This is a genomic window from Mesorhizobium sp. CNPSo 4661 (assembly GCF_057784215.1).
In genome coordinates this window covers 1-53864 of sequence record NZ_JBWGIO010000026.1, presented here as the reverse complement: position 1 = coordinate 53864, position 53864 = coordinate 1, and the positions used below count along the sequence as shown (strand labels likewise).

65 protein-coding genes (1 of these 65 running past the window's edge) are annotated in these 53864 nt (G+C 63.3%); 13 read left to right on the top strand and 52 right to left on the bottom strand.

Annotated elements, in window-relative coordinates:
- On the bottom strand, positions 1-406 hold the start of the coding sequence (locus AC0YKC_RS29760) for a bifunctional 2',3'-cyclic-nucleotide 2'-phosphodiesterase/3'-nucleotidase (protein ID WP_488513624.1). It extends 1583 nt beyond the left edge of the window; only the first 406 of its 1989 coding nucleotides appear in the window; it begins with the start codon at positions 404-406; the stop codon falls past the left edge of the window.
- A 142-nt stretch (positions 407-548) separates the two neighbouring features.
- Positions 549-1814 (bottom strand): NAD(P)/FAD-dependent oxidoreductase, encoded by a 1266-nt coding sequence (locus tag AC0YKC_RS29755; RefSeq protein ID WP_320297941.1) that lies wholly within the window; start codon positions 1812-1814, stop codon positions 549-551.
- A 172-nt stretch (positions 1815-1986) separates the two neighbouring features.
- On the opposite strand from AC0YKC_RS29755, the gene AC0YKC_RS29750 reads away from it, so the two are divergent.
- On the top strand, positions 1987-2646 hold the full coding sequence (locus tag AC0YKC_RS29750) for a 5-formyltetrahydrofolate cyclo-ligase (protein ID WP_488513623.1): 660 nt from the start codon (positions 1987-1989) through the stop codon (positions 2644-2646).
- Between the two features lie 17 nt (positions 2647-2663).
- Here the strand turns inward: AC0YKC_RS29750 and AC0YKC_RS29745 are convergent, their stop codons facing one another.
- The gene (locus tag AC0YKC_RS29745) at positions 2664-2996 is read right to left on the bottom strand and encodes a hypothetical protein (protein ID WP_320297943.1); all 333 of its coding nucleotides are present in this window, start codon (positions 2994-2996) and stop codon (positions 2664-2666) included.
- Positions 2997-3051: 55 nt separating this feature from the next.
- Entirely contained in the window at positions 3052-3525 is a 474-nt protein-coding gene (locus tag AC0YKC_RS29740; RefSeq protein ID WP_040994689.1) for an Lrp/AsnC family transcriptional regulator, read from the bottom strand.
- 203 nt (positions 3526-3728) lie between these two features.
- Between AC0YKC_RS29740 and ald the strand changes: the two genes are divergently transcribed.
- Positions 3729-4844, top strand: coding sequence for an alanine dehydrogenase (gene ald, locus AC0YKC_RS29735; RefSeq protein WP_127879861.1), 1116 nt, complete (start codon positions 3729-3731; stop codon positions 4842-4844).
- A gap of 423 nt (positions 4845-5267) precedes the next feature.
- On the opposite strand, the gene AC0YKC_RS29730 is transcribed toward ald, so the two are convergent.
- The 6 genes from AC0YKC_RS29730 to AC0YKC_RS29705 form a co-directional block, all read right to left on the bottom strand.
- On the bottom strand, positions 5268-5735 hold the full coding sequence (locus tag AC0YKC_RS29730) for a DUF1203 domain-containing protein (RefSeq protein WP_488513622.1): 468 nt from the start codon (positions 5733-5735) through the stop codon (positions 5268-5270).
- Positions 5736-5879: 144 nt separating this feature from the next.
- Entirely contained in the window at positions 5880-6437 is a 558-nt protein-coding gene (locus tag AC0YKC_RS29725; RefSeq protein ID WP_320297945.1) for an OmpA family protein, read from the bottom strand.
- A gap of 116 nt (positions 6438-6553) precedes the next feature.
- A complete protein-coding gene (locus tag AC0YKC_RS29720) occupies positions 6554-7117 on the bottom strand; it encodes a GNAT family N-acetyltransferase (protein WP_320298077.1) in 564 nt (187 codons plus the stop codon).
- Positions 7117-7968: a 3-mercaptopyruvate sulfurtransferase gene (gene sseA, locus AC0YKC_RS29715; RefSeq protein ID WP_488513621.1), complete on the bottom strand. Its 852-nt coding sequence runs from the start codon at positions 7966-7968 to the stop codon at positions 7117-7119. The genes AC0YKC_RS29720 and sseA overlap by 1 nt, the downstream gene beginning before the upstream one ends.
- 91 nt (positions 7969-8059) lie before the next feature.
- Entirely contained in the window at positions 8060-8803 is a 744-nt protein-coding gene (locus AC0YKC_RS29710) for an alanyl-tRNA editing protein (protein ID WP_434722589.1), read from the bottom strand.
- On the bottom strand, positions 8803-9837 hold the full coding sequence (locus AC0YKC_RS29705; protein ID WP_434722588.1) for a cysteine synthase A: 1035 nt from the start codon (positions 9835-9837) through the stop codon (positions 8803-8805). Before AC0YKC_RS29705 ends, AC0YKC_RS29710 begins: the two co-directional genes overlap by 1 nt.
- A 191-nt stretch (positions 9838-10028) precedes the next feature.
- Between AC0YKC_RS29705 and AC0YKC_RS29700 the strand changes: the two genes are divergently transcribed.
- On the top strand, positions 10029-10877 hold the full coding sequence (locus AC0YKC_RS29700; protein WP_434722587.1) for an SDR family oxidoreductase: 849 nt from the start codon (positions 10029-10031) through the stop codon (positions 10875-10877).
- A gap of 68 nt (positions 10878-10945) precedes the next feature.
- Positions 10946-11935 carry an alpha/beta hydrolase gene (locus AC0YKC_RS29695; protein WP_434722586.1) on the top strand — a complete coding sequence of 330 codons (990 nt, stop codon included), beginning with the start codon at positions 10946-10948 and terminating at the stop codon, positions 11933-11935.
- A gap of 85 nt (positions 11936-12020) precedes the next feature.
- On the opposite strand, the gene AC0YKC_RS29690 is transcribed toward AC0YKC_RS29695, so the two are convergent.
- Positions 12021-13460, bottom strand: a complete 1440-nt coding sequence (locus tag AC0YKC_RS29690) for a DEAD/DEAH box helicase (RefSeq protein ID WP_488513620.1) — start codon at positions 13458-13460, stop codon at positions 12021-12023.
- A 391-nt stretch (positions 13461-13851) separates the two neighbouring features.
- Between AC0YKC_RS29690 and AC0YKC_RS29685 the strand changes: the two genes are divergently transcribed.
- Genes AC0YKC_RS29685 through waaF form a run of 3 tightly spaced genes read left to right on the top strand, consistent with a single transcriptional unit; the run spans position 13852 to position 17425 of the window.
- The gene (locus AC0YKC_RS29685; RefSeq protein WP_320297952.1) at positions 13852-15384 is read left to right on the top strand and encodes an acyl-CoA carboxylase subunit beta; all 1533 of its coding nucleotides are present in this window, start codon (positions 13852-13854) and stop codon (positions 15382-15384) included.
- Positions 15385-15403: 19 nt separating this feature from the next.
- The gene (locus AC0YKC_RS29680; RefSeq protein ID WP_488513619.1) at positions 15404-16345 is read left to right on the top strand and encodes a glycosyltransferase; all 942 of its coding nucleotides are present in this window, start codon (positions 15404-15406) and stop codon (positions 16343-16345) included.
- Between the two features lie 54 nt (positions 16346-16399).
- Positions 16400-17425, top strand: coding sequence for a lipopolysaccharide heptosyltransferase II (gene waaF, locus AC0YKC_RS29675; protein WP_488513618.1), 1026 nt, complete (start codon positions 16400-16402; stop codon positions 17423-17425).
- Positions 17426-17498: 73 nt separating this feature from the next.
- Here the strand turns inward: waaF and AC0YKC_RS29670 are convergent, their stop codons facing one another.
- Positions 17499-19016, bottom strand: a complete 1518-nt coding sequence (locus AC0YKC_RS29670; RefSeq protein ID WP_488513630.1) for an NAD(P)H-hydrate dehydratase — start codon at positions 19014-19016, stop codon at positions 17499-17501.
- A gap of 350 nt (positions 19017-19366) precedes the next feature.
- Between AC0YKC_RS29670 and AC0YKC_RS29665 the strand changes: the two genes are divergently transcribed.
- Both AC0YKC_RS29665 and glnA read left to right on the top strand, forming a co-directional pair.
- Positions 19367-19705, top strand: a complete 339-nt coding sequence (locus AC0YKC_RS29665; RefSeq protein WP_018428041.1) for a P-II family nitrogen regulator — start codon at positions 19367-19369, stop codon at positions 19703-19705.
- A gap of 42 nt (positions 19706-19747) precedes the next feature.
- Positions 19748-21157 (top strand): type I glutamate--ammonia ligase, encoded by a 1410-nt coding sequence (gene glnA, locus AC0YKC_RS29660; protein WP_320297955.1) that lies wholly within the window; start codon positions 19748-19750, stop codon positions 21155-21157.
- A 150-nt stretch (positions 21158-21307) separates the two neighbouring features.
- On the opposite strand, the gene AC0YKC_RS29655 is transcribed toward glnA, so the two are convergent.
- Entirely contained in the window at positions 21308-22732 is a 1425-nt protein-coding gene (locus AC0YKC_RS29655; RefSeq protein ID WP_488513617.1) for an APC family permease, read from the bottom strand.
- 146 nt (positions 22733-22878) lie between these two features.
- On the opposite strand from AC0YKC_RS29655, the gene AC0YKC_RS29650 reads away from it, so the two are divergent.
- Together AC0YKC_RS29650 and AC0YKC_RS29645 are read left to right on the top strand one after the other, a co-directional pair.
- Positions 22879-23481, top strand: a complete 603-nt coding sequence (locus tag AC0YKC_RS29650) for a TetR/AcrR family transcriptional regulator (RefSeq protein WP_488513616.1) — start codon at positions 22879-22881, stop codon at positions 23479-23481.
- 44 nt (positions 23482-23525) lie between these two features.
- On the top strand, positions 23526-24680 hold the full coding sequence (locus AC0YKC_RS29645) for a DmpA family aminopeptidase (protein WP_488513615.1): 1155 nt from the start codon (positions 23526-23528) through the stop codon (positions 24678-24680).
- A gap of 120 nt (positions 24681-24800) precedes the next feature.
- On the opposite strand, the gene AC0YKC_RS29640 is transcribed toward AC0YKC_RS29645, so the two are convergent.
- On the bottom strand, positions 24801-25838 hold the full coding sequence (locus AC0YKC_RS29640; RefSeq protein ID WP_320297959.1) for a glutamine synthetase beta-grasp domain-containing protein: 1038 nt from the start codon (positions 25836-25838) through the stop codon (positions 24801-24803).
- Positions 25839-25869: 31 nt separating this feature from the next.
- On the opposite strand from AC0YKC_RS29640, the gene AC0YKC_RS29635 reads away from it, so the two are divergent.
- Together AC0YKC_RS29635 and AC0YKC_RS29630 are read left to right on the top strand one after the other, a co-directional pair.
- Positions 25870-26085 (top strand): hypothetical protein, encoded by a 216-nt coding sequence (locus AC0YKC_RS29635; protein WP_320297960.1) that lies wholly within the window; start codon positions 25870-25872, stop codon positions 26083-26085.
- A 66-nt stretch (positions 26086-26151) separates the two neighbouring features.
- The gene (locus AC0YKC_RS29630) at positions 26152-26343 is read left to right on the top strand and encodes a DUF2735 domain-containing protein (protein ID WP_292223387.1); all 192 of its coding nucleotides are present in this window, start codon (positions 26152-26154) and stop codon (positions 26341-26343) included.
- Positions 26344-26425: 82 nt separating this feature from the next.
- Here the strand turns inward: AC0YKC_RS29630 and AC0YKC_RS29625 are convergent, their stop codons facing one another.
- The 38 genes from AC0YKC_RS29625 to AC0YKC_RS29440 form a co-directional block, all read right to left on the bottom strand.
- A complete protein-coding gene (locus AC0YKC_RS29625) occupies positions 26426-28315 on the bottom strand; it encodes an MFS transporter (RefSeq protein WP_488513614.1) in 1890 nt (629 codons plus the stop codon).
- Between the two features lie 299 nt (positions 28316-28614).
- Positions 28615-29406 carry an ATP12 family chaperone protein gene (locus tag AC0YKC_RS29620; RefSeq protein ID WP_488513613.1) on the bottom strand — a complete coding sequence of 264 codons (792 nt, stop codon included), beginning with the start codon at positions 29404-29406 and terminating at the stop codon, positions 28615-28617.
- A gap of 101 nt (positions 29407-29507) precedes the next feature.
- A complete protein-coding gene (locus AC0YKC_RS29615) occupies positions 29508-30383 on the bottom strand; it encodes a DMT family transporter (protein ID WP_488513629.1) in 876 nt (291 codons plus the stop codon).
- Between the two features lie 43 nt (positions 30384-30426).
- Positions 30427-31407 (bottom strand): RluA family pseudouridine synthase, encoded by a 981-nt coding sequence (locus tag AC0YKC_RS29610; RefSeq protein WP_434722577.1) that lies wholly within the window; start codon positions 31405-31407, stop codon positions 30427-30429.
- 107 nt (positions 31408-31514) lie between these two features.
- Positions 31515-31880: a DUF779 domain-containing protein gene (locus tag AC0YKC_RS29605; protein ID WP_488513612.1), complete on the bottom strand. Its 366-nt coding sequence runs from the start codon at positions 31878-31880 to the stop codon at positions 31515-31517.
- A gap of 64 nt (positions 31881-31944) precedes the next feature.
- Positions 31945-33462, bottom strand: coding sequence for an aldehyde dehydrogenase (gene adh, locus AC0YKC_RS29600; protein ID WP_320297965.1), 1518 nt, complete (start codon positions 33460-33462; stop codon positions 31945-31947).
- Between the two features lie 162 nt (positions 33463-33624).
- Entirely contained in the window at positions 33625-34593 is a 969-nt protein-coding gene (locus tag AC0YKC_RS29595) for a helix-turn-helix domain-containing protein (RefSeq protein ID WP_320297966.1), read from the bottom strand.
- Between the two features lie 270 nt (positions 34594-34863).
- Positions 34864-35691 (bottom strand): aspartyl/asparaginyl beta-hydroxylase domain-containing protein, encoded by an 828-nt coding sequence (locus tag AC0YKC_RS29590; protein WP_320297967.1) that lies wholly within the window; start codon positions 35689-35691, stop codon positions 34864-34866.
- A 148-nt stretch (positions 35692-35839) separates the two neighbouring features.
- Positions 35840-37150, bottom strand: coding sequence for a replication-associated recombination protein A (locus tag AC0YKC_RS29585; RefSeq protein ID WP_488513611.1), 1311 nt, complete (start codon positions 37148-37150; stop codon positions 35840-35842).
- 39 nt (positions 37151-37189) lie between these two features.
- A complete protein-coding gene (locus tag AC0YKC_RS29580; protein WP_320297969.1) occupies positions 37190-38677 on the bottom strand; it encodes a DegQ family serine endoprotease in 1488 nt (495 codons plus the stop codon).
- Positions 38678-38869: 192 nt separating this feature from the next.
- Complete coding sequence (rplQ, locus tag AC0YKC_RS29575; protein WP_217570559.1) at positions 38870-39301, bottom strand: 50S ribosomal protein L17; 432 nt, start codon at positions 39299-39301, stop codon at positions 38870-38872.
- Positions 39302-39405: 104 nt separating this feature from the next.
- Positions 39406-40416 carry a DNA-directed RNA polymerase subunit alpha gene (locus tag AC0YKC_RS29570; protein WP_320297970.1) on the bottom strand — a complete coding sequence of 337 codons (1011 nt, stop codon included), beginning with the start codon at positions 40414-40416 and terminating at the stop codon, positions 39406-39408.
- Between the two features lie 97 nt (positions 40417-40513).
- Positions 40514-40903: a 30S ribosomal protein S11 gene (rpsK, locus tag AC0YKC_RS29565; RefSeq protein WP_006205444.1), complete on the bottom strand. Its 390-nt coding sequence runs from the start codon at positions 40901-40903 to the stop codon at positions 40514-40516.
- A gap of 133 nt (positions 40904-41036) precedes the next feature.
- Positions 41037-41405, bottom strand: a complete 369-nt coding sequence (gene rpsM / locus AC0YKC_RS29560; RefSeq protein WP_027170351.1) for a 30S ribosomal protein S13 — start codon at positions 41403-41405, stop codon at positions 41037-41039.
- A 210-nt stretch (positions 41406-41615) separates the two neighbouring features.
- Entirely contained in the window at positions 41616-42206 is a 591-nt protein-coding gene (locus AC0YKC_RS29555; protein ID WP_320297971.1) for an adenylate kinase, read from the bottom strand.
- Positions 42203-43543, bottom strand: coding sequence for a preprotein translocase subunit SecY (secY, locus tag AC0YKC_RS29550; RefSeq protein WP_320297972.1), 1341 nt, complete (start codon positions 43541-43543; stop codon positions 42203-42205). The genes AC0YKC_RS29555 and secY overlap by 4 nt, the downstream gene beginning before the upstream one ends.
- Positions 43544-43800: 257 nt before the next feature.
- Positions 43801-44274, bottom strand: coding sequence for a 50S ribosomal protein L15 (rplO, locus tag AC0YKC_RS29545; RefSeq protein ID WP_488513610.1), 474 nt, complete (start codon positions 44272-44274; stop codon positions 43801-43803).
- Between the two features lie 22 nt (positions 44275-44296).
- Positions 44297-44494: a 50S ribosomal protein L30 gene (gene rpmD / locus AC0YKC_RS29540; RefSeq protein ID WP_027170355.1), complete on the bottom strand. Its 198-nt coding sequence runs from the start codon at positions 44492-44494 to the stop codon at positions 44297-44299.
- A gap of 25 nt (positions 44495-44519) precedes the next feature.
- Positions 44520-45083 (bottom strand): 30S ribosomal protein S5, encoded by a 564-nt coding sequence (gene rpsE, locus AC0YKC_RS29535; protein ID WP_032933400.1) that lies wholly within the window; start codon positions 45081-45083, stop codon positions 44520-44522.
- 149 nt (positions 45084-45232) lie between these two features.
- The gene (gene rplR, locus AC0YKC_RS29530) at positions 45233-45595 is read right to left on the bottom strand and encodes a 50S ribosomal protein L18 (protein WP_027170356.1); all 363 of its coding nucleotides are present in this window, start codon (positions 45593-45595) and stop codon (positions 45233-45235) included.
- Positions 45596-45728: 133 nt separating this feature from the next.
- The gene (gene rplF, locus AC0YKC_RS29525; protein WP_320297974.1) at positions 45729-46262 is read right to left on the bottom strand and encodes a 50S ribosomal protein L6; all 534 of its coding nucleotides are present in this window, start codon (positions 46260-46262) and stop codon (positions 45729-45731) included.
- A gap of 113 nt (positions 46263-46375) precedes the next feature.
- Positions 46376-46774 (bottom strand): 30S ribosomal protein S8, encoded by a 399-nt coding sequence (gene rpsH, locus AC0YKC_RS29520; protein ID WP_027170358.1) that lies wholly within the window; start codon positions 46772-46774, stop codon positions 46376-46378.
- A 12-nt stretch (positions 46775-46786) separates the two neighbouring features.
- Positions 46787-47092, bottom strand: coding sequence for a 30S ribosomal protein S14 (gene rpsN, locus AC0YKC_RS29515; protein WP_042642199.1), 306 nt, complete (start codon positions 47090-47092; stop codon positions 46787-46789).
- A 26-nt stretch (positions 47093-47118) separates the two neighbouring features.
- A complete protein-coding gene (gene rplE / locus AC0YKC_RS29510; protein WP_320297975.1) occupies positions 47119-47697 on the bottom strand; it encodes a 50S ribosomal protein L5 in 579 nt (192 codons plus the stop codon).
- Positions 47690-48004 (bottom strand): 50S ribosomal protein L24, encoded by a 315-nt coding sequence (rplX, locus tag AC0YKC_RS29505; RefSeq protein WP_042642195.1) that lies wholly within the window; start codon positions 48002-48004, stop codon positions 47690-47692. Before rplX ends, rplE begins: the two co-directional genes overlap by 8 nt.
- A 12-nt stretch (positions 48005-48016) precedes the next feature.
- On the bottom strand, positions 48017-48385 hold the full coding sequence (rplN, locus tag AC0YKC_RS29500; protein ID WP_006205457.1) for a 50S ribosomal protein L14: 369 nt from the start codon (positions 48383-48385) through the stop codon (positions 48017-48019).
- Positions 48386-48467: 82 nt separating this feature from the next.
- Positions 48468-48707 (bottom strand): 30S ribosomal protein S17, encoded by a 240-nt coding sequence (gene rpsQ, locus AC0YKC_RS29495; RefSeq protein ID WP_010909280.1) that lies wholly within the window; start codon positions 48705-48707, stop codon positions 48468-48470.
- An 11-nt stretch (positions 48708-48718) separates the two neighbouring features.
- Positions 48719-48919, bottom strand: a complete 201-nt coding sequence (gene rpmC / locus AC0YKC_RS29490; protein ID WP_488513609.1) for a 50S ribosomal protein L29 — start codon at positions 48917-48919, stop codon at positions 48719-48721.
- A gap of 12 nt (positions 48920-48931) precedes the next feature.
- Positions 48932-49345, bottom strand: coding sequence for a 50S ribosomal protein L16 (gene rplP / locus AC0YKC_RS29485; RefSeq protein WP_027170364.1), 414 nt, complete (start codon positions 49343-49345; stop codon positions 48932-48934).
- A gap of 27 nt (positions 49346-49372) precedes the next feature.
- Positions 49373-50107, bottom strand: coding sequence for a 30S ribosomal protein S3 (gene rpsC / locus AC0YKC_RS29480; RefSeq protein ID WP_112129139.1), 735 nt, complete (start codon positions 50105-50107; stop codon positions 49373-49375).
- On the bottom strand, positions 50107-50496 hold the full coding sequence (gene rplV, locus AC0YKC_RS29475; RefSeq protein WP_006205462.1) for a 50S ribosomal protein L22: 390 nt from the start codon (positions 50494-50496) through the stop codon (positions 50107-50109). Before rplV ends, rpsC begins: the two co-directional genes overlap by 1 nt.
- Positions 50497-50498: 2 nt before the next feature.
- Positions 50499-50777 carry a 30S ribosomal protein S19 gene (gene rpsS / locus AC0YKC_RS29470; RefSeq protein WP_015317982.1) on the bottom strand — a complete coding sequence of 93 codons (279 nt, stop codon included), beginning with the start codon at positions 50775-50777 and terminating at the stop codon, positions 50499-50501.
- 16 nt (positions 50778-50793) lie between these two features.
- A complete protein-coding gene (gene rplB / locus AC0YKC_RS29465) occupies positions 50794-51627 on the bottom strand; it encodes a 50S ribosomal protein L2 (RefSeq protein WP_320297977.1) in 834 nt (277 codons plus the stop codon).
- Positions 51628-51649: 22 nt separating this feature from the next.
- Positions 51650-51943 (bottom strand): 50S ribosomal protein L23, encoded by a 294-nt coding sequence (locus AC0YKC_RS29460; protein WP_040983033.1) that lies wholly within the window; start codon positions 51941-51943, stop codon positions 51650-51652.
- Positions 51940-52560, bottom strand: coding sequence for a 50S ribosomal protein L4 (gene rplD / locus AC0YKC_RS29455; RefSeq protein WP_140784986.1), 621 nt, complete (start codon positions 52558-52560; stop codon positions 51940-51942). Before rplD ends, AC0YKC_RS29460 begins: the two co-directional genes overlap by 4 nt.
- Complete coding sequence (gene rplC, locus AC0YKC_RS29450) at positions 52560-53276, bottom strand: 50S ribosomal protein L3 (protein WP_095765515.1); 717 nt, start codon at positions 53274-53276, stop codon at positions 52560-52562. The genes rplD and rplC overlap by 1 nt, the downstream gene beginning before the upstream one ends.
- Before the next feature lie 62 nt (positions 53277-53338).
- Positions 53339-53647 carry a 30S ribosomal protein S10 gene (gene rpsJ, locus AC0YKC_RS29445; RefSeq protein WP_006205468.1) on the bottom strand — a complete coding sequence of 103 codons (309 nt, stop codon included), beginning with the start codon at positions 53645-53647 and terminating at the stop codon, positions 53339-53341.
- Positions 53648-53716: 69 nt separating this feature from the next.
- Positions 53717-53864 (bottom strand): EF-Tu C-terminal domain-related protein (locus AC0YKC_RS29440; RefSeq protein WP_477309853.1); only part of this gene is annotated, 148 nt, incomplete at its 5' end.

Sequence of the window (53864 nt, the reverse complement as noted above, 5' to 3'; positions counted from 1 at the left end):
TGCCGAGCGTCGAGCATTCATAGCCGAGCAGGTTCATGCCCTTCATGACGGGGTGCAGGTCGCCGTCCTTCATGCCTTTCTCGTAGGCGATGTAATCGCCCATCGGGCTGCCCTGCAGCAGGTCGCCATTGTCGATTAGCATCGAATTCGCGGCTTCCTTGCGCACCGCGTCAATCAGCGAGGCAGTGCGCGACAGGCCCATCGTATCGTTCGCTTTGTCGGCGTAGTAATCGTAAGGCAGCAGGTTCACATGGATGTCGGTCGTCTCCATGATCCTGAGATGCGCCTGGTTGGCTGCGGCGCGGGCTGAGAACGGATGCAGCATGATCAGCGTCGCGCCGGCAGCGGCGCTGGCCAGGAATTCGCGGCGGGAAAATCCGCGACGGGAGACGGGCAGCCGTGACATTTTCTTCTCCTCTTCGACAACGCGACGACCCCTGCCCCAGCCATGGAGCATGGCGCTGAAGACACGTTGAGTCCACGCGCGCGGAAAAGCCTTTCGATCACGAGAAGGTGACGCGTCGATGAAGCAGGCGACGGCGAGGAAATCAGCTTTTGTCGTCGTCGCCCTGGGTGATCAGGCGCGCGCTGCGCTGGCCAGTCAAATATATCCATAGCCAGCTAAGCGAGACCGCCAGGCGATTGCGGAAGTCGATCAGGAAATAGATGTGGGCTATGCCCCAGAGCCACCAGGCGAGCCAGCCGGTGAGCTTGATCCAGCCAAAATCGATGGCGGCGGCGCGCTTGCCGATCGTCGCAAGGTCGCCGGCATGCCGGTACTGGAAAGGACGCGTTGCCGTGTCGCCGGCGAGCCGCGCCTTGATCGTCGCGGCGACATGCTTGCCTTCCTGCTTGGCCGAGGGCGCCACGCCCGGCACCGGCTTTCCATCTGGACGCAGCACATGCGCGGTGTCGCCGATGACGAAGATGTCGGGATTGCCCGGCACAGTGAGGTCGGGTTCGACGATCACCCGTCCCGCCCGGTCGGCCGGCACCCCCAGCCACTCGGCCGCCGGCGAAGCGGCAACGCCGGCCGCCCAGATGATCGTCCTTGCCGGCAGATGCCTGTCGCCGAAGACGACGCCTTGGGCGTCGAGCCTGGTGACCGGACGCCCGAGCTCGACGGTGACGCCGAGCCGCTCGAGCGCCTTGCGGGCGTAGTCGGAAAGCTGCGGCGCGAAATTGGCCAGGATCCGGTCGCCGGCCTCGATCAGCACGACGCGCGCCTGGCGTGTGTCGATGTGGCGGAACTCGCCGCGTAGCGTGTCATGCGCGAGTTCGACGATGGTGCCGGCGAGTTCGACGCCAGTCGGTCCGCCGCCGACGATGACCAGCGTCAGCAGCGCCTGACGCTTGGCGGGGTCGGTTTCGCGCTCGGCCTGCTCGAAGGCGAGCAGGATGCGGCGCCGGATCGTCGTGGCGTCCTCGAGCGTCTTCAGCCCCGGCGCGAACGGCTCCCATTCGTCATGGCCGAAATAGGCATGGCGCGCGCCGGTGGCGAGCACCAGCGTGTCGTAGGGAACCGAGCCGCCGTCCTCGAACAGCACGCGTTTGCCGGCGCGGTCGACGCCGGTGACGTTGCCCAGGAGGGTCGTGACGTCCTTGCGGTTGCGCAGCAGATGCCGGATCGGCCAGGCAACCTCCGAGGTCGCCAGTGATGTCGTCGCCACCTGGTACAGCAGCGGCTGGAAAAGATGGTGGTTGCGCTTGTCGATCATGGTGATGCGCACCGGAGATCCAGCCAGCGCGCGGGTGAGTTCGAGGCCGCCGAAGCCGGCGCCGACGACAACGACTTTATGCTCGGTTTCGCTCATTTCATTCCACCTCGCCAGGTGCAATTGCCGTCCATGATGTAAGTGTTTTTGTGCGCTGCAACAACGTTGAATCGGGCAATAACCATGCCCGGGAGTCGTCGCGCGGCGTCGCGAATCCACATGCGACAGTCCCGGCGCAGGTATAGCGTCGAACAAACGACAGGAGCCAAGCATGGCCGACAACCACGACGACGAAGGGCTGGCGCAATACGCCTCGCCGCCCTGCTTCATGCATGAACTCGACCCGCAATACCGGGAGCCGCTCTTAGACTGGACGGATGTCAGACGCTGGCGCAAGGCCGAGCGCGAGCGGCTCATCAATGCCCGCCTTGCCGTCTCAGCCGATGCGCGCGTAGCCATGTCGGCGCGCATCGCGGACGGCCTCGACACGCTGATCGGAGACATAGCCGGCCGGATGGTCAGCCTCTACTGGCCGTTTCGCGGCGAGCCGGATCTGCGGGGCTGGATGGCCTCGATCAACGATCGCGGTGGCCGCACCGCGCTGCCCGTCGTCATCGAGAAGGGACAGCCGCTGGTGTTTCGCGCCTACAAACCGGGCGACCGGCTGGAAAAGGGCGTCTGGAACATTCCGATCCCGGCCGAGGGCGATCCGGTGCTGCCCGACATCGTCATTTCGCCCATCGTCGGCATCGATCCCGGCAACTATCGGTTGGGCTATGGCGGTGGCTTCTTCGACCGCACGCTGGCGGCCATGCCGTTCAGGCCGCTGGTCATCGGCGTCGGCTACGAACTGCAGCGCATTGCGACCATCTACCCGCAGCCGCACGACATTCCGATGAGCGAGGTGGTGACGGAGGCGATGACCGCCTAGCGCCGGCCAGGCCCCGGTCAAACGGTCCAGGTCCAGTCGATCGGATAGTTGAAAATCGGGGTGAACGTCACGCCTACCGCCTCCATATCCCTGCGGCCGTCGACCACCATTTCCTTCAATCGATCCAGCTGCGCCGCATGCTCGTCGGTGTCCCAGACACTGACTTGCACGATCGAGCCCTTCGGCGACACGCCTGCGTAAAAATGAAGAAGCCCCGGCAGCCGCCTGATGGCCGGGATTATGTACTCCGAAGTCTTCTTGCTCGCGGCGTCGACCTCAACGTACCGGCTCGGGTCGAAGCTGGCGCGCGAGACGCGGACGACGGCTGTTGCCGGCAATGACTCGGCCATGGTGATTCTTTCTGTCATATCGCGGCCGCTGCCTCCTGCTGGTTATGTCCGGATACTAGGCCATCTCGGGCCGTAGCCCGACCGCCGTGCGATCGACGATCTCGCGCAGCGCGAAGGACGAGTTGATCTTCGTCACATGCGGCATGGCCGACAGCCATTCCTTGTGGATGCGCTCATAGTCGACGAGATCCTTCGCCGCGATGCGCAGGATGTAATCATATTCGCCTGACATCAAATGGCAGGAAAGCACGTTCGGGCAGCGCTTGATCGCCGCCTCGAAATCCGACAACGTCTTCTCGAATTGCCCCGACAGCGATATGTGCACGATCGCCGTCATCTGGTGGCCGAGCGCGGAATTGGACAGCCGCGCATGATAGCCGCGGATGGTTCCGGACTTCTCCAGATTGTCGAGCCTGCGCGAACAGGCCGATTGGGAAAGGCCGACCTTCTCGGCAAGCGCCGCATTGGGAATCCGGCCATCCTTCTGCAAAGTCTCCAGAATGGCGATATCAATCCTGTCGAGCGGCATTTTTCGTGGTTCCTGCGAATTTCCAGTGATTTTGCGCAACGATTATCGAAGAGCGACCGTTGCCGCAAGTGCATTCGCAAACACATACGCAACGATTCGTGGTTGACTGCGGTTACTGCGTGTCCACCTCCGAGTTCGGAGCCATTGGCATGCACCAATGACAGGGAGAGCGCCCCTTGAACGGCGCGGACAGGAGAAGAAAGATGCGTGTCGGCTGCCCCAAGGAAATCAAGAACCATGAATATCGCGTCGGCCTGACGCCCGGCTCGGTCCGCGAATATGTCGCGCATGGCCATGAAGTGCTGGTCGAGACCGGTGCTGGCGCCGGTATCGGCGCCGACGACAACGCCTATCGCGCCGCCGGCGCGACTATCGCCAAGACGGCCGCCGACGTGTTCGCCAAGTCGGACATGATCGTCAAGGTCAAGGAGCCGCAGCCCAACGAATGGGTCCAGCTGCGCGACGGCCAGATCCTCTATACCTATCTCCACCTCGCTCCCGATCCGGAGCAGACCAAGGGTCTTCTCGCCTCGGGCGTCACCGCGGTCGCTTATGAGACCGTGACCGACGATCGCGGCGGCCTGCCGCTGCTCGCCCCGATGTCGGAAGTCGCCGGCCGCCTGTCGATCCAGGCCGGCGCGACGGCGCTGCAGAAGGCCAATGGCGGCCGCGGCGTGCTGCTTGGCGGCGTGCCCGGCGTGCTGCCCGGCAAGGTCACCGTGCTCGGCGGCGGCGTCGTCGGCCTGCATGCGGCCAAGATGGCGGCCGGCCTCGGCGCCGACGTCACCATCATCGACCGCTCGATCCCGCGCCTGCGCCAGCTCGACGACATTTTTGGCGGCCGCGTGCATACGCGCTACTCGACCGTCGAAGCGCTGGAGGAAGAATGCTTCTCGGCCGACGTCGTCATCGGCGCCGTGCTGATCCCGGGCGCCGCCGCGCCCAAGCTCGTGACCCGCGAAATGCTTTCCGGCATGAAGAAGGGTTCGGTCCTTGTCGACGTTGCGATCGACCAGGGCGGTTGCTTCGAGACCTCGCATGCCACGACGCATGCCGATCCGACCTATGAGGTCGACGGCGTGATCCACTATTGCGTCGCCAACATGCCCGGCGCCGTGCCGGTCACTTCGGCGCACGCGCTCAACAACGCGACGCTGCATTACGGCCTGCAGCTTGCCGACAAGGGCCTCAAGGCGCTGGTCGACGACCATCACCTGCGCAACGGTCTCAATGTCCATAAGGGCAAGATCACCAACCGCGCCGTCGCCGAGGCCCTCGGCTACGAAATGGTCGAGCCGAAGGCGGTTCTTGCCGCCTGATAAATTCGCAGAGATTTCCTTCAGTCGCCCGCCGGGTCATTCCGGCGGGCTTTTTCTTGCGCGCAAACTGGTCGCGCCAAGAAATCCGGGCAACAAAAAAGCGGAGCAAAAGCCCCGCTTCCTCGAATGTCGCGACTGCCGCCGGTCCATCCGCGGTCGGCAAATCATCAACAACTGCTTTCTAGCAAAGGAGTGCGACGGGAATACGACAGTCCTGAAATGCGCCTTTTCTCGCCTCCCGCCAATATGCGCCGTTGTGTGAAATGCTTCACATTCACTCGGCAAGAAAGACGCCTAGAGACGGACCGTTACTGGCGGCCTGAGCCTGCCGGGTCGGACTAGTCCGGCCCGGACAGCACTGGCCGACAGCTTCTGTCAGACCCTCCAACGGCCCGCTAGACCATCGGCGGGCTTTTTTTTGGGTCATGCCCGCTCGATGCGGCATTGATAGCAATTGTTCCGGGCCGAGCGGACATGGATGTAGGCGATGTCGTCGCGCCCGAACAGCGTCCGCGCGCGGGCGGCAATCTCGCCGGTCGGCGTGACAGCGCCGCTGCCATAGACGATGCGATCGTCCTCGCCGTAGCCCCTGACGATATAGTCGCTGCTTGCAAGCATCTCCGGCAGCGCATCGCCCTCGGCGGCGCGCCCGCATTCCTCAGCATGCAGGAAGATCGGGCCGGTTTCGGCATAAGGCTGCAGTTCCGGGAACGGCCGGTAAGCCACGATCAGGTAGCCTTCGCCCGCGGCGACGTTCTTCATGCAGTGCCTGCAGGGCACGCCGTCGCCGTCGGAGACTTGGTGCTCCGGAGTGCGGCCGTAGGCATCGGGCCCTCCCCGCTGCAGGGCGCGCACGGCTTCGGTCGGCAAGGCTTTGAACTGGATGCTCATGGCAAATCTCCGGTGTCGATGTCCGGAAATTATGCCTGCGCGACAGTGTCTCCCACCCGATTCCTGACTGACGGCATGCGCATGTGAAAGAGCCCGGCCGCTTTTAAATGGCCGAGCCCCGTTATCGGCGTTATCGGCTCAGCTTCACCGCACGAAGTCGTCGAAGCGGCGCAGCGTCACGCGGCGGTTGCGCCAGTTCTCCTGCTGGGTTTGCACCAGAAGGAATTCCTCGCCATAGCCGACGGTGTCCAGCGCGTAGGCCGGCACGCCGAATTCACCCACCAACGTGCGCTTGAGCGATGCGGCGCGGCGTTCGGACAGGAGCTGGTTCGAACCGAAAGAACCCACGGCGTCGGTGTGACCCTCGATCAGGATGCGGGCGCCGCGGTCGCGCCGCAGGATGCGGTGGAGCGCGTCGGCAATGATTTCGACCTTGCCGTATTGCGAAGGGGCAATGGCGGCCGAGCCGAACTCGAAATTGATCGACTGGATGTCGATCGAGCGCGCCATGCGCCGCAGATCGGGCCGGCGCTTGAACTCGCGAATTGTGACGCGCTCGTTCGGGCGCAGCTTTTGCCTGGGCGCGGCGTCGAGCTGGCGCTCGATCGTTGCGGCCGAAGGCGTGGTCGCCTGCGCGGACGCCAGGCTCGGCATGGCAATTGCCGCGATCATGGCTACGGCGAATGTACGTCGGCTCAACATGTCTTTCTCCTATAAGCTCGGCCTCGCAATGCGGCCGGGACAATGGCAAAGACAGTCTGAAGCGGCGATGAACGAGGTGTTCAGCCGGTGGCCGTTACGGCTTCTGCTTGAACAGCTTAGCCACGCATGACGCTGGCCGACCGCTCGGCGAAGGTCAGCGGATGCACCACTTCCTTCTTCTGCGCCACCGGCGTGAAGCCGAGCTTCTGGTAGAGTGGAAGAGCCGCCGGATGATCGAGCGTGCAGGTCTGCACGGTGACGCGCCTTGGTCCATGCGCCCAGGCCGCCGAGATCGCCGCGCCAAGGAACCAGCGGCCGATGCCCTGGCCATGCGCATGCTCCATCATGCCGAAATAGGCGAGCTCCACCTCGTCCGGCAGATGCGGCTTGAGGTCGAAGAAGCCGGCGGGGGCGCCATCGAGATAGAGCACCCTGATGTCGCGATCCTCGCGGTGCAGGCCGGCGGCAAGCTCCTCGTCGCTCAGCCTCAGCACATTGACCCAGTGCCATTTGCGTCCGACGCGATCCATCAGATAGCGGTAGAAATGGAGCGGGATGTCTTTCGTCTTCAGCAGCGCGATCTGGCGGTTGTAGGGGATTGGCGGCGAAACCGCCGGCGCCGCATGCATCTCCAGGAACGTGACCGTGACATCGATATCTTGCAGCGCGCCGTTTTTCATCATTCTTTCCCCGTCACCACCGGCGTGTCGCTGAGACCGCCCCATTCTGTCCAGGAACCATCATAAAGCCGGTTGTTGGTATGGCCGAGCGTCTCCAGCGCCAGCGTGATCGCCGCCGCCGTGATGCCTGAGCCGCAGGACGTGACAACGGGCTTGGAGAGGTCGATACCGGCATCCTCGATCACCTTGCGCAAGCGGTCCTTGGGCAGCAACTCGCCATTCTCCGCAAGCGCCGTGATCGGAACATTATGCGCGCCAGGCATATGACCCGAACGGACGCCTTGGCGCGGCTCCGGATCGGTCCCGGCAAAGCGGCCGGCCGAACGCGCGTCGGCGACCTGGCTCTCCCGCCCGCCGACGATCCTGCGCATCTCGTCGAGCCCGACAACCCGGCCCTCGTCGAAATCGGCGTGGAAGACGCTTGGCGCGATCTTTGTCGGCTCAGCCGTCACGGGGCGCCCCTCGGCCTTCCAGCGGTCGATGCCGCCGTTCAGGATGTAGACCTGGAAGACGCCCATGACGCGGAACATCCACCAGGCGCGCGGCGCCGAAAACAGGCCTGGGCCGTCATAGACGACGATGGTGTCGTCGGCCGAAACGCCCATGGCGCCGACATATTGGGCGAAGTGCTGCGGCGAGGCCAATGTGTGCGGCAGTTTCGAATCCGGATCGGAAACCGCATCCTGGTCGAGGAAGCGCGCGCCGGGAATATGGGCGGCATCGTATTCGGCGCGGGCGTTGCGCTTTTGCGCAGGCAGATACCAGGAAGCGTCGATGATGGTGAGGCCGGGCGCGCCAAGCCGCTTTTCCAGCCAATCGGCGTCGACGATGAAAGGGCTGTCCTGCGCCATTTTTGTTCTCCCTGCCCGCCTCGCCTTATCGCATGATGCCGAAAAGTGTGAAGCGGTTTTCGGGCGACATCATGCTCGATCTCTTTGAGCGTCAATTCGCCGGCATCGGTCCGAAGCGGATGCGGAAGCGCCGGTTCTCGCGGCCTTTCTTCTCGATCTTGCCGATGTGGATCTCGCCGACCTCGCCGGTCGACTTCACATGCGTGCCGCCGCATGGCTGGCTGTCGATCGCGCCATTGTCGCCAATGCAGACCAGGCGGATCTTGCCGGTGCCGACAGGCGGCCGCACGTTCTTCGATTTGACCAGGCCGGGGTTGGCGGCGAGCTCCTCGTCAGTGATCAGCCGGGTGAAGATCGGATGGTCGGCGCGCACCAGTTCCATCAGCCTTGCGGTCACATCCTCCTTGCTGAAGCCGGCGTCGGGAATGTCGAAGTCGACGCGGCTGTCATCCTCGGCGACCGCCGCTCCGGTGATCGGAAACGGACAGACCACGGTCAGCAGGTGACAGGCGGAATGCATGCGCATCAAAAGGTGCCGCCGCTCCCAGTCGATCAAGAGCTTCAGCCTCTCGCCGACAGCGGGCAGCGCCTGCTCCGGTGCCGGCACATGGATGATCTCATCCTTGGTCTCGCCGGTGATGGTGGCGGCAATCGCAATGCGGCCGCCGTCGGTCCGCTCGAACATGCCGATATCGCCCGGCTGCCCGCCGGACGTTGCATAGAAGATCGTCCGGTCGAGGAGGATGCCGCCACGGTCGTTGATCGCGACGACCTCGGCCTCGGCCGTCTTCTGATAGGCGTCGTCGCGAAACAGCGCCTCGGTCTTATGCGCCATCACGCCACCTTTTCGAACGGCACGGAAATGTCGGCCTTTTCTTCCATCCAGCCCGGCACCGGAAGGTTCTTGCTACGCAGGAATTCCGGATTGAAGAGCTTGGACTGGTAGCGCGTGCCGTAGTCGGCAAGGATTGTCACGATGGTATGGCCAGGTCCGAGCTCGCGCGCCAACCGAATGGCGCCGGCGATGTTGATGCCGGTCGAACCACCGACGCAGAGCCCCTCCTCCTGGATCAGGTCGAAGATGATCGGCAACGCTTCCTCGTCCGGGATCTGGTAGGAGAAATCCGGCGTGAAGCCTTCGAGATTGGCGGTGATGCGGCCCTGGCCGATACCCTCGGTGATCGAGTTGCCATCCGATTTCAGTTCGCCGCTGGTGTAGAAACTGTAGAGCGCGGCGCCCAGCGGATCGGCGAGCGCGATCTTGACATCCTTGCTCTTGCCTTTCAGCCCGAGCGCGACACCGGCGAGCGTGCCGCCGGAGCCTACGGCCGAGACAAAGCCGTCGATCTTGCCACCGGTCTGGGCCCAGATTTCCTGCGCGGTCGTGCGGACATGGCCATCGCGGTTGGCGACATTGTCGAACTGGTTGGCCCAGATCGCGCCGTTGGGTTCGGAGCGCGCCAGTTGCTCGGCAAGGCGGCCCGACAGTTTTATGTAATTGTTGGCGTTCTTGTAGGGCACGGCCGGCACCTCGATCAGCTCCGCGCCCAGAATCTTGATCACGTCCTTCTTTTCCTGGCTCTGCGTGTCAGGAATGACGATCACGGTGCGGTAGCCGAGCGCCTTCGCGACCAGCGTCAGGCCGATGCCGGTGTTGCCGGCAGTGCCTTCGACGATAAGCCCGCCGGGCTTCAGGAGCCCACGCTGTTCGGCATCGCGGATGATGAACAGGCCCGCCCGATCCTTCACCGATTGCCCTGGATTCATGAACTCGGCCTTGCCGAGGATCTCGCAACCGGTCGCTTCCGAGGCCTTGTTGAGCCGGATCAGGGGCGTGTTGCCGATCGCTTCGATCACAGAACGGGGCATGCGGGATTCCTTCATGTGTGCGGCGAGACCCTAAAAACCGGACGCCGCGGTTTCAAGGCAAGATTTTGCCTGGTCCAGTCGCATTCCGGATGGTGCAATGCTCGCGATCATTTCAACGTCAGGTGCAAAACCGCTCTTTTCAACCGATTTCTCCACCGCTAGAGCAAACCAGAACATTCGCAGGACATCCCATGGCACTTTACCGGGCCAATCCGAAAGACGGTGTCGCCTGGATCACGGGCGGCAGCAGTGGCCTTGGCCGGGCGTTGGCCAAGGATCTCGCCAATCAAGGCTATGCCGTCGCGGTGACATCGCTGCCGGAAGATCCGGCCGACACGCTGATCGTCGAAACGGCGCAGATGTCGGGACATGTGAAGTCCTTTCCCTGCGACGTGACCGACGAACACGGCATGGCGCGCACGGCCGCCGCCATCGAACAGCAGATGGGGCCGATCGTGCTCGCCGTCTTCAACGCCGGCAACTACATCGCCACCCCCGGCGAGAACCTGGTGGTGCGCGATTTCCATCGCTCCTTCGCCGTGAACTATTTCGGCATCGTCAACGGCGTGGTGCCTGTCGTCGAGCATATGCGCGTGCGCGGACGCGGCCATGTCGTCCTGGTCGGATCGGTCACCGCCTATTCCGGTTGGCCGACCACGGCGGCCTATGGCGGCACCAAGGCCGCGATCAACATCCTGGCGGAGTCGCTGAAATACGACTTCGACAAGATGAATATCCGCGTCCAGGTCATCAATCCGGGTTTCATCGACACGCCGCTGACCGAAAAGAACAAGCTGCCGATGCCGGGCCTCATGCCCGTGCATCGCGCGTCACGCCGCATGGCGCGCGGCATCAGGAAGGGCAGTTTCGAAGTCACCTTCCCGTACCACATAAGCTGGCCGTTGAAGCTGCTTGGCCTGCTGCCGCGGCCGATCGGCCGCTTCGTCATCGGGCTCACGACCCACTGGTGGGCGCGGCCGTTGCATTTCGATCGCAGGCAGCTCGGCGAAAAAGGTCCATCCCGCGACAAGGCGGTATAAGCCGGCGAACGGCGATTGCCTGTCGGCAGGTACGGCCATAGGTTGAGAATCATTGCTTGGAGACTGTAATGGGGCGGCGGATCGTGCTTGCGGTGCTTGGCCTTGCAGTCGTCCTGGTAGCCGGTTTCTTCCTTGGTCCGCGCGTGCCGGTCGACACGACAATCCGGTTCAATCCGTCGGCGATCGGCGACGATCCGCAGGCCTATCTGGCGCACGAAGAGGCTGCCGTCCCCAACATCCGCGAAGGTCTCGACAAGGAGATCATCTGGGCAAACCCGATGGTCCATGCCAAGACGCCCCTGGCCATCGTCTATATCCATGGCTTCTCCGCCACGAAGGGCGAGGTTCGCCCCTTGCCGGACGACGTTGCGGATGAACTGGACGCCAACCTCTTCTACACGCGGCTGACCGGCCACGGCCAGGACGGCGCGGCGATGGCGCAGGGCAGCGTCAATGCATGGATCAACGACTATGAGGAGGCCTTGGCCATCGGCCGCGCCATCGGCGACAAGGTGATCGTCATCGGGACCTCGACTGGCGGCTCGCTGGCGGCATGGGCCGCAACCCAACCGGGCGCTTCGGACGGCGTCGCCGCGATCGCGTTCATCTCACCCAATTTCGGCGTCAAGGCCTCCGGCGCCGAGTTGCTGACCATGCCCTGGGGCCGGCAACTCGCCGAGCTTGTCGGCGGCAAGGAGCGCAGTTTCCCGGCGCGCAACGCGCTTCACGAAAAATTCTGGACCACCAGATACCCCATGAAAGCGGTGCTGCCGATGGCCGCGCTCACCGAGCTCGCCTATGCCGCGCCTGTCGAGAAGGCGACGATCCCTGCCCTGTTCATCTTCTCGGATTCCGACAAGGTGGTGCGGCCCGACCGTACCCGCGAGATCGCCGGGCGCTGGGGCGGTCCGCACGAGCTGGTGCCGGTCGACGACACCGGCGATCCGGACAATCACGTCATTGCTGGCGATGTGCTGTCGCCGCAGACTACGGCCTTTCTTACCCAGCGTATCGTGGTGTGGGTGAAGGCGCTGATGCAGCAACAGTCAAGTCAGTGAAGTCGGGCCAGTGAAATCGACACGGTGAAATGAAAACGGCCGGAGCGATGCTCCGGCCGTTTCTGTTCCTGTGGTCCTGCTGGGCTCAAGCAGCCCGGGTCGCCGGACGCTTGCCACCGAAGCGGCGCTTGTTGTTGCCCTTGAAGCGCTTGAAGCCGTCAGGCTTGCTCGAGCCATTCGGCTTGGCGGCAGCCGGGCGTTCGCCATGCGGCTTCGGAGCGCGCTCGCCCTGCGGCTTGCCGCCGAAGCGCTTGTTGTCGCCACCGTTGCCGGGGCGGCGGCCATCGCGACGGGCGCCGTGATGCTCGCGGTCGTTGGCCGGTTCGAAATGACGATCGGTCTTTTCCCTGGGGTCGCGCTGCGGATCCGGGCTGCCGAGATGGTCTGCGACGACCGGCAGCTTCATGCGGATGATGCGCTCGACCTGCCGCAACTTGGCGTTTTCCGAGGGATCGCACAGCGTGATCGCAATACCGTCCCTGCCGTTGCGGCCGGTGCGGCCGATGCGATGGACATAGCTTTCCGCTTCGTCCGGCAGGTCGAAATTCACGACATGGCTGATGCCGGGCACGTCGATGCCGCGCGCCGCGATATCGGTCGCGACCAGGATGCGAACCGAGCCGTCGCGGAAATCATTGAGCGCCTTCTGACGGGCATTCTGCGATTTGTTGCCATGGATCACGGCAGCCTTGAAGCCGTCGCGATCGAGGTCCTTGGTCACCCGGTCGGCGCCGTGCTTGGTGCGCGAAAAGATGATGACGGACTTCATCGCCTCGTCCGCGAGCATCTTGGACAGTACCTGGCGCTTCTGCTTGGTGCGGGCAAGGATCAGGCTCTGCACGATCTCGGCCGCCGCCGTGCTCTGCGGCGCGACTTCGACGCGGATCGGATTCTTCAGCAGGCCCTTTGCCAGTTCAGCGATTTCGTTCGGCATGGTCGCCGAGAACAGCACCGTCTGGCGGTCCGGCGCGGTCGCCTTGGCAATGCGCTTGACGTCGTTGATGAAGCCCATGTCGAGCATGCGGTCGCCTTCGTCCAGCACCAGCCATTTGGTGTCGGCGAGGATGAGGTCGCCCTCGCGCACCAGGTCGGTCAGGCGGCCGGGCGTGGCGATCAGAATGTCGACGCCGGGGGCAACCTTCTTGACCTGGCTGAAGCGCGAGACGCCGCCAAGCACCAGCGCGGTCGAGACATGCGCGCCCTTGGCCAAGATCTTGATGGTGTCCTCGATCTGCACGGCGAGCTCGCGGGTCGGCGCCAGAATCAACGCACGCGCCGTCTTCGGCCGGCGCTTGGTGCCGAGGCCGATGATCTTCGACAGGATCGGCAGTGCAAAGGCCGCTGTCTTGCCCGAGCCGGTCTGGGCGATGCCGAAAATGTCACGGCCCTCCATCTGAGGCGGGATCGCCTGCGTCTGGATCGGCTTCGGATCAGTGAAGCCGGCCGCGTGGGTCGCCTTGAGCAGCGCACCCGATATTCCAAGTGCCGCGAAACCGTTCAGTTCCGCATTGTTTTCGTTGGTCAAAATAATCTTCTTTCACGCGGCTTCTGGCCGCAAACATCGATGCCGGCAGGGCGCAACCTGCCGTCGAATAAATTGTCATGGAACGACAAGGCGGCGGACATGATTGTCCGCGCGGCTGCGCTGTCGTGCCCGCAGGCATCATGCCACGGGGCTTTTTCGCCAGCTTGCCGATCGACCTGGGCCGATTTGCCGGAAAGAGGGAAAACAGACGCAACCAGTCTCATTCGTCGAGAAGGCCGGATATCCCGGCCCAAGCGCCTATACCGCCGCATATGGCCCAGTTCGCTGTGAAATGCAAGGGCGTCATGTTGCAATGCAGCAAAACAAGGGTGCTTGCGCTGCCCTGCCCCCGCCATTACCACACATCACTTATCCGTTTTGGGGACCGGCGATGAAAGACGTGCTGAAGGAACTCGAGCGCCGCCGCGAGATTGCCCGCATGGGCGGCGGCAAGGACCGCATCGAGGCGCAGCACAAGAAGGGCAAGCTCACCGCGCGCGAGCGTATCGAGATATTCCTCGACGAGGGCTCGTTCGAGGAGTTCGACATGTATGTCGAGCACCGGTCGACCGATTTCGGCATGGAGAAGACCAAGATCGCCGGCGACGGCGTCGTCACCGGCTGGGGCACCGTCAACGGGCGCCCGGTCTATATCTTCGCCAAGGATTTCACCGTGTTCGGCGGCTCGCTGTCGGAGGCGCATGCCGAAAAGGTCATCAAGGTCCAGGAGATGGCGCTGCGCAATCGCGCGCCGATCATCGGCCTCTACGATGCCGGCGGCGCGCGCATCCAGGAAGGCGTGGCGGCGCTCGGTGGCTACGCCGAGATTTTCCAGCGCAACGTGCTCGCCTCCGGCGTCATCCCGCAGATTTCGCTGATCATGGGCCCCTGCGCCGGCGGCGACGTCTACTCGCCCGCCATGACCGATTTCATCTTCATGGTGCGCGACACCTCCTACATGTTCGTCACCGGGCCGGACGTGGTGAAGACGGTGACCAACGAGACGGTGACCGCCGAAAGCCTCGGCGGCGCGTCCGTCCACACCACCAAATCTTCCATCGCCGATGGCGCCTATGACAACGACGTCGAGGCGCTTCTGCAGATGCGCCGGCTGGTCGATTTGTTGCCGGCATCCAACACGGCCGAGATTCCCGAGATCGAGTGCTACCAGTCGGTCACGGATCACGACATGTCACTCGACCGGTTGATCCCGGACAATGCCAACAAACCTTATGACATCAAGGAGCTGATCCTGAAGGTCGCCGACGAAGGCGATTTCTTCGAGATCCAGCAGAGTTTTGCCAAGAACATCGTCACTGGCTTCGGCCGTGTCGAGGGCCGCACGGTGGGCTTCGTCGCCAACCAGCCGATGGTGCTGGCGGGCGTGCTCGATTCCGACGCCAGCCGCAAGGCGGCGCGCTTCGTGCGCTTCTGCGATTGTTTTTCGATTCCGATCGTCACCTTCGTCGACGTGCCGGGTTTCCTGCCGGGCACCGCGCAGGAATATGGCGGGCTGATCAAGCATGGCGCCAAGCTGCTCTTTGCCTATGCCGAGGCGACCGTGCCGAAGATCACCGTCATCACCCGCAAGGCCTATGGCGGCGCCTATGACGTGATGGCGTCGAAGCACCTGCGCGGCGACATGAACTATGCCTGGCCGACGGCGCAGATCGCGGTGATGGGCGCCCGGGGCGCGGTCGAGATCATCTATCGCAAGGATATCGGCGATCCTGAGAAAATTGCTGCCCATACAAAGACTTACGAGGATCGCTTCCTGTCGCCGTTCGTCGCCGCCGAACGCGGCTATGTCGACGAGGTGATCATGCCGCATTCGACCCGGCGCCGTATCGCGCGGGCGTTGCGCATGTTGCGCAACAAGGACATGCAGAACCCCTGGAAGAAGCACGACAACATCCCGCTGTGACAAGCTGCACCGACAAGAAATGCGGATAACCCTTGCAGCCCAGAGCCTGATTCCGGCCAAGGGCTATGGCGGAACGCAGCGCCAGGTCGAATGGCTGGTCACCGAACTGGTCAGGCTCGGACACCACGTCGTCCTGATTGCCGCGCCGGGATCGTCGCATCCGATGTGCGAAGTGCGGCATGCGGTCAGCGACGCCGAATGCCGGGCTGCGATCCCGCAGGATACCGAGATCGTCAACCTCCATGCCTGGAAGGTCGAAGTCCCCTTCCCGACACTCAACACCGAACACGGCCATCTTCCGGACTATCCGCGGCCGCAGTCCAACTGGAACTTCCTCAGCGCCCGCCATGCCGAACTGCATGGGCGCAAAACCTTCGTCTATAACGGGTTTCCGGTCGACGCCTACCGGCTGGCGCCCTCGAAGAACGACCACCTCTTCTTCATGGCGGCCATCGCGCGCGCCGGAAAGGGGCTGAACCGGGCGGTGGACTTGGCGAAGAAATTCGACTTCACGCTCGATATCGCCGGCGGGTCGCGCTGGAAGCTGCTTGGCCGCAGCAAAACCCGCCGCGAAGGCGTCTTCTTCAAGAGCCTTTCGGCTCGGTATCGCTTTCACGGCATGGTCGATGGCCAGGATAAGTTGCGCCTGCTGGGTGAATCGAAGGCATTCCTCAACCCGATCTCCTGGGAGGAGCCGTTCGGCATGGCGCAGGTCGAGGCCATGCTGTGCGGCACGCCCGTGCTCACCACACCGCGCGGCGCGCTCGTGGAGACCGTCGATGCCGATACCGGCCGCTTCTTCGAGAGCGACGAGGAGTTCGGGCGCGGTCTTGCCGAGATTGGAAGTCTGTCGGCACAACGATGCCGCCAGTCGGCTGCCGACAGGTTCCCGATCGAGAAGACGGCGAAGGCCTATCTGGAACTCTATGCCCGCATCCTTGATGGCGAAGCGCTTCCGTGACAAATCACCGTCATGTCCGCTTTTGGCGGTTGTTCCGGATCGAAAAGGTAGCGCTTGTTGCGTCCCATCCTCGTCTTCTGCTTGCCGGCGATCGGTGACTTCATCCGCTGCCACTCGGCAATCCAGGTCCTTGCCGAAAGGTTTCCCGGGCATCCGATCGACGTCGCCACTTCGCCACTCGCCGCCCCGCTGGCGCGGCTGATGCCGAATATTCGCAAGACCTGGCTCGTCGAGAAACACTGGAGGCCCGGGCTGAAAGAACGGGCAGGTCTGGCGCGTGAGCTTCGCAAGGAGAATTACCAGGCAGCCTATATGCTCACCAGCAGCACCAAGGCAGCGCTTGTGCCGTGGCTGGCCGGCATACCTGAGCGCATCGGCTATCCGCGGGAATTCCAGTTCGGCATCATCAACCGCCTGCCCACCGGCTGGCTGAAGAGTTTCGTGGCTTTCGGTCCGCGCAAGACGAGATTGTTCGAGCAAGTCTGCGCGATCGCGATGCTGGGCGAGAAGCCTGCCGACGGCATGCAGCTTCCTGCACCGAAAATGACGGTTTCGGCTGAGGAGCTTTCGGATTGGCGTGCCCGGCAAGGCATCGATCCGGCGAGGCCGGCGCTGGCGCTCTACACCTCGGCTTTCACCAATTTCCGTTCATGGCCGGCGGAGCGTTTCATCTCGGTAGCGAAGGATCATGCCCGGCGCGGCTGGTCGGTCTGGCTCATCGGCGGCCCGCGGGAACGCGAGGCCGCCGCCCAGATCCGGGCTGCGCATCCGGAGGCGATCGATTTCACCTCGACGCCCGATATCACCGACGCCATGTGCCAGATCGCCGCCTCGACCGTCTTCCTTGGCGTCGATGGCGGGCTCTGCCATGCAGCCGCAGCATTGGGCGGGCCATGCGTGCTTATCTTCGGATCGAACCGGTCCTATGAGACCGGCCCGGTGAACGACCATGTGCGTTATCTCGAGCCGCCAATTTCGACGCCGAGCTGGGTCCAGGATACACGCGGTGTCAGCGAGGAACGCGTTCTTGCGGCTTTGGCCGACGCCGTGACGCAGCCGCGCCTCAGGCAGGAGCCCTGACCTATTCTTCGGCGGCCGCACCGAAACCAGCTTCATCTTTCTCGGCCAAACCGCCGGGACATGGCCAGCCGTTTCATCGGGCAGCGCTCCCGGTCAGCTCGCGAAGAACCGGTACAATCGCCAGAGGCAAGTCTTCTGCAATCAAACCCGGTCCAAAACGGCTGCCGGCCTCGGCATGGATCCAGACCCCGGCGCATGCCGCTTCGAAGGCCGGCATGCCTTGCGCGAGAAGTCCGGCAATGATGCCCGCCAACACGTCGCCCGAGCCGGCGGTGGCGAGCCATGGCGCGCCATTTCCGTTGATCGCGGCGCGGCCGTCCGGCGAAGCGATCACGCTGTCGGCGCCCTTATAGACGATCACGGCGCTGGCGCGCCGCGCGGCTTCGCGCGCCTTCGCCAGCTTCGACAGCGCCGTGTCGGCGGCAATGTCGGCAAACAGCCTGCCGAACTCGCCCTCATGCGGCGTCATGATCAGCGCCGGCGCGTCCGGCCTGCCGGCTGCCTCGAACAGTGTCGCGGTCGCGTTGCGGAAAGACGTGATGCCGTCGGCGTCGAGCACAAGTCCCTCAACAGCGCCGTCCTGGCGGTTTTTGGCGAGCATGGCGAGCGTGAAATCGCGTGCCTTGTCACCTATGCCGAAGCCGGGACCGAGGACGAAGCTCGACGGCCGGCGATCGCCGATAAGGTCGTGGACGTCCTCGATCGCGTCGACCTTGCGCAGCATGATCGAGGTCAGATGCGCCGCGTTGACGTGCATGGCGTTCGCAGGCGAGAGCACGGTGACGGCCCCTGCCCCGCTTCGGGCTGCCGCAAGCGCCGAAAGGCGCGCCGCGCCCGTCGCGGATGGTCCGCCCGAAAAGACGCTCGTGTGGCCGCGCTTGTATTTGTGCGCGTCGACGGCCGGCGCGGGAAAGGCTGCGATCCAGAGCCCAGGCCGGTTCTCGAAAGTCCGTGGCGCAACCTCGTCGATGATTTCGTCGCGAATGCCGATGTCGGCCAACACGATCTCGCCGCATCGCTCGCGGCCAGGCAGAAGCAGGTGCCCGGGCTTCTTTCGCGCGAAGGTCACCGTGAGCACCGGGCGAAATGCCGAGCCGAGGATTTCGCCGCTTTCGCCGGAAACGCCCGAAGGCAGGTCGATCGCGACAACCGGCAGGTTCATCCCCGTCACGATGTCGACCGCAGCCTTGGCGTCGCCGGAGAGCGGCTTCGACAGACCTGCGCCATAGATCGCGTCGACAACCAGCGAGCCAGCTTCCGCGGCGAAAGCCGAAAGCGGATGCCGCTCCAGTGTGCAGTCAGCCGCCGCAAGCGCGGCGTCGCTGCCTGTCCGCGGTTCGCCCAATGCCCACAGCGACACGTCGACGCCTGCCTCGGCCAGCAAGCGCGCCACGACATAACCGTCGCCGCCATTGTTGCCGGGGCCGCACAGCACGTGGACCCTCATCGCGCCGGGATAGCGCGCCAGCACGATCGCCGCGACCGCCTCGCCGGCACGTTGCATCAATCCATAGCCGTCGAGCGGTCCGGCCGCGATTGCCAGCCGGTCTGCCTCGGACATTTCGGCCGGCGATAGAAGTTCATTGCGCATGGGATTGCCGATCTTCATGCGATCAAGCATTGTCCAGTTTTCGGTTCGAAGCAAACCATCGCGACCGCGGCACTATCTTGCACATGCGGTCGCATCCGGGAGGGGTTTCTGCCTGCAAATTGCGCTGTCTGCCCATTTTTTGCGCAGACGTGAGGAGGAGCGATGTATAGGGTTTGGGCGTCCATGACGCATCCGATGCAGCGGATGACGCTATTTTGCATCCGGATGCGGCATGGGCTCGAAAACGCCCCTCGCCGCCTGCGCTCCTCAGGATTGGCACGGTTCGTGCTTGATGGAGGCGCAAGCGGGGCACACAACCCGTCTTCTTGGCAGTGGAGGCCACTTTTTACATGAAAAAGATCGAAGCGATCATCAAGCCATTCAAGCTGGACGAAGTGAAGGAAGCGCTTCAGGAGGCCGGACTGCAAGGCATCACCGTCACCGAAGCCAAGGGTTTCGGCCGCCAGAAGGGGCATACCGAGCTTTATCGCGGCGCCGAATATGTCGTCGACTTCCTGCCCAAGGTGAAGATCGAAGTGGTGCTCGGCGACGAGGCCGTGGAAGGCGCCATCGAGGCCATCCGCAAGGCGGCGCAGACCGGCCGCATCGGCGATGGAAAAATCTTCGTCTCCAACATAGAGGAAGTCGTGCGCATCCGTACCGGCGAGACCGGCATCGACGCCATCTGACCTTCAACCATTCCAGACGTCATCACACAGGGAAGAAATGACATGACGACAGCCAAAGACATCATGAAGCAGATCAAAGACAACGACGTGAAATTCGTCGACCTGCGCTTCACCGATCCGCGGGGCAAGCTGCAGCATGTGACGATGGATGTCGTCGAGGTCGAGGAAGACATGTTCGCCGACGGCGTCATGTTCGACGGCTCCTCGATCGCCGGCTGGAAGGCGATCAACGAGTCCGACATGGTGCTGATGCCGGACACGGATACCGTCCACATGGATCCGTTCTTCGCCCAGTCGACCATGGTCATCCTGTGCGACATCCTCGATCCGGTCTCGGGCGAGGCCTACAACCGCGATCCGCGCGGCACCGCCAAGAAGGCCGAGGCCTATATGAAGTCGGAAGGCATTGGCGACACCATCTATGTCGGCCCGGAAGCCGAGTTCTTCGTGTTCGACGACGTCAAGTATAAGGCCGACCCGTACAATACCGGTTTCCGCCTCGACTCGACCGAACTGCCCTCCAACGACGACACCGACTACGAGACCGGCAATCTCGGCCACCGTCCGCGCATCAAGGGCGGCTATTTCCCGGTGCCGCCGATCGACTCCTGCCAGGACATGCGTTCGGAAATGCTGACTGTGCTCGCCGAAATGGGCGTGCGGGTCGAAAAGCATCACCATGAGGTCGCCGCCGCCCAGCACGAGCTCGGCATCAAGTTCGACACGCTGGTGCGCAACGCCGACAAGATGCTGATCTACAAGTATGTCGTGCACCAGGTCGCCAACGCCTACGGCAAGACGGCCACCTTCATGCCGAAGCCGGTGTTCGGCGACAACGGCTCGGGCATGCATGTCCACCAGTCGATCTGGAAGGGCGGCAAGCCGACCTTCGCCGGCAACGAATACGCCGGCCTGTCGGAGAGCTGCCTCTATTATATCGGCGGCATCATCAAGCACGCCAAGGCGATCAACGCCTTCACCAACCCGCTCACCAACTCCTACAAGCGTCTGGTGCCGGGTTACGAAGCGCCGGTGCTGCTCGCTTATTCGGCGCGCAACCGTTCGGCTTCCTGCCGCATTCCGTTCGGCAACTCGCCGAAGTCAAAGCGCGTCGAGGTCCGCTTCCCCGATCCGGGCGCGAACCCCTATCTCGGCTTCGCCGCCATGCTGATGGCCGGCCTCGACGGCATCAAGAACAAGATCCACCCGGGACAGCCGATGGACAAGGATCTCTATGATCTGCCGCCGAAGGAGCTGAAGAAGATCCCGACCGTCTGCGGCTCGCTGCGCGAAGCGCTGCAGAGCCTCGACAAGGACCGCGGCTTCCTGAAGGCCGGCGGCGTCTTCGACGACGATCAGATCGACTCCTATATCGAGCTCAAGATGGCCGAGGTCATGCGCTTCGAAATGACCCCGCATCCGGTCGAGTACGACATGTACTATTCGGTCTAAGTTTCTGATCGGACGCTGAAATCAAGTCCCTGGAGGTAAACCGCCTCCAGGGACTTTTCATTTTGGAAATAGGCTCAGGCGCCTCAGGGCAAAAAAGAACCCCGGCATTCGCCGGGGTTCTCGCACGGACAGGCATCGGAGGGCTGACGCCTATCCCGCAAGCTCGTCGGGTCCGTGCAGCGTCCAATTGGCGCGGCGCGCCAGGAACAGCAGGAAATAGATCGCGGCGGCGGCCATGATCGCCAGCGTCGCGATCAGGCTCGGGCGCCCGAAGGCGGCGTCGAGCCAGTTCTGATAGGCGACGTAGACCAGCGCCACGAAGGCGAGGATCGCCGGCACCGGGAAGAACGGCATGCGATAGTGGCCGCCCGAGGTGGTGCCGCTGCGACGGCCGGCGAAGACGGCGACGCACAGCAGCGCGTAGATCACAACCAGCGACGTGCCGCTGACCACGAGCAGCAGGTTGAGATCGATGAAGCAGGCGAGTGCGGCCAGCACCACCACCACGATGGTGGCGATCCATGGCGAGGCGTAGGTGCCGTGGACGGACGCGACCGCGCTGTTGATGGGCCCGATCCAGGTCTTGTCGCGGCCGGAGCTGAACAGAAGCCGCGCCGCCTGCAGGATGATGGCGATGACGGCGTTGAAGATGGCCACCGCAATCGCCAGGCTGATCGCCACCGTCAGCCAATGGCCGCCGCGCGCCTCGAGGAAATATTCGATCTTCTGGGGTGCAGAGAGCAGGCCGACGAGATCCGGCGCGCCGAGCAGCACCGCGGTCAGAGGGATGAGCTCGGCGGCGACCGTGATCACCAGCGCCCAGAGCACCACCTTGCCGATGTTGCGCTTGGCGTCGTGGGTTTCCTCGCCGAAATAGGCGGCCGCGCCATAGCCATTATAGGCGAACAGCGAGACAGCGGTGGACGCCATGATGATGGCGGCCGAGGCCGGAACCAGGGTGTTGGTCGTTGCGTCGAGCAGTTGCGGCGCGCTGAACAGGCTGGAAAGCGGCCTCTCGACATGGGTGAAACCAAGGCCGGTGAGGATCAGCAGCGCCAGCATCTCGATGCCGAGGAAGATGCCGGTGACGAAGGCGTTGAGCTTGATGCGCATGGCGGCGACCGCGCCGGCCAGGATGATCGTGACCACGCCCACCCATTGCGGGCTGAGATTGGGAATGAGGACGCCGAGATAGGTGCCGACGCCGAGCGCGATGACGGCGACGATGAGCACGATCGACACGAAGACCAGCACCAGCGTGACGAAGCCCCAGAAGCGCCCGAGCGTGCGGCCGATCATGGTGTATTCGCCGCCGGCCATCGGGTAGGCCGAGGAAAGCTCGGCATAGACGAAGGCCATGAACAGGCCGATGACCGCCGCGATCACGAAACTCAGGAACGAGCCGGTGCCGGCCAGCGCGATGACGCCCGGCACGATGATGAAGACGGATGATGCCGGCGTCACCGCCGATAGCACGATCATCAGCGTGCCCAGTGCGTTCAGCGCCCGGTCGAGACCCTTGGCGCCAGGCGCGGCCTTGTCGGCGGCCGCGGTAGTGGCTTCGTTTGTGGACATCGTCCTCCCCTTTTTTTAATTGGATAAAAATTACTATCCGTAGCGTAAGCTATCTGTGTCCACACATAGCGTCAACAAATATGCGATATGCCGGCTTGCAAAAATCAACAGGCCAGTTTTTATTGAATCATATTCAGGGAAATGAAATGGGCAGACCCAAGACACAGACCGATCGCCGCCTGACGCTGGTCGCGGCAGCAGAATCGATGATAGCCAAACGCGGCCTCGCCGGCGTCACCTTGCGCGACGTCGCCAACGAGGCCGGCATGAGCTCGAGCGCCCTGCTCTATTACTATCCCGGCCTCAAGGAGCTTCTGGACGACGTGCAGACGAAGGCGGTCGAGCGCTTCTGCACGCAGCGCGCCGCAGCAGTCGCGGCAATCGCCGATCCCCGGCTGCGCCTGAAAACGATGCTCGACAGCGGCCTGCCGACCGATCCGGACGACCAGCTTTGCCGGCTTCTGCTGGAGCTCGGCGCCTATTCGCGCTCGGACGCCAGCTACGCCGCCCGACATATCACGCTGTTCGAGCGCCAGGTGGCGATCTATGTCGGCATCCTCGAGGCGGGTGCTGCCACCGGCGTCTTCAAGCTGAACGCGGCGAGCGAAGTCATCGCCCGCGGTCTCGTCGTCCTGGAGGACGGGCTCGGCCTCCACCTCGTCAATGTCGTGCCGGCTGTCGACCACGCCTCGGCGATGGCGATCCTCACCGGTTACGCCGAACTCGCGACCGGCTGCAGCCTTCGCTGAGCCGGCTTTCATCAACGGAGCATTTCTCAGCCATGGATCAACGAATGGAACCGACCACCACGCCGGCCGGCAAGACGCGCGCCCGCGGCCTCGGGATTCCGCTGTCGGGCACGCCGGGACCTGCCAATGCCATCACCGATGTCGATGGCGTGCTCGTCGGCTATTCGACGCTGATCAAAGGTGAAGGCAAGCTCAGCCTCGGGCATGGGCCGGTCCGCACCGGCGTTACCGCTATCCTGCCGCTCGGCCGCGATGGCATCGGTGCGGCTCTGGCTGCCGGCTATCATTCGTTCAACGGCAATGGCGAGATGACCGGCGCTTCATGGCTGGAAGAGGCTGGGAGCCTCTCCATGCCGATCCTGATCACCAACACGCATGCGGTCGGCCCCTGCCATCGCGGCGTCATCGACTGGGTGGCACGCAACAAGCCCGAGGTGGCGAACCAGTGGCTGCTGCCAGTGGTGGCCGAAACCTGGGACGGCTATCTCAACGACATCAACGGCTCGCATGTCACCGTCGGCCACGCGATCGAGGCGATCGAGAACGCGGCCGCAGGCGCCATCGAGGAAGGATCGGTCGGCGGCGGCACTGGCATGAACTGCTACGCGTTCAAGGGCGGCTCCGGCAGCGCTTCGCGGATCGTCGATTATGGCCACCGCGCCTACACGGTCGGCGTCTTCCTGCAGGCCAATTTCGGCTCGCGCCAGGAGATCAGCATCGCCGGCGTTCCACTTGGGCACGAGCTTGCCGCCGACAATCCGATGGAAGCCTATTTCAGCGGCAGACCGACGGGCGCCGGCTCCTGCATCGGCATCGTCGCCACCGACGCGCCGCTGCTGCCTGGGCAGTGCAAGGCGCTGGCGCGGCGGGTGCCGCTCGGGCTGGCGCGCACCGGCACTGCCGGCTCGCATTTTTCCGGCGACATCTTCCTCGCTTTGTCGACCGCCAACCCGGATGCGCTCAATGGCCGCTTTCCCAAGGGCGCTCCAGGCGAGGAGAGCTACAGTCACATGGATTTCATCCCCTGGGGCCGCATGGACGATTTCTACACGGCCGTGGTGCAGGCGACAGAGGAGGCGGTGCTCAACGCGCTGGTCGCCAACTCCGATATGGTCGGCCGCGACGGCAACCGCACGCCTGCCCTGCCGCATGCCAAGGTGGTGGCGGCGCTCAAATCGCGTGGTGTGATTGCCGGCTGACGGCAGCGGGCGGAGCTCTCTCGCCGGCAATTACCATGCAAAAGGCCCTCGGCGGAGAACGCCGGGGGCCTTTCACTATTGAATCCCATCTGGCGCAGACGAAGCCCGCGCAACGAGAAATCAGGCGGCAGCCGAAACGGCTGCGGTCGAAACCTCGGAGATCGTCTTCAGGACCTGCGAGGCGATCTGGTAGGGGTCGCCCTGCGAGTTCGGGCGACGGTCTTCCAGATAGCCCTTGTAGTCGTTCTTGACGAAGGAGTGCGGCACGCGGATCGAAGCGCCGCGGTCGGCGACGCCGTAGCTGAACTTGTTCCACGGCGCGGTCTCGTGCTTGCCAGTCAGGCGCTTGTCGTTGTCCGGGCCGTAGACGGCGATATGGTCCATGAGGTTCTTGTCGAACTGGGCCATCAGCGCCTCGAAATAGGCCTTGCCGCCGACTTCGCGCATATAGGTGGTGGAGAAGTTGCAGTGCATGCCCGAACCGTTCCAGTCCGTGTCGCCGAGCGGCTTGCAGTGGAACTCGATGTCGATGCCGTATTGCTCGGTCAGGCGCAGCAGCAGGTAGCGGGCCATCCACATCTGGTCGGCGGCCTTCTTGGAGCCCTTGCCGAAGATCTGGAATTCCCACTGGCCCTTCGCCACTTCGGCATTGATGCCTTCATGATTGATGCCGGCGGCGAGGCACAGGTCGAGATGCTCCTCGACGATCTTGCGAGCGACATCGCCGACATTCTTGTAGCCGACGCCGGTGTAATACGGGCCCTGGGGCGCCGGGTAGCCGCTCTCAGGGAAGCCGAGCGGACGGCCGTCCTTGTAGAAGAAATACTCCTGCTCGAAGCCGAACCAGGCGCCCTCGTCGTCGAGGATGGTGGCGCGCTTGTTGGAGACATGCGGCGTCACGCCATCGGGCATCATGACTTCGCACATGACCAGCACGCCATTGGTGCGGGCCGGATCCGGGTAGACCGCGACAGGCTTCAGCACGCAGTCGGAGCTGTGGCCCTCGGCCTGGTTGGTGGACGAGCCATCGAAGCCCCACAGCGGCAGCTGCTCCAGCGTCGGGAACTCGGCGAACTCCTTGATCTGGGTCTTGCCGCGCAGGCTGGGGGTCGGGACGTATCCGTCGAGCCAGATATACTCGAGCTTGTATTTGGTCATTCCAGTGCCTCTCGTTGCTTGGGCGCCGCAAGTGGGCGGCGTCAACGCATGGCCGGGCTTGCCGGCCTGCCGATGGTTAAAAAGCAATTCGTATGCCATTCCGCCTTCGGCGGGTGCGGCAAAATGGTCATTGCAAGGCGTTGATTTTGCTCAGCCGTCTCAACACTGCGCCCGGATCGCTCAATCGATATTTCTGCACAAATATTTGGCAAATAATGATCTTTTTGTAGTCATATTGCCTAAATGAATCGCATGACCTATCTTGCCTGGTAAGTTGAATCGGCAAGTCCCTGGACAAGCAAGGAGGTCGCCAATGCAAGTCATGCAATCGCGCCCGTCAGCAAAAATCCTGATGTTCCCGCTGGCAGGGCGGAAGTCTGCCTCAAATTTAGGCGCCAAGGCCAAATTCGCGGCAGAGCTTGCAACGCTTCGCGGCGAGCATGCCGATTTCGACGGCTGGTACCACGAAGCGGCCGTCGAGGAAGAAAATCAGCGCAAGAGTTGATCCGCCTCTTTGAGTTCCATGAACGGAAAAGCCCGGCGCGATCGCTCGCGCCGGGCTTTCTGTTTGAGCGGATTGACTGATATCAGTCCTTGGCGTTCAGGTCGGTGCCGAGCGTATCCCTGACGAAGATCAAGCCGATGATGAGCGACATCGCCGCGATGATCACCGGGTACCAGAGACCGTAATAGATATCACCCTTATAGGCGCTCAGTGCGAACACCGTCGCCGGCAGCAGACCGCCGAACCAGCCGTTGCCGATATGGTAAGGCAGCGACATGCCGGTGTAGCGGATGCGGGTCGGGAACATCTCGACCAGGATCGCGGCGATCGGCCCATAGACCATGGTGACGAACAGCACCAGGATGAACAGGATGCCGATCGTCACCGGCCAGTTGATGGCAGCCGGATCGGCGGTCATGGCGAAGGCGCCGCCGGCCGGGATGTTGTAGACGGTGACTTCCGGCGCGCCGGCTACCTCGTCCTTGGTCAAGAGCTTGTCGGCGATCGCCTTGTCGACCGGAACCGTGGTCTTCTCGCCGCCACGGATGGCCGCGGCGTCGAGCTTCAGTTCGGGATTGGCCGCGATAAAGGCGTCGAGCTTCTGGTCCGGCACCTTGGCCGCGGCGCGCTTCAGCGGATAGCCGCCGTCCCGCAGCGACATGTTCACCGCCTTCTGGAAGGCCGCCTCCTTGGCCTTGGCCTGATCGCCGGCGGCGACGGCGTCGTAGGAGTCGACCGTCTCGTTGCCGATCTTGACCGTGGCAGCCGTGCCAGGTGATGCCGTGGTCACCACGTCATACGGCACCGAGTTCTTGGTCAGGAACGAAGTCGCGATATCGCAGGATGTCGTGAACTTCGCCGTGCCGACCGGGTTGAACTGGAACTTGCAGTCGCCGGGCGCAGCCGTCACCGTCGCGCGGGTGTTCTGCTGCGCGGTGGCCAGAGCCGGGTTGGCAGCCCAGGTCAGCGCCTTGAACAGCGGGAAGGTGCACACGATGCCCAAAGCAAGGCCGGCCATGATGATCGGCTTGCGGCCGATCTTGTCGGACAGCCAGCCGAACACGACGAAGAAGATAGAACCGATCGCCAGCGCAATCGCGATCATGATGTTGACCGACTGCGCTTCGACCTTCAGCACGTTGGTGAGGAAGAAAAGCGCATAGAACTGACCATTGTACCAGATCACGGCCTGGCCGGCGGTGAGGCCAAGCAGCGCCAGCAGCGCGATCTTGGCGTTCTTCCACTGGCCGAAGGCTTCCGACAGCGGCGCCTTGGATCCCTTTCCCTCATCCTTCATGCGCTGGAAGGTCGGCGACTCCGAGAGCGACAGCCGGATCCAGATCGAGACGGCGAGCAGCGCGAAAGAAACGATGAAGGGAATGCGCCAGCCCCAGGCGGCGTAGGTTTCCTTGCTGAGCGAGCCCTGTACGATCAGGATGATGATCAGCGACAGGAACAGGCCGAGCGTCGCCGTGGTCTGGATCCAGGACGTGTAGTAGCCGCGGCGGTCGTCCGGCGCATGTTCGGCGACATAGGTCGCGGCGCCGCCATATTCGCCGCCGAGCGCCAGGCCCTGCAGCATGCGCAGCCCGATCAGGATCACCGGTGCCGCAATGCCCCAACTGGCGTAGCCGGGCAGCAGGCCGACCAGGAAGGTCGACAGGCCCATGATCGTCATGGTGACGAGGAAGGTGTATTTGCGGCCGACGAGATCGCCGATGCGGCCGAACACCAGCGCGCCGAACGGACGCACGAGGAAGCCTGCGGCAAAAGCCAGCAGCGCGAAGATGTTGCGCGTCGCTTCCGGGATCGCCGGACTGAAGAAGGTCGAGCCGATGAAGGCGGCGAGCGAGCCGTAAAGATAGAAATCATACCACTCGAAAACGGTGCCGAGCGAGGAAGCGAAGATGACCTTCTTCTCCTCCCGCGTCATGCCGCGGCTGGTTCTGCCGGCGGTCGATGCCATTGCCATTGATAAATCCTCCCGTGAGATCCCGTCTGTCCTCGGTGGCTGCGTGCCACCGTCCTCCGAACGCGGACTCAAAACGCAGCCAACGAAGCAAAAAATGACAGAAAGGGCGGGCCAAAGGCACCGCGACAATGGGATTATGACTTTGGTATTAGGTGCGCTGCGAAAGCGATGCCGCGCGTGGAGTGTCTCGGCTGTGGGGAGCGCCGATCCACTCCAGGTTTTTGTTTTACGCAATTCCGGACGGAAGGCCACGGCGAAGGCGCCGGGCCCAACCGCTGCGCACTTTTCCTGGCATTGCTCTAGCCTTGCAGCGCCTCGAGCAGGCTGACCGCCGCCATCATGTCGCGCTTGCGGGCCGAGCGGCGCGCCAGGGCCTCCGCATCCTGGCCCCAATGCTCGATCTGCCAGTCCTCGTCGACATGGGCAGCAAGCCAAGCTTCCTCGCCGTCGAGCTCGCCGAAATCGACGGCCAGCGCCAGCAGCGCCGAACCGGTCAGGGACGTCATGACGTGGATGGCGGCCAGCCGCATCGGCTCGGCACGCTGGCCAAGATGCGCGCCGAGGATGGCAATCGCCTCGCGCGGCTGTTCGACATGGATGACGCCTTCGGCAAGGTTGAAGCGTGCGCCAAGGCTGCCCCGCGCCCAGTCGAGCACCGGGTCCCAGAGCTTGTTCTGGCGATCGACCAGCCCTTGTGGACCGTCCGCCCGGTAGCACAAAAGATCGGACGAGGCGAAGCGCAGCACATCCTCCAGCACTGCCTGCGGATCGGAGGCGACGCCGTCGATGGCGGTGTTGACGAGCCGCATGACAGGCATCGTCACGGGATCGATGACCTCGGTCTGCGCGCTGAATTCATCGGCCACGAGCGCGGCTGCCTTTTCGGTCGGGAGCACCATCACGGCTTTGCCAGGCGTGCGCACCGACCGGCCGTCCAGATGAACGGCAAAACCATTCTCGACGGGAGCCACCGAAACGGCCTTGTAGAAACGCTTCGGCAATGGCGTCTTCATCTGGATCTGGGCGCGTCGCACCGGATCGGGATCGGACAACAGCTTTCCGGCTTCGAGGTCTTCGAGGATGTCGCGCATGCCGAACTCCTTAAAACAATTCCAGGAAAAGTGTGAAGCGGTTTTCCATCCGGAATTGCGTCAAAGCAAAGAGATAGACAGCTAGCCGTCCGGCGGGCTGTCTACGGTGCGGGCTGCCTGCGCGCCGGGCGGTTGACGATGATCAATCCCGCGGCGATCAGGCCGAGCGCCAGGATTATCCTGACCGTCGGCGGCTCGCCCAACAGCACCGCGCCGCACAGGACGCCGAACACCGGCGACAGGAAGGCGAAGCTCGACAGACCGGCCGCCGGATAGCGCGTGAGCAGCCAGAACCACAACACATAGGTGAAGGCGACGATATAAAGAGACTGGAACAGCAGCGCCAGTGTCGGCAAGGCGGCAACCGCGCGGATCGGTGGGCCGGCGAAGGGCATCACCAGCAGGGCGACGACAGTTGCACCCGCAAGCTGGTAGAGCAGGAGCTTTTCGGCGTTGGTTGCCACCAGTTTCGACCGCTTTATGAAGATACTGGTCGCCGCCCAGAGAATGCCCGAGCCGAGACTTAGCAAATCACCCGTCAGCGTCGCGTCGCTGCCGGCAGCGATGCCGTCGGAGAAAACCGCCGCCAGGCCGCAGAAAGCGAGAACAAGCCCTCCGAGCTTGCGCGCGTTGATGCGCTCGCCCAGCAGGAAATGGCCGCCGATCAGCACCCAGAACGGCATGGTGTTGACCAGCAGCGTGTTGCGGGCAACGGTCGTATGCTCGAGCCCGACATAAAGGCACAGGAACTCAACACCGAAGAGCGCGCCGACGACGATGCCGGCAACCAGCGTCCCGTCCCTTTCGAACAGCTTGATGTCGCGCAGCCGGCACCAGCCAAGCACACAGGCTCCCCCGATGAGCGAACGCGCGATCGAGACGAAGACAGGGTCGTAACCTGCATAGGAGATCTTGGCGGCGACGTAGTTCAGGCCCCAGGAGAAGGTCAGCCCGACCATGATGGCAGCCGCGGCCATGTCGACTGCATCGCGACGGTCCAGTGCCGAGGCGATAGCCAAGTCAGTCCTCCGCGCTGGCGTCGTCGAAGCCGATCAGGTTCCAGCTCTGCCGCATATGCGGCGGCAGCGGCGCCGTGACGTCGATGACGCCCTGGTCCGGGTGCGGGATGATAATGCGGCGCGCGTGCAGGTGCAGGCGGTTTTGAATGCCACCCGGAAAATCCCAGTTGGTATCGGCCTCGAAATATTTGGGGTCGCCGATGATCGGGCAACCTATGTAGGCGGCGTGAACGCGCAGCTGGTGGGTGCGGCCGGTATAGGGCTCCATCTCCAGCCAGGTCATCGTCTGCGCTGCCTGCTCGATGACACGATAGTAGGAGACGGCGTGGTCGGCGCCCTTCTCGCCATGCGCGGCCACGCGCACGCGGTCGCCATCCTCCGTCGGCTCCTTGATCAGCCAGGTCGAGATCTTGTCCTCGCGCTTGGGCGGCACGCCCTTGACCAGCGCCCAATAGGTCTTCTTGGTCTCGCGCGCCCGGAACGCTTCCGAAAGCTTCATCGCGGCAAGACGGGTGCGGGCAACGACCAGCACCCCGGACGTGTCGCGGTCGAGACGGTGGACAAGCCGCGGTTTCTCGCCCTTCTGGTTGCGCCAGGCCTCCAGCATGTCGTCGACATTGCGGGTGACGCCGGAGCCGCCCTGCACGGCCAGGCCGGCCGGCTTGTTGAAGACGAAGACTTTCGGGTCCTCGTGCAACAGCATCTTGGCGAGCACGTCGGCATCGCCCTGGTTGCGGATCGAGTGGCCGGTGAGAGGTGCATCGCCCTTCTTGTCGACGTCAAGCGGCGGAACGCGGACGGACTGGCCGGGTTCGACGCGCGTGTCGGCCTTCACCCGGCCGCCATCGACGCGGATCTGGCCGGACCGAAGCAGTTTCTGCAGGTGGCCGAAGCCGAGGCCCGGATAATGGACCTTGAACCACCGGTCGAGCCGCATGCCCGCCTCGCCGGCCTCAACCGTGATCTGTTCAACACCTGCCATGGATACGCTTTTCCGTTTGAAAGCGGCGCCATAGCACTAAGGCGAGCGGGTTGCGAGCCAAAGACCCAAGAAAGCCTGACGATTACCCCAATCGTTGCGCTGTTCGCTCAGTTGCCGGAAGATGGCGGCAGGACGGCGCAGATGGTCGAGCGCGTCAGGAACCGTTTCTCGCGGCCATTGTCGAGCGAGAACATGCCGCCCCTGCCCTTCACCACATCGATGATCAGGTCGGTGTGCTTCCACGCCTCGAATTGCGCGGCGCTGATATAGACCGGCGTGTCGCCGATCTCGCCGAGCTGCACATCATTGTCGCCGATCATGAACTCGCCGCGCGGGTAGCACATCGGCGAGGAGCCGTCGCAGCAACCGCCGGACTGGTGGAACAGAACCGGGCCGTGATCGGCGATGATCTCGGCCAACAGCGCCTCGGCCTCCGGCGTGGCCGACACTTTGCCCAACGAAGCGTTGTCCATAGAATCCTCCTCCGAATGACGGGAGAGCGCGGGTGAGCCGCGCCCTCCCTTCGCCCTGGGAGGATCAGAAGAAGCCGAGCTTCTTGGGGCTGTAGCTGACCAGCATGTTCTTGGTCTGCTGGTAGTGGTCGAGCATCATCTTGTGCGTCTCGCGGCCGATGCCGGACTGCTTATAGCCACCGAAGGCGGCATGCGCCGGATAGGCATGATAGCAGTTGGTCCACACGCGTCCGGCCTGGATGGCGCGGCCGAAGCGGTAGCAGCGGTTCGCGTCGCGGCTCCAGATGCCGGCGCCCAGTCCGTAGAGCGTGTCGTTGGCGATCGACAGCGCCTCGTCATCGTCCTTGAAGGTCGTCACGGACACGACGGGGCCAAAGATCTCCTCCTGGAAGATGCGCATCTTGTTGTTGCCCTTGAACACGGTCGGCTTGACGTAGTAGCCACCGGCAAGATCGCCAGGCAGATGGGCTTGCTCGCCGCCTGTCAGCACTTCGGCGCCTTCCTGGCGGCCGATGTCGAAGTAGGACAGGATCTTTTCCAGCTGCTCGCTCGATGCCTGCGCGCCGATCATGGTGGCGGGATCGAGCGGATCGCCCTGGACGATCGCCTCGACGCGCTTCAGCGCGCGCTCGATGAACTTGTCGTAGATCTTCTCATGCACCAGCGCGCGGCTCGGGCATGTGCAGACCTCGCCCTGGTTGAGCGCGAACATGACGAAGCCCTCGATCGCCTTATCGAAGAAATCGTCGTCTTCCGCCGTCACGTCCTGGAAGAAGATGTTGGGCGACTTGCCGCCAAGTTCGAGCGTCACCGGAATGAGGTTCTGGCTGGCATATTGCGAGATCAGCCGGCCCGTCGTGGTCTCCCCGGTGAAGGCGATCTTGGCGATGCGGTTCGACGAAGCGAGCGGCTTGCCGGCCTCCAGGCCGAAGCCGTTGACGATGTTGAGCACGCCTTCGGGCAGAAGGTCGCCGATCAGGTCGGCCCACAGCATGATCGTCGCCGGTGTCTGCTCGGCGGGTTTCAGCACCACGCAGTTGCCGGCGGCAAGCGCCGGCGCCAGCTTCCACACCGCCATCAGCAGCGGGAAGTTCCACGGGATGATCTGGCCGACGACGCCGAGCGGCTCGTGGAAGTGGTAGGCGACGGTGTCGTGGTCGATCTCGGAGATCGAGCCCTCCTGGCTGCGCAGCACACCGGCGAAATAGCGGAAATGGTCGATGGCTAAGGGAAGGTCCGCCGCGGTCGTCTCGCGGATCGGCTTGCCGTTGTCCCAGGTCTCGGCGAGCGCCAGCAGGTCGAGGTTGTCTTCCATCCGGTCGGCGATGCGGTTGAGGATCAGCGCGCGGGCCGCTGGACTGGTCTTGCCCCAGGCATCCTTGGCCTTGTGCGCAGCATCGAGCGCCGCCTCGACGTCCGTTGCATCCGAGCGGGCGATCTCGCCCAGCGGGCGACCGGTGACCGGCGAGATGTTTTCGAAATATCTGCCGGCGTGCGGCGCCATCCACTTGCCGCCGATAAAGTTGTCGTAGCGCTTGGCGAAAGGAACCTTGGCCGTACGCGAAAATTCCACCTTGTTCATCACTTCCTCCCAAAGAAGCACGCCGCGGGATGCGGCGCGTCAGGAGGAAAGGGTCGCGGATAGTCTTCGGTTTGTCAGCCCATGGTGGGGCGATCATGGCCGCCAAGTGTCGCAGAACTGCGACAGGTCATTTCACTTAAATGAAAGGTCAGGTCCGGGAAATCAATGCGGGCGCCGGATGGCGAAACGTGCGAGCTTGCGATGCAGTGTCGCGCGCGAAATGCCGAGGTTTTGGGCCGCCGCCGAGACATTGCCGCCGGCGCGCGCCAGTGCCCGCTGCAGCACGCTGCGCTCCGCGTCGTCGAGGTCTTCGGCACCCTTCGCAGGATCGCCAAGGACATCGGCAGCCAGCAATCCCTTGGCCAGCGTTTCGCGCGTTATGCCGAGCGCCAGGCGCGCGGAGCGCGTGGCACCGATCACCAGATCATCCGAGTCGACCGCGATCAGCGCGCCCGTGCTGCGCTCGCCAAGCGGCGCAAGCAGGATGCGGGCATTCGCGAACGCCAGCCGGAAATTCTCCGCCTCGATCCGGCGGGCGGCATCGCCGACCGCAATGGCGATGAGCTGGACGAAGCCTTCGGTAAGGTCCGAGCGGCAGGACGACACGTCGAGCGCGGCCGCCAGATTGCCTTCGTGGTCGTAGACCGGCGCCGTGGTGCAGCTGAGCAGCGTGTTGCGCGAAAAGAAGTGCTGGTCGCGGTGAATGGTCAGTGCCCGTTGGTCGGCAATGCAGGTGCCGATCCCATTGGTGCCCTCGCTCTCCTCGCTCCAGACCGTGCCGGTCCATAGACCCCATTCATCGAATGTTTCATCGTCGGCAACCGCCCCCCTGCGCTCGAGCGGGATGCCGTCGCGGTCTGCCATCATCACGCAGCAGCCGACACCGCCGACGGCGAGGTACAGTCGATTGAGGCTCCCTTCGGCGGCGCGGACGAGTTGTTCGGTGCGCTGCCTCGCAAGCCGCAGTTCGCCTTCAGTCAATCGCCTGGGTGCCTTCCGTTCGGCCGGGTCGAGACCGTGTAGCTGGAGTGATCGTCGCCAGGAGGCGATCAGCGCCGAATGGGCCGCATCGCTCTTAGCGATCGATGCCTCGATAAAATCCGCATGACCGGCTGCTTGCAGTCCGCCCAACGCTATCCTCCCGGCGAGCAGAACCTCCCTCTGCTCCGTCGTCATATTCGCCAGAACATTTCCGACGCCACAGCTGCCCGGCCCTTTTATAGAACCGCTGGCCGCAACAGGTATTTGATTTGGCGCAATCCCGGTCGAAACCGCCCGGCATTTCCTATTACTGGCCTGGACTTTCTAAAGATCGTCGCTCGTCGGCGCCATACGACGTTGGTTCAAGAGCAGATTGGCGGTTCGGCCGGCACATCGGCCGAACCAGGGCGAGGCGCCAAGTCAGTTGGCGGCCGCCTTCGGCTTGGACGAGCCGATCATCTTCCAGTTCTTGTAGAAGACGGAATTGATGCGCTCCACACTGACCGATACGATGGCGAGAAGCCCCGCGATCAGCTTCGGGAACGGAGACGGGCGGATGATGTCGACGAAGACGCAGTAGCGGCGGCCGTCATATTCGTTGACCGAGCGGTGGAACAGCGTGTCGTCGAAGATGAACAGCGGGTTGTCGTACCAGTAGTTCTTCTTGCTGCCGCACTGAACGAAGATTTCCGCCTGCACCGGAATCAGATTGTAGAGGATGCGCAGGCTGAGCCGCAGCGGACCGAAATGCCAGGACGTGGATTCGCGCTTGCTGAAAACGGATACCGCGATCGTCTTGATGTATTTGTAGTCCTTGTTGAATTCGGGAACGTTGTCGATCTTGTGCTTGCCGTACCACTGGTAGACATACATGCCGCGCCGGCCGGCGCCGAAATTGGCGTCGATGTCTGCGATGATCTCGTCCTTGCGGGCCTTGAAGACGCCCAGCACCTCGTTGATCTCGCGCTGATAGTCCTCGGGGAACTGCTCGGGCTTCCAGACACCGGGGTTGCGGTAGCAGAGAAGGTCGACGATCAGGTTGAATGGCGACAACAGCCAGGTGAACAGGCCATTGCCGAGGAAGTAGCGCTCGAACAGATTCAGGTTCTTCTGGTCGTTGCGCATGACATCGATCAGGCCGCAGACGACCCAGATCGTCGCCAGGATCGGGATGAAGTAGAAGGCGAGCGCGAGAACCACGACCGCGATGGCGGCCTTGCGGAGCGACTTGACGGTTTTCTTTTTCATTGTCATTCGCGCGGGAGCGCGATCCTGTTCCATGAGACAAAATCACGGCGACCCCCGCCAGCCGTGCGTCTTGATAAGATTTTTTGTTTCCCGGCACAATGCCGCCGCACGTGGTCCGCCACGGCGGCCGACCATTGGGCTGCACAACTCAGCTGTTCCGTTCGCTGCGCAGCTTTGCCCAGTATTCCAGCCGCTTGCGGATGTCGCGCTCGAAACCGCGTTCCGGCGGATCGTAGAAAGTGCGCCGACCCATCTTTTCCGGAAAATAGTCCTGGCCCGAAAACGCGTCCGGCTCGTCATGGTCGTAGCGATAGCCGGCGCCGTAATCCTCCTGCTTCATCAGCTTGGTGGGCGCGTTGAGGATGTGCTTGGGCGGCAGCAGCGAGCCGAACTCCTTGGCGGCCGCGGTCGCGGCCTTGAAGGCGTTGTAGACGGCGTTGGATTTCGGCGCGGTGGCCAGATAGACGGCGGCCTGGGCGAAGGCGAGCTCGCCTTCGGGAGAACCCAGATAGTCATAGGCGTCCTTGGCTGCATTGGCGACTACAAGCGCTTGCGGATCGGCGAGCCCGATATCCTCCACCGCCATGCGCACGAGCCGGCGGCCGAGGTAGAGCGGGTCCTCGCCGGCATCGAACATGCGGGCAAGATAGTAGAGCGCCGCATCCGGATCGGAGCCGCGCACCGATTTATGCAGCGCCGAGATCAGATTGTAATGGCCGTCCTGGCCCTTGTCGTAGATCGGGGCGCGGCGCTGGATGACGCGCTGCAGGCCCTCCGGGCCGAACACTTCGCCTTTCTTGGCGGCGCGCCAGACTTCCTCGGCCAGCGTTAGCGAGGCGCGGCCGTCGCCGTCAGCCATGCGGATGAGCATGGCACGCGCTTCGTCATCGAGCGGCAGCGCCCTGCCCTCGGTTTCTTCCGCCCGCGCCAGAAGCTTGGCGATGCTTTCCTCGCCCAGCGAACGGAACACCAGCACACGCGCGCGCGACAGAAGCGCTGCGTTCAGCTCGAAGGACGGGTTCTCCGTCGTGGCGCCCACCAGCACCACCGTGCCGTCTTCCATCACCGGGAGGAAACCGTCCTGCTGGGCGCGGTTGAAGCGATGGATCTCGTCGACGAAGAGCAGCGTCTGGCGGCCGTTGGAGCGCCTCAGCTTCGCCGCCTCGAAGACTTTCTTGAGGTCCGCGACGCCGGAAAACACGGCCGAGATCTGCTCGAAGGCAAGATTGGTCTCACCGGCCAGCAGCCGCGCCACGGTCGTCTTGCCAGTGCCGGGCGGACCCCAGAAGATCATCGAGCCGAGCGAGCCGGAAGCGATCAGCCTGGTCAGCGCGCCGTCGGGGCCAGTCAGATGCTCCTGGCCGACGACCTCGCCGAGGTTTTTGGGGCGCAATCGGTCGGCAAGCGGCCGTCCAGGTGGCGCTTTCTCCGGTTCATCGGAACTGAACAGATCGGCCATTCATGTCTTCAAGGCTAGAGGACGATCCCTTGGATCGCCTCAATAACGCAATACCTGACGCAGTATCTGCCCGCCACGCTCGACGGTAAAGCGCCACCAGCGCGTGTCCTGCTGGGCAACCTGTGCCAGCGTCGCCGCGGTGTCGATGGTGGTGCCGTTCACCTCGCGCACGATATCGCCGGGCTGGAAGCCGAAATCGGCGGCCGGCGAATCGCGGCTGATATCGATGACGGTGACGCCCTTGAGATCGGTGCGCAGGCCAAGCCTCTGGGCAAGCCTGGGCGACAGTTCCGCGACCTTGGCGCCGGAAAAGGGACTGCGGCCACGCAAGGTCACTTCACTGGGCTTGGCGCCTTCCGGCGCGCGCTCCAGTGGGATTTCCAACGTCGCCTGCTGCCCCTTGCTCAGCACGGCGAAGGTCGCCTTGGTACCGATCGACAGCGTCGCCATGCGGTAGTCGAGGGCCTCGATGCTTTCGACCGGCGTGTTGTTGAGCGATAGGATGACATCGCCCGCCTTGAGCCCCGCCTTGCCCGCCGGCCCCGTGGCGTCAACCGACGACACCAGGGCACCGGTCGGCTTCTCCATGCCGAGCGATTCGGCGATCTGCGGCGTCACCATCTCGAATTCGGCGCCGATATAGGGACGCTCGAAGAAATCGAGGCCGGCCTTGGCGGCGTCGGCGAAGGCGCGGACCATGTTCGAGGGAATGGCGAAGCCGATGCCGATCGAGCCACCGCTGCGGCTGTAGATCGCCGTGTTGATGCCGACCAGTTGGCCGCCCATGTTGATAAGGGCGCCGCCCGAGTTGCCGGGATTGATGGCGGCATCGGTCTGGATGAAATAGCCCGAATCCGAGACGCCGATATGGCTGCGGGCAAGCGCCGAGACGATGCCGCTGGTGGTGGTCTGGCCGACGCCGAACGGGTTGCCGATGGCGAGCACCAGGTCGCCGACCTCAAGCGCGTCGGAATCGCCGATGGCGATCACCGGGAACGGCTTGTCGGCCGAGATCTTGAGCACGGCGAGATCGAGCGTCTCGTCCTTGAGCATGACCTTGGAGGTGAACTCGCGTCCGTCCGCGGTTGCAACCTTCACCTCGTCGGCGTCCTTGATGACGTGGAAGTTGGTGACGATCACACCGCTCGGATCGACCAGCACGCCGGAGCCCAGCGAGGACTGCGCGCGCGGCTGGGCGCGGCCGAAGAATTCCTCGAAGAAGGGATCGCCCTCGAAGGGCGAGGTCACCTTGGCGGTCTGCGAGGCATAGACATTGACGACGGCCGGGGCCGTCTGCTTGACCAGCGGCGCGAATGAGAGCTGCACTTGCTCGCGGCCGAACGGCACGCGCTTGTCCGGGCTGGACGTGCCGTTCTCGCCTTCGACGCCATGCAAGAGATCGGTCAGCACGTCGGAAAGACCCGGATCGGCCGGCTTGGCGGCGTCCTCGGCAAAAGCCTGTCTTGTGGCCGGTGCCGCGGCGAAGACGGCTAGGGCGGCAACAAGAAACAGTCGTTTGAGCTGCATTTTCGAATCCCTCCAGATCGGGCGCCATTGTCTCGACGATTGTGCAGAATGAAAGGCTAATGCACATAATTGCGACACTTGTCGCGCAAAAGCGTGAAGCTGGAAGTGAAATTCCACGCGCCCGGCTCAAACCTCTTCCAAATGCAAAAGGGGCCCGTAGGCCCCTTGAAGTCATTGATGAAAACGCTGGCCTCAGGCAGCAGCGGCTTCCTCATTGGCGCCTTCAGCCTCGAGACGGGCGCGGTCGCCGGCGCCCTTGGCCGAGGTGTCGCGATCGACGAATTCGATGACCGCCATGGCGGCGTTGTCGCCTTTGCGGAAGCCCGCCTTCATGATGCGCAGGTAGCCGCCGTTGCGGGTGGCGTAGCGCGGGGCGAGGGTCTCGAACAGGCGCTTGACGACGCCTTCATTACCGATCTGCGCGATCACCTGGCGGCGGGCGTGCAGGTCGCCGCGCTTGCCGAGCGTCACCAGCTTCTCGACGATCGGACGCAGGTCCTTTGCCTTCGGCAGGGTGGTGACGATCTGCTCGTGCTCGATCAGAGACACGGCGAGGTTGGCGAACATCGACTTGCGGTGGCTGATGCTGCGGGCGAAACGACGGCCTTTGAAACCGTGGCGCATGGCTCTTTTCCTTCTTCAGTTGTTCAAGAGGCCACGGCCTCTGATGGTTTTCCGCATGACCGTCGGATCGAGCGGCTCACGCCGCCGATCCTTGGAATTCATGCTCAATATTGGTCTTCGTAACGCTTGGCGAGGTCTTCGATATTTTCCGGCGGCCAGTCCGGCACTTCCATGCCGAGATGCAGGCCCATGGCCGCCAGCACTTCCTTGATCTCGTTCAGCGACTTGCGGCCGAAGTTCGGGGTGCGCAGCATCTCGGCTTCGGTTTTCTGGATCAGGTCGCCGATATAGACGATGTTGTCGTTCTTCAGGCAGTTTGCCGAACGCACCGAAAGCTCGAGCTCGTCGACCTTCTTGAGCAGCGCCGGGTTGAAGGCGAGCTCGGTGACGGCTTCGGCGGCGACTTCCTTCTGCGGCTCGTCGAAGTTGACGAACAGAGCAAGCTGGTCCTGCAGGATGCGGGCGGCGAAAGCGACCGCATCCTCGCCCGAGATCGAGCCATTGGTCTCGATGCTCATGGTCAGCTTGTCGTAGTCGAGCACCTGGCCCTCGCGGGTGTTCTCGACCTTGTAGGAGACCTTCTTGACCGGCGAGTAGAGGCTGTCGACCGGGATCAGGCCGATCGGCGCGTCTTCGGCGCGGTTGCGCTCGGCCGGCACATAACCCTTGCCGGTGTCGACGGTGAACTCCATACGGATCTCGGCGCCCTCGTCCAGCGTGCAGATGACGTGGTCGGGGTTGAGGATCTCGACGTCGCCCACGGTCTGGATGTCGCCTGCGAGCACCGCACCCGGGCCCTGCTTGCGAACGACCATGCGCTTGGGACCATCGCCTTCCATGCGGATGGCGATTTCCTTGATGTTGAGCACGATGTCGGTCACGTCCTCGCGCACACCGGCGATGGACGAGAATTCATGCAGCACGCCGTCGATCTGCACGGCGGTGACAGCAGCGCCGCGCAGCGAAGACAGAAGCACGCGCCGCAGCGCGTTGCCGAGCGTCAAGCCGAAGCCGCGCTCGAGCGGCTCGGCCACCAGCGTGGTCAGCGTCTTCTTCTTCGACGAGAACTCGATCTTGTTCGGCTTGATCAGTTCCTGCCAGTTTTTCTGGATCATAAAAATCTTCCTTCCTTTGCCCCGCCACCATCCAATCGTGGCGGGCGACACGGAAAGCCGCGGAGGAACGCCGTGGCGTTCGCGCGGCGCTTAAAAATCAGACGCGGCGCTTCTTGCGCGGACGGCAGCCATTATGCGGGATCGGCGTCACGTCGCGGATCGAGGTGATGGTGAAGCCGGCGGCCTGCAGCGCGCGGAGCGCCGATTCACGGCCGGAGCCGGGTCCGCAGACCTCGACCTCGAGCATGCGCATGCCGTGTTCCTGCGCCTTCTTGGCGACGTCCTCGGCAGCCATCTGGGCAGCGAACGGGGTCGACTTGCGCGAACCCTTGAACCCTTGCGCGCCAGCCGACGACCAGGCAATCGAATTGCCCTGCGCGTCGGTGATGGTGATCATGGTGTTGTTGAAGGTCGAATTGACGTGGGCAACGCCCGACGAGATGTTCTTGCGTTCGCGACGGCGAACACGAGCGGCTTCCTTGGCCATGGTAGTCCTTTCAGTTGATCTCTACACCGCCGTAATGCCAGCGGCTCCACCTTATAAAAGCGAGTAGTGAGTAGTGAGTAGGGATTAGCGAATAGGGGCCCTACTCGCTAATGACCACTCGCTATTCGCTCAATTACTTCTTCTTGCCGGCGATCGCCTTGGCCGGGCCCTTGCGGGTGCGCGCATTGGTATGCGTGCGCTGGCCGCGGACAGGTAGCGAGCGGCGGTGACGCAGGCCGCGGTAGCAGCCGAGGTCCATGAGCCGCTTGATGTTCATCGAGACTTCGCGGCGCAGGTCGCCTTCGACCTGGTAGTCGCGGTCGATCGTCTCGCGGATCTGCAGCACTTCCGCGTCGGTCAGCTGGTTGACGCGGCGGTCCGCCGGGATGCCGACCTTGTCGACGATCTCCTGGGCAAACTTCTTGCCGATGCCGTGAATGTACTGAAGCGCGATGACGACGCGCTTGTTGGTCGGAATGTTGACGCCGGCTATACGAGCCATTTTCTTCTCTTTCTCCATGTGGGCCGGGCATGCCCGGCGCTGTCGAAGTTGCCCCGCGTCCGGTGGAGGCCGGCCCTTGCGGGAGTTTCCTGGTTCAAAGCGGATGCCTTGCCCGCAAGGGCAAGCAAAGTCCATGCCTGATAGGAAGACGGGCCGCCATACCCCAACGGCCCACTCCAGTCAAGCGCAATCGTCAATTGGCGGCCCGGCCTACTTCACCGCGGCCGCGAGCACCTTGCCGATCTCGGCGGTGACCGCATCGATGCCGGCCATGCCGTCGACGGTCTTGAGCTTGCCTTTGGCGTAGTAGTAGCCGATCAGCGGCGCCGTCTTCTTGTAGTATTCGCGCAGGCGTTCTTCGAACACCGCCGGGTTATCGTCCTTGCGCACCGGCTGGCCGGCGGCCTTGGCATCCTCGGCGCGTTTGACGATTCGCCCAACCAGCGCCTTGTCGTCGACGACGAGCTCGACGACGGTGTCGAGCGCAATGCCGCGCTCGGCGAGCATGGCCTCGACCGCGTCGGCCTGAACCAGCGTGCGCGGATAACCGTCGAGGATGAAACCCTTGGCGCAGTCCGGCTGATCGATTCGCTCGGCGACGATGGCGTTGACGATCGCATCGGAGACCAGCTCACCGGCATCCATCACCGCCTTGGCACGCTTGCCGACCTCGGTTCCGGCCTGGACTGCGGCACGCAACATGTCACCCGTCGAGAGCTGCGGTATGCCGTGTTGTTCTACCAGTCTTTGTGCTTGCGTCCCCTTGCCGGCTCCTGGCGGCCCAAGCAAAATCAGCCTCATCTGCTCCTCTTCCCCCCGCGCAACTTCGACTTCTTGATCAGGCCCTCATACTGGTGCGCGATCAGGTGACCCTGAATCTGCGCCACCGTGTCGAGCGTGACACTGACCACGATCAGAAGCGATGTGCCACCGAGGTAGAAAGGTACGCCAGTCGCCGAAATCAGAAACTCCGGCAGCAAACAGACCAGCACCAGGTAGATGGCGCCGATGACGGTGATACGCGTCAGAACATAGTCGATATATTCGGCGGTGCGCTCGCCCGGACGATAGCCCGGAATGAAGCCGGAGTGCTTCTTGAGCTGGTCGGCCGTGTCCTTCGGATTGAAGACGATCGCCGTGTAGAAGAAGGCGAAGAAGACGATCATGCCCGCATAGAAGATCATGTAGAGCGGCTGGCCGTGGCCGAGCGAGGCCAGGATCGTGCTTGCCCAGGCCGGCAGGTTCGTCGCCTGCGAGAAGCCCGCGACCGTCGCCGGCAGAAGCAGCAGCGAGGACGCGAAGATCGGCGGGATGACGCCCGAGGTGTTGAGCTTCAGCGGCAGGTGCGAGGTATCGCCCTGGAACATGCGATTGCCGACCTGGCGCTTCGGATACTGGATAAGCAGGCGGCGCTGCGCGCGCTCGAAGAAAACGATCAGCGCAATGACGACGATGGCCAGCACGATGATCGCGAGGATGAGGCCCGTCGACAACGCGCCGGTACGGCCAAGTTCCAGCGTGCCGGAGATCGCCCGCGGCAGGCCGGCGACGATGCCGGAGAAGATGATCAGCGAAATGCCGTTGCCAATGCCGCGCGCGGTGATCTGCTCGCCGAGCCACATCAGGAACATGGTGCCGCCGACCAGCGTGACGACCGTCGAGATGCGGAAGAACATGCCGGGATCGTTGACGATGCCGTTGCCGCCCTCGAGACCGATCGAAATGCCGTAGGCCTGGATCAGCGCCAGGAGCACGGTGCCGTAGCGCGTGTACTGGTTGATGATCTTGCGGCCCTGCTCGCCTTCCTTCTTCAGCGTTTCCAGCGATGGGATGACCGAGGTCATCAGCTGCATGATGATGGAGGCGGAGATGTAAGGCATGATGCCCAGCGCGAAGATCGCCATGCGCTGCACGGCGCCGCCGGCGAACATGTTGAACATGCCGAGCACGCCCTTGCTCTGCGAGGAGAAGGCCTGGGCGAAAGCGTCAGGATTGATGCCGGGAAGCGGGATGTAGGTGCCGAGGCGGTAGACGAGCAGCGCGCCGATGGTGAACCAGATGCGCTTCTTGAGATCCTCGGCCTTGGCGAAGGCCGCGAAATTCAGATTGGAGGCTAGTTGTTCAGCAGCCGAGGCCATGCCTGATTCTCCGCTAGAGCATGATGCCGAAAAGTGTGAAGCGGTCTTCGGACGACATCACGCTCTACTTCATTGATTTCCATGTCACGCTCGATGCCCGCAGCTCAGGCAGCGCGTGTCACCGAAGCCCACGAGATAAGCTCCGGACCGTAAACATGCAAGCGGCCGCGTTGACGCGGCCGCCCAATTCATCTGGTCAAAGCGCGGTTCGACGGAAAATGCGAAGTCATCCCGGTCGGCCGCGCTTCAAATCGCCGTTACTCGGCGGTGGCCGCTTCCGGCAGCTTCACCGAACCGCCGGCCTTCTCGATCTTCTCGATCGCGGCCTTGGAGGCGCCGGCCACCTCGAAGGAGAGCTTGGCCTTGAGCTCGCCGTCGGACAGCACGCGCACGCCGTCCTTGACGCGGCGGATGACGCCGGCGGCAACCAGGGCCTCGGCCGTCACGGCCGCCTTGGCGTCGAGCTTCTTGGCGTCGATCGCCGCCTGGATCTTGGCCAGCGACACAACCGCGAAGCTCTTGCCGAACAGGTTGTTGAAGCCGCGCTTCGGCAGACGCCGGTAGAGCGGCATCTGGCCACCCTCGAAGCCGTTGATGGCAACGCCCGAGCGGGCCTTCTGACCCTTGACGCCGCGACCGGCGGTCTTGCCCGAGCCGGAGCCGATGCCGCGACCGAGGCGCTTCCTGGAGTGCGTGGCGCCGTCCTTGTCACGCAGATCGTTGAGTTTCATCATTCTTCTCCTGCGCTTCCGTTCAGGCCTCGTCCACGACGCGGACGAGGTGCTGGACGGCGGCGATCATGCCGCGCACGGAAGGGGTGTCTTCCAGCGTGCGCCGCTTGTGCATCTTGTTCAGGCCGAGGCCGACCAGCGTCGCGCGCTGCTCCTTCGGCCGGCGGATCGGGGAGCCGATCTGCTCGACGGTGATGGTCTTGGTAGCTTTCTTGGCCATGGTCGAAATCCCTGGTCAGCGTCGACTATTCTTCAGCCGCAACGGCGGTGCCGCGGCGGGCCTGAAGGGTCGAGTACTTGATGCCGCGTGCGGCAGCCACATCCTTCGGATGCATCTGGCTCTTCAGCGCGTCGAAGGTGGCGCGAACCATGTTGTAGGGGTTCGACGAACCCATCGACTTGGCGACCACGTCATGCATGCCGAGCGTCTCGAAGACGGCGCGCATCGGACCGCCGGCGATGATGCCGGTACCCTGCTTGGCGGCGCGCAGCAGAACGCGTCCGGCGCCCCAACGGCCCTCGACGTCGTGATGCAGCGTGCGGCCCGAACGCAGCGGCACGAAGATCATGTCGCGCTTGGCCGATTCAGTCGCCTTGCGGATCGCTTCCGGCACTTCGCGCGCCTTGCCGTGGCCGAAGCCGACGCGACCCTTCTGGTCGCCGACGACGACGAGAGCGGCGAAGCCGAAACGACGGCCACCCTTCACCACCTTGGCGACGCGGTTGATGTGGACAAGCTTGTCCACCATGCCGTCGTCGCGCTCTTCACGCTCGCGGCCGCGGCCGCCTTCTCTACGTTCCTGTGCCATATCCTGTTCCTTGTTCTTTTCCGGAAGCACGGGTTGCTGTTTGCCGACGCCTCATGCGGGTCGCCAGCGGCGAATTTCTCCTTTGCATGATCTTGTCCGAAAAGTCTGCAACTTTTCGCTGCGCGGACCTCCCGGTTCGGGATCATGCATTAGAAGCTGAGACCACCCTCGCGGGCAGCCTCGGCCAGCGCCTTGACGCGGCCATGATAGATGTACGGGCCGCGGTCGAAGACGACTTCCTTGACGCCGGCCTTCGTGGCGCGCTCGGCGATCAGCTTGCCGACCGCGGCAGCGGCAGCGGTGTCGGCGCCGGTCTTGAGCGAACCCTTGAGGTCCTTCTCGAGCGTCGAGGCTGCGGCCAGCGTGTGGCCGTTGGCGTCGTCGATCACCTGGACGTAGATGTTCTTCGAGGTGCGGTGCACCGAAAGCCGCGGACGCTCGCCGGCGACCTTCTTCAGCTGGCGGCGCACGCGCTGCGCGCGGCGCTGGATGGTTTCTTTGGGGCTTGCCATAATGTCAGTTCCTTGCCTTCAGAAAACGGGGGCAACCCTGTGCGGTAGGCCAAGCCTCCCGCGGCCGCTCCCCGCGGCGTTACACTTCTCCGGCCCTTTCAGAAAAGTCTGCAACTTTCCCGGGCCAGGCTTATTACTTCTTCTTGCCTTCCTTGCGCACGATGCGCTCGTCGGAATAGCGCACGCCCTTGCCCTTGTAGGGCTCGGGGCCGCGATATTCGCGGATCTCAGCGGCGACCTGGCCAACCTGCTGCTTATCGATGCCCGAGACCGTGATTTCGGTCGGCTTCGGCACCGTAATGGTGATGCCCTGCGGCGTCTGATAGACCACGTCGTGGCTGAAGCCGAGCGCCAGCTGCAGGTTCTTGCCCTGCAACGCAGCGCGATAGCCGACGCCGGTGATCTCGAGCTTCTTCTCGAAGCCGTCCTTCACGCCCTGCAGGATGTTGACGATCTGCGTGCGCGACATGCCCCACTTGGAGCGGGCGTTCTTGGTCTGGTCGCGCGGCTCGACGGAGATCTCGTTGTTCTCCATCTTCACCAGCACTTCGTCGTTCACCACGAACTTCAATTCGCCCTTGGGGCCCTTAGCCGTCACGGTCTGGCCGTTGACGGACGCGGTCACGCCCTGCGGCAGCGAAACGGGTTTTTTTCCGATACGAGACATTTTTGTCTCCTTCTTTCCTTAACTGCTGTGAATGGTGAATGGTAAAATGGTGAATAGCGCGATCGAAGTCCGTGCAGTTTCACCATTCACTATTCACCACTGACCATTCACCCTTAGAAGATCTGGCAGAGGATCTCGCCGCCGACATTCTGCTCACGCGCTTCATGGTCGGCCATGACGCCCTTCGGCGTCGAAAGGATGGCGATGCCGAGGCCGTTGGCGACGTGCGGGATCGACTTGGCCGAGACATAGACGCGACGGCCAGGCTTCGAGACGCGCGCGATTTCGCGCACGACCGGGGCGCCGTCGAAATATTTCAGCTCGATCTCGATTTCCGACTTGCCGTTTTCGAAATCGGTCTGGCTGTAGTCGCGGATATAGCCTTCCGACTTCAGCACTTCGAGGACGCGGGCGCGCAGACGCGAGGCCGGAGTCGAGACGCTCGACTTCTTGCGGCCATAGGCGTTGCGGATGCGGGTCAGCATATCGCCGAGAGGATCGCTCAATGACATCTCAGTGTCTCCTTACCAGCTCGACTTGACCAGGCCCGGGATCTGGCCGGTGTTGCCCAGATCGCGAAGCGCGATACGCGAAAGCTTCAGCTTGCGATAATAGGCGCGCGGACGGCCCGTCACTTCGCAGCGGTTGCGGATACGGATCTTGGCCGAGTTGCGCGGCAGCGCCGAAAGCTTCAACTGAGCGCGGAAACGCTCTTCCATCGGCTTGGACTGATCCATGATGATGGCCTTGAGCGCCGTGCGCTTGGCGGCGTACTGATCGGCGAGCTTGCGGCGCCGGTTGTTCTTCTCGACTGAGCTGGTCTTTGCCATTTCAGATGTTTCCTTTTTCGCTGCCGTTACTGGCGGAAGGGGAAGTTGAAGGCCTTGAGCAGCGCTCTTGCCTCGTCGTCCGTCTTCGCCGTCGTACAAACGATGACGTCCATGCCCCAGACCTGATCAACCTTGTCGTAGTTGATCTCCGGGAACACGATGTGTTCCTTGATGCCCATGGCGTAGTTGCCACGGCCGTCAAAGCTCTTCGGATTCAGTCCACGAAAGTCGCGAACGCGCGGCAGCGCGATGTTCACGAGGCGGTCGAGGAACTCATACATGCGTTCCTTGCGCAACGTGACCTTGGCGCCGATCGGCATGTTCTCGCGCACCTTGAAGCCGGCAATCGAGTTGCGGGCGCGGGTGACGACGGCCTTCTGGCCGGCGATCATCGCGAGGTCCTCGGCCGCGACCGAGGGCTTCTTGGAGTCTGCGGTTGCCTCGCCGACACCCATGTTCAGCACGATCTTGTCGATGCGCGGAACCTGCATCTCGTTGTCGTAACCGAACTGCTCCTGCATCGCCTTGCGGATGGTCTCGTTGTAGACCTTCTTGAGGCGCGGCTCGTTCTTGGCAGTTGCCTGCTTGGTTTCAGCCTTAGCCATTGATGACTTCTCCCGAACGCTTGGCGACGCGCACCTTCTTGCCATCCTTCTGGATGGTGAAGCCGACGCGGGTCGGCTTGCCGTCCTTGGGGTCGGCCAGCGCGATATTCGACAGGTGGATCGGCGCTTCCTTGGTGATGATCCCGCCCTCTTGGGACTGGGTCTGCTTCTGGTGACGGCGAATGAGGTTCACGCCGCGGACGACCGCGGTGTCTTCCTTCGGCTGCACCGACAGGACTTCGCCCGAACGGCCCTTGTCCTTGCCGGCAAGCACGACGACCTTGTCGCCTTTTTTGATCTTTTGCATTGGTCCGGCTCCTTACAGCACTTCAGGCGCGAGCGAGATGATCTTCATGTGGTTCTTGGCGCGCAGCTCGCGCGGAACCGGTCCGAAGATACGGGTGCCGATCGGCTCTTTCTTATTGTCGACGAGAACGGCCGCGTTCTTGTCGAAACGGATCACGCTGCCGTCCGGGCGGCGGATGTCCTTGGCCGTGCGAACAACGACCGCCTTCATCACATCGCCCTTCTTAACGCGGCCGCGCGGAATGGCTTCCTTGATCGACACCACGATGATGTCGCCGACGGAGGCATACTTCCGCTTCGAGCCGCCCAGCACCTTGATGCACATGACACGACGGGCGCCGGAATTGTCCGCGACGTCGAGGTTTGTTTGCATCTGAATCATGACTGGCCGCCTTCTTCTTTTCTAACGGGACGGGTGCTTCACCCCTCCCCGGTCTGTCCAAAATTCGGTTCGTTCGCCCGGATCAAGCCTGATCCGAAGAGACGACAATCCAGCGCTTGTCCTTTGAAATCGGCTTCGATTCCTGGATGAACACCTGGTCGCCGACCTTGTGGGCGTTGTTCTCGTCGTGCGCCTTGTACTTTTTGGTCATGCGCACGGTCTTCTTCATCACCGGATGGGTGAAGCGACGCTCGACCTTGACCACGACCGTCTTCTCGTTCTTGTCGCTGACGACGGTGCCCTGCAGGATGCGCTTTGGCATGGTTCTCGTCCTTAAGCCTTCTTGGCCGCGGACTTTTCCGCGGCGATGGTCTTGATACGCGCGATGTCCTTGCGGACCTGCTTCACGCGCGCTGTCTTTTCGAGCTGGCCGGTGGCCTTCTGGAAGCGCAGGTTGAACTGCTCCTTCTTGAGGGCTGCCAAGTCGTCGCTCAGCTGATCCTGGGTCTTGGTCCGGATGTCTTCGGCTTTCATGATCGCCTGTCCTTATTCTGCGATGCGCTGCACGAAGCGCGTCTTGACCGAGAGCTTGGCGGCACCGAGACGCAACGCTTCACGCGCGGTCTCCTCGCTGACGCCGTCGATCTCGAACATGATGCGGCCGGGCTTGACACGCGCCGCCCAGTAGTCAACGGCGCCCTTGCCCTTACCCATGCGGACTTCGGTCGGCTTCGAGGTGACCGGCAGGTCCGGGAACACCCGGATCCAGACGCGACCGGCGCGCTTCATCTCGCGGGTGATCGCGCGGCGGGCCGCCTCGATCTCGCGCGCGGTGACGCGGTTCGGCTCAAGCGCCTTCAGCCCGAAACCGCCGAAATCCAGATTGGTGCCGCCCTTGGCGGTACCGTGGATACGGCCCTTGAACTGCTTGCGGAACTTTGTGCGCTTTGGCTGCAGCATCGTTCTAACTCCAAATTCTCAAATGTCTCAGGCGTTCTCGCGACGACGACCGCGTTCGCGCTCACCGCCGGCACCGCCGCCGCCATGCGCGGCATCACCTTCGGTCGCACGGCGCTCGGAAGCCATCGGGTCGTGCTCGAGGATCTCGCCCTTGAACACCCACACCTTGACGCCGCAGATGCCGTAGGCCGTGTTCGCCTCGGCCGTGCCGTAGTCGACATCGGCGCGCAGCGTGTGCAGCGGCACGCGGCCTTCGCGGTACCACTCCATGCGCGCGATTTCGGCGCCGCCGAGACGGCCGGAGCAGTTGATGCGGATGCCTTCGGCGCCGAGGCGCATGGCCGACTGAACGGCGCGCTTCATGGCGCGGCGGAACGCGATGCGGCGCTCGAGCTGCTGGGCGATCGACTGGGCGATCAGCGTGGCGTCGATTTCCGGCTTGCGCACTTCAACGATGTTGAGATGCGTTTCGGACTTCGTCATCTCGGTCAGCTTCTTGCGAAGCTTCTCGATGTCGGCGCCCTTCTTGCCGATGATGAGGCCCGGACGCGCGGCGTGGATGGTGACGCGGCACTTCTTGTGCGGACGCTCGATCACGACCTTCGAGATCGCGGCCTGCTTGAGTTCCTTCTCAAGATACTTGCGGATCTTGAGGTCCTCGTGCAGCAGCTGGCCGTACTCGCCGGTGTTCGCGAACCAGCGCGAATCCCAAGTACGGTTGATGCCGAGACGCAGCCCGATCGGATTGACTTTCTGGCCCATTATGCGGCCTCCCCTTTTTCCTCGACTTCACGAACGACGATCGTGAGGTGCGAGAACGGCTTTTCGATACGGCTGGCGCGGCCGCGGCCACGAGCGTGGAAACGCTTCATGACGATCGACTTGCCAACATAGGCTTCCGCCACGATGAGAGCGTCGACGTCGAGGTCGTGATTGTTTTCCGCGTTGGCGATCGCCGATTCCAGCGTCTTCTTGACCGTGCCGGAAATCCGCTTGGCCGAGAATTCGAGGTCGGAAAGCGCTGTCGCGACCTTCTTGCCGCGGATCAGCGCGGCAACCAGGTTGAGCTTCTGCGGGCTGATGCGGATCGTGCGCAGAACGGCACGAGCCTCGTTATCAGCAAGCCTGCGCGGAGCTTTGGCCTTGCCCATGATTATTTCCTCTTCGCCTTCTTATCCGCGCCATGACCGTAATAGGTCCGGGTCGGAGCGAATTCACCGAACTTGTGGCCGACCATGTCCTCGTTCACCGAGACGGGAACGTGCTTCTGGCCGTTGTAGACACCGAAGGTGAGGCCGACGAACTGCGGCAGGATGGTGGAGCGACGGCTCCACATCTTGATCACCTCATTGCGACCACCTTCACGAACCTTGTCCACCTTCTTGAGAAGGTAGCCGTCGATGAAGGGGCCTTTCCAAATCGAACGAGTCACTTGGCGTTACCTCTTCTTAGCTCTTGCGCTGATGACGCGAGCGCAGGATGAACTTGTCGGTCGCCTTGTTGGACCGCGTCTTCTTGCCCTTGGTCGGCTTGCCCCAGGGCGAAACCGGATGACGGCCACCCGAGGTGCGGCCTTCGCCGCCGCCATGCGGATGGTCGACCGGGTTCATGGTCACGCCGCGATTGTGCGGGCGCTTGCCGCGCCACACGGTGCGACCGGCCTTACCGTCGTTGATGTTGCCGTGGTCGGGGTTCGACACAGCGCCGACGGTAGCCATGCAGGAGCCGTGCACGACACGCTGCTCGCCCGAGTTGAGGCGCAAGATAGCCATGCCCTGGTCGCGACCGACGAGCTGGGCGTAACCGCCAGCCGAACGGGCGACCTGGCCGCCCTTGCCCGGCTTCAGCTCGATGTTGTGGACGATCGTGCCGACCGGCATCGAGGCCAGCGGCATCGCGTTGCCCGGCTTCACGTCGACCGCTTCGCCAGCCACGACCTTATCGCCGGCGGCAAGACGCTGCGGGGCCAGGATGTAGGACAGCTCGCCGTCGTCATACTTGATCAGCGCGATGAAGGCGGTGCGGTTCGGATCGTATTCGATACGCTCGACCGTGCCGACGACGTCGTACTTCTTACGCTTGAAGTCGATGATGCGGTACGAACGCTTGTGACCGCCGCCGATGAAGCGGGCCGTGATGCGGCCGTAGTTGTTGCGGCCGCCCGACTTGGTCAGGCCTTCGGTCAGGCCCTTGACGGGCTTGCCCTTGTAGAGGCCCGAGCGGTCGACGATGACCAGCTGGCGGGTGCTCGGCGTTACCGGGTTGAATTTCTTAAGTGCCATTGTCCTGTCCTCGCGGCCTTGCTCAGAGACCCGTCGCGACGTCGATCGACTGGCCGTCGGCCAGCGTCACAACCGCCTTCTTGACGTCGCCCTGGCGGCCAACGGTGCCGCGGAAGCGCTTGATCTTGCCCTTGCGGACGAGCGTGTTCACAGCCGTCACCTTGACGCCGAAGAGAGCTTCCACGGCAGCCTTGATTTCCGGCTTCGACGCCTTCTTGGCGACGTTGAAGACGACCTGGTTCTGCTCGGAAGCCATGGTCGACTTTTCGGTGATCGCCGGCGAGACGATCACGTCGTAGTGACGAAGGTCGGTCATTTAAAGCGCTCCTCGAGAGCCTCGACGGCGGCCTTCGAAAGGACCAGCGTGCCGCGGCGCAGAATGTCGTAGACGTTGATGCCCTGAATGGGCAGCACGTCGATGTTCGGAATGTTGGTCGCGGCCAGCTTGAAGTTCTGGTCAAGCTCGGCGCCGCCGATCACCAGGGCGTTGGTCAGCCCGAGCGTCTCGAGGTTCGCCACCAGCGCCTTGGTCTTGGCTTCGGTGAGCTTCAGCTCGTCGACGATGATCAGCGAAGAGCTCTTGGCCTTGGCCGAGAGAGCGTGCTTGAGGCCAAGCGCGCGGACCTTCTTCGGCAACTCATGCTCATGGCTGCGAACGACCGGGCCGTGTGCCTTGCCGCCGCCGCGGAACTGCGGAGCGCGAGCCGAATGGTGGCGGGCGCGGCCCGTACCCTTCTGCTTGTACATCTTGGCGCCGGTGCGCGCGATTTCGGCGCGGCCCTTGGCCTTGTGCGTGCCCTGCTGCTTCTTGGCGAGCTGCCAGCGCACGACGCGCTGCAGGATGTCCTCGCGCGGGTCAAGGCCGAAAATCTCCTCGGAGAGCTTCACCTTGCCGGCGTCCTTGCCGCCCAGCGTTGTGATCTTGAGATCCATTATTCGGCTCCCTCAGTGGCCGGGGCTTCGTTCTTGGCGGCAGCGGCACGGATCGCGGCAGGCTTCGGCGCATTGGCCGGCAGCGCAACCTTGGCGGCGTCGCGAACCAGGATCCAGGCGCCCTTGACACCAGGAACCGCGCCGCGGATCAGGATCAGGCCGCGGTCGGCGTCGGTCGAGACGACCTCCACATTCTGCGTGGTGACGCGGGTGTCGCCCATGTGGCCGGCCATCTTCTTGCCCTTGAACACCTTGCCGGGGTCCTGGCGCTGGCCGGTCGAGCCGTGCGTGCGGTGCGAGACCGAGTTACCGTGCGTGGCGCGGCCACCGCCCATGTGGTGCCGCTTGATCACGCCCTGAAAACCCTTACCGGTCGAGGTGCCGGTGACGTCGACCTTCTGGCCGGCGACGAAATGCTCGACCGTCAGCTCGGCGCCGACGTCGATCATGTTGTCGGCGGAGACGCGGAACTCGGCGACCTTGGCCTTGGGCTCGACGGAGGCGGCGGCGAAATGGCCGCGCATCGCCTTTGACGTGTTCTTCACCTTGGCAAGGCCAACGCCGAGCTGGACGGCGGTGTAGCCGTTCTTCTCCTGCGTGCGCTGGGCCACGACCTGGCAGTTCTCCATCTGGAGAACGGTGACGGGAACGTGTTCGCCGGCATCGTTATAGATGCGGGTCATTCCCACCTTCTTTGCAATCACACCTGAACGCATCGGTTCAATTCCTTTAGAGTTCCGGGCCAGGGGCACCGCCCCTTACCGCGCTCTCAATTCCCTTAGAGCTTGATCTCGACGTCGACACCGGCGGCCAGATCGAGCTTCATCAAAGCATCGACCGTCTGCGGGGTCGGATCGACGATGTCGAGCAGACGCTTGTGCGTGCGCATCTCGAACTGCTCGCGGCTCTTCTTGTCGACGTGGGGCGACCGGTTGACCGTGAATTTTTCGATCCGCGTCGGCAGCGGAATGGGGCCGCGAACGTTGGCACCGGTGCGCTTGGCGGTCGACACGATTTCGCGCGTCGAGGCGTCGAGCACCCGGTGGTCAAACGCCTTAAGGCGGATGCGGATATTCTGTCCGTTCATGCGTCAATTCCTTGTTCTGGCGCGGCGCGGGCAGCTCCCGCGCCCGCGACAGATCGGTTTCAGTCCAAATTACTCTTTGATGGTGACGACGATGCCGGCACCGACGGTGCGGCCGCCTTCACGGATGGCGAAGCGCAGCTTCTCTTCCATCGCGATCGGCACGATCAGCTCGACGTCGACGGTGATGTTGTCGCCAGGCATCACCATCTCGGTGCCG

Coding starts and splice junctions, on each gene's coding strand:
- rplP (WP_027170364.1), bottom strand. CDS start 49,345: ATGCTGCAGCCAAAGCGCACAAAGTTCCGCAAGCAGTTCAAGGGCCGT.
- AC0YKC_RS29680 (WP_488513619.1), top strand. CDS start 15,404: ATGCGGATAACCCTTGCAGCCCAGAGCCTGATTCCGGCCAAGGGCTAT.
- AC0YKC_RS29630 (WP_292223387.1), top strand. CDS start 26,152: ATGCAAGTCATGCAATCGCGCCCGTCAGCAAAAATCCTGATGTTCCCG.
- rplO (WP_488513610.1), bottom strand. CDS start 44,274: ATGAAACTCAACGATCTGCGTGACAAGGACGGCGCCACGCACTCCAGG.
- rplR (WP_027170356.1), bottom strand. CDS start 45,595: ATGGCAAGCCCCAAAGAAACCATCCAGCGCCGCGCGCAGCGCGTGCGC.
- AC0YKC_RS29655 (WP_488513617.1), bottom strand. CDS start 22,732: ATGTCCACAAACGAAGCCACTACCGCGGCCGCCGACAAGGCCGCGCCT.
- sseA (WP_488513621.1), bottom strand. CDS start 7,968: ATGGCGCAGGACAGCCCTTTCATCGTCGACGCCGATTGGCTGGAAAAG.
- AC0YKC_RS29460 (WP_040983033.1), bottom strand. CDS start 51,943: ATGACCGACCTTCGTCACTACGACGTGATCGTCTCGCCGGCGATCACC.
- rpsK (WP_006205444.1), bottom strand. CDS start 40,903: ATGGCCAAGGAAGCCGCTCGTGTTCGCCGTCGCGAACGCAAGAACATC.
- AC0YKC_RS29755 (WP_320297941.1), bottom strand. CDS start 1,814: ATGAGCGAAACCGAGCATAAAGTCGTTGTCGTCGGCGCCGGCTTCGGC.
- rpsE (WP_032933400.1), bottom strand. CDS start 45,083: ATGGCACAGGAACGTAGAGAAGGCGGCCGCGGCCGCGAGCGTGAAGAG.
- AC0YKC_RS29590 (WP_320297967.1), bottom strand. CDS start 35,691: ATGAAAAAGAAAACCGTCAAGTCGCTCCGCAAGGCCGCCATCGCGGTC.
- AC0YKC_RS29750 (WP_488513623.1), top strand. CDS start 1,987: ATGGCCGACAACCACGACGACGAAGGGCTGGCGCAATACGCCTCGCCG.
- AC0YKC_RS29685 (WP_320297952.1), top strand. CDS start 13,852: ATGAAAGACGTGCTGAAGGAACTCGAGCGCCGCCGCGAGATTGCCCGC.
- AC0YKC_RS29665 (WP_018428041.1), top strand. CDS start 19,367: ATGAAAAAGATCGAAGCGATCATCAAGCCATTCAAGCTGGACGAAGTG.
- rplB (WP_320297977.1), bottom strand. CDS start 51,627: ATGGCACTTAAGAAATTCAACCCGGTAACGCCGAGCACCCGCCAGCTG.
- AC0YKC_RS29570 (WP_320297970.1), bottom strand. CDS start 40,416: ATGATCCAGAAAAACTGGCAGGAACTGATCAAGCCGAACAAGATCGAG.
- AC0YKC_RS29695 (WP_434722586.1), top strand. CDS start 10,946: ATGGGGCGGCGGATCGTGCTTGCGGTGCTTGGCCTTGCAGTCGTCCTG.
- AC0YKC_RS29725 (WP_320297945.1), bottom strand. CDS start 6,437: ATGTTGAGCCGACGTACATTCGCCGTAGCCATGATCGCGGCAATTGCC.
- AC0YKC_RS29640 (WP_320297959.1), bottom strand. CDS start 25,838: ATGACCAAATACAAGCTCGAGTATATCTGGCTCGACGGATACGTCCCG.
- AC0YKC_RS29670 (WP_488513630.1), bottom strand. CDS start 19,016: ATGCGCAATGAACTTCTATCGCCGGCCGAAATGTCCGAGGCAGACCGG.
- rpsN (WP_042642199.1), bottom strand. CDS start 47,092: ATGGCAAAGACCAGCTCAGTCGAGAAGAACAACCGGCGCCGCAAGCTC.
- AC0YKC_RS29710 (WP_434722589.1), bottom strand. CDS start 8,803: ATGGCGCATAAGACCGAGGCGCTGTTTCGCGACGACGCCTATCAGAAG.
- rplX (WP_042642195.1), bottom strand. CDS start 48,004: ATGCAAAAGATCAAAAAAGGCGACAAGGTCGTCGTGCTTGCCGGCAAG.
- adh (WP_320297965.1), bottom strand. CDS start 33,462: ATGAACAAGGTGGAATTTTCGCGTACGGCCAAGGTTCCTTTCGCCAAG.
- rpsJ (WP_006205468.1), bottom strand. CDS start 53,647: ATGAACGGACAGAATATCCGCATCCGCCTTAAGGCGTTTGACCACCGG.
- AC0YKC_RS29580 (WP_320297969.1), bottom strand. CDS start 38,677: ATGCAGCTCAAACGACTGTTTCTTGTTGCCGCCCTAGCCGTCTTCGCC.
- rpsC (WP_112129139.1), bottom strand. CDS start 50,107: ATGGGCCAGAAAGTCAATCCGATCGGGCTGCGTCTCGGCATCAACCGT.
- rplC (WP_095765515.1), bottom strand. CDS start 53,276: ATGCGTTCAGGTGTGATTGCAAAGAAGGTGGGAATGACCCGCATCTAT.
- AC0YKC_RS29650 (WP_488513616.1), top strand. CDS start 22,879: ATGGGCAGACCCAAGACACAGACCGATCGCCGCCTGACGCTGGTCGCG.
- AC0YKC_RS29610 (WP_434722577.1), bottom strand. CDS start 31,407: ATGGCAGGTGTTGAACAGATCACGGTTGAGGCCGGCGAGGCGGGCATG.
- AC0YKC_RS29740 (WP_040994689.1), bottom strand. CDS start 3,525: ATGCCGCTCGACAGGATTGATATCGCCATTCTGGAGACTTTGCAGAAG.
- AC0YKC_RS29620 (WP_488513613.1), bottom strand. CDS start 29,406: ATGCGCGACATCCTCGAAGACCTCGAAGCCGGAAAGCTGTTGTCCGAT.
- ald (WP_127879861.1), top strand. CDS start 3,729: ATGCGTGTCGGCTGCCCCAAGGAAATCAAGAACCATGAATATCGCGTC.
- AC0YKC_RS29555 (WP_320297971.1), bottom strand. CDS start 42,206: ATGAGGCTGATTTTGCTTGGGCCGCCAGGAGCCGGCAAGGGGACGCAA.
- AC0YKC_RS29605 (WP_488513612.1), bottom strand. CDS start 31,880: ATGGACAACGCTTCGTTGGGCAAAGTGTCGGCCACGCCGGAGGCCGAG.
- AC0YKC_RS29700 (WP_434722587.1), top strand. CDS start 10,029: ATGGCACTTTACCGGGCCAATCCGAAAGACGGTGTCGCCTGGATCACG.
- rplF (WP_320297974.1), bottom strand. CDS start 46,262: ATGTCTCGTATCGGAAAAAAACCCGTTTCGCTGCCGCAGGGCGTGACC.
- rpsQ (WP_010909280.1), bottom strand. CDS start 48,707: ATGCCAAAGCGCATCCTGCAGGGCACCGTCGTCAGCGACAAGAACGAG.
- rplQ (WP_217570559.1), bottom strand. CDS start 39,301: ATGCGCCACGGTTTCAAAGGCCGTCGTTTCGCCCGCAGCATCAGCCAC.
- AC0YKC_RS29705 (WP_434722588.1), bottom strand. CDS start 9,837: ATGCCCCGTTCTGTGATCGAAGCGATCGGCAACACGCCCCTGATCCGG.
- rpmD (WP_027170355.1), bottom strand. CDS start 44,494: ATGGCCAAGAAAGCTACCAAGACCATCACCGTCGAGCAGATCGGCTCC.
- rplD (WP_140784986.1), bottom strand. CDS start 52,560: ATGGATCTCAAGATCACAACGCTGGGCGGCAAGGACGCCGGCAAGGTG.
- glnA (WP_320297955.1), top strand. CDS start 19,748: ATGACGACAGCCAAAGACATCATGAAGCAGATCAAAGACAACGACGTG.
- AC0YKC_RS29720 (WP_320298077.1), bottom strand. CDS start 7,117: ATGAAAAACGGCGCGCTGCAAGATATCGATGTCACGGTCACGTTCCTG.
- rpsM (WP_027170351.1), bottom strand. CDS start 41,405: ATGGCTCGTATAGCCGGCGTCAACATTCCGACCAACAAGCGCGTCGTC.
- rpmC (WP_488513609.1), bottom strand. CDS start 48,919: ATGAAAGCCGAAGACATCCGGACCAAGACCCAGGATCAGCTGAGCGAC.
- rplV (WP_006205462.1), bottom strand. CDS start 50,496: ATGGGCAAGGCCAAAGCTCCGCGCAGGCTTGCTGATAACGAGGCTCGT.
- rpsH (WP_027170358.1), bottom strand. CDS start 46,774: ATGTCATTGAGCGATCCTCTCGGCGATATGCTGACCCGCATCCGCAAC.
- AC0YKC_RS29730 (WP_488513622.1), bottom strand. CDS start 5,735: ATGAGCATCCAGTTCAAAGCCTTGCCGACCGAAGCCGTGCGCGCCCTG.
- AC0YKC_RS29615 (WP_488513629.1), bottom strand. CDS start 30,383: ATGGCCGCGGCTGCCATCATGGTCGGGCTGACCTTCTCCTGGGGCCTG.
- AC0YKC_RS29625 (WP_488513614.1), bottom strand. CDS start 28,315: ATGGCAATGGCATCGACCGCCGGCAGAACCAGCCGCGGCATGACGCGG.
- AC0YKC_RS29745 (WP_320297943.1), bottom strand. CDS start 2,996: ATGGCCGAGTCATTGCCGGCAACAGCCGTCGTCCGCGTCTCGCGCGCC.
- rplN (WP_006205457.1), bottom strand. CDS start 48,385: ATGATTCAGATGCAAACAAACCTCGACGTCGCGGACAATTCCGGCGCC.
- AC0YKC_RS29645 (WP_488513615.1), top strand. CDS start 23,526: ATGGAACCGACCACCACGCCGGCCGGCAAGACGCGCGCCCGCGGCCTC.
- rplE (WP_320297975.1), bottom strand. CDS start 47,697: ATGGCTAAGGCTGAAACCAAGCAGGCAACTGCCAAGAACGAGCCGCGC.
- secY (WP_320297972.1), bottom strand. CDS start 43,543: ATGGCCTCGGCTGCTGAACAACTAGCCTCCAATCTGAATTTCGCGGCC.
- AC0YKC_RS29585 (WP_488513611.1), bottom strand. CDS start 37,150: ATGGCCGATCTGTTCAGTTCCGATGAACCGGAGAAAGCGCCACCTGGA.